Source organism: Streptomyces sp. NPDC041200, from assembly GCF_055591805.1.
In genome coordinates this window covers 616,450-671,504 of record NZ_JBVIZF010000002.1, presented here as the reverse complement: position 1 = coordinate 671,504, position 55,055 = coordinate 616,450, and the positions used below count along the sequence as shown (strand labels likewise).

Genomic DNA, 55,055 nt, shown 5'->3' with positions numbered 1-55,055 from the left:
GATGACGGCGACTTCGCCCGGAGCCGATGGACGAAGCCCGCCGACTCGAACATCGAGACCACGAAAGGGACTCCCCATGGCTGTAAGCCTGTCCAAGGGCGGCAACGTCTCGCTCACCAAGGAGGCACCGGGCCTGACCGCCGTCACGGTCGGCCTCGGCTGGGACGTCCGCACCACCACGGGCACCGACTTCGACCTGGACGCGAGCGCCATCGCCGTGAACACCAACGGCAAGGTCTACTCCGACCAGCACTTCGTGTTCTTCAACAACAAGGCCACCCCGGACCAGACCATCGTCCACACCGGTGACAACGTGACCGGTCAGGGCGAGGGCGACGACGAGCAGATCAACGTCAACCTGGCGGGCCTGCCCGCCGACATCGAGAAGATCGTCTTCCCGGTCTCGATCTACGACGCCGAGTCGCGCAGCCAGAACTTCGGCCAGGTGCGGAACGCGTTCATCCGGATCGTCAACCAGGCCGGTGGCACCGAGATCGCCCGCTACGACCTGAGCGAGGACGCCGCCACCGAGACCGCCATGGTCTTCGGCGAGCTGTACCGCAACGGCGCGGAGTGGAAGTTCCGCGCCGTCGGCCAGGGCTACGCCTCGGGCCTGGTCGGCATCGCGCAGGACTTCGGCGTCAACGTCTGAGGTCCACACCCAGCGCTCAGCGGTAAGCGCTCCACGCGGCGAGGGCCGCCCCCACTCAAAGGGGGCGGCCCTCGCCGTATTTCCGCACACGCATTTTCGAACGCGTATTTCCGAACACGTCCCCATCAAAGGGACATTGCCGCACGATGCCTGACCATGCCTGACTGACCGAATTTTGCCCTATTTCAACAACGGACGGTCAAATTCTTGTTACGCGCCTACCCGAACGAATCGTTCGATGACAATCTCTGCTCGACTTGCCGCGCGTCGCATCTGACTCCGCGGTAAGTCCTGGTTCCGCACGAGCACAGCGGCGCGGAACCCAGCGCTTGGCACCTCACGCACCACTCCTGCTCTACCGGCCAGCCCCACCCAAGGCTGTCCGCACCCCCTACGCAGGGCCGCTCTCCCGCGGCCCCTCAGCAAGGAGACCGAGTGAGACCTCACGCTTCCTCTCCCCGTAAGCAGGCCATCCGCGCGGCCGCGTTCGTCGCCTCCGCCGCCATGGTCGTCATCGGCGTCCAGACCGGCTCGGCCACCGCCCAGCCGGACAACTCCCGCGAGGCGGGCGCGACCGCGCTGCAGCTGACCCCCGCGGAGCGCACCGCCTCCCTCAAGGCGGCGCAGGCCGACGCTTCCGCCCAGGCCGACCACCTGGGGCTCGGGGCCAAGGAGAAGCTCATCGTCCGCGACGTCATCAAGGACGCCGACGGAACCGTGCACACCCGTTACGAGCGCACCTACGACGGGCTGCCCGTCCTCGGCGGCGACCTGGTCGTCCACGAGAAGACCAGCGGCGCCCGCACCGTCACCAAGGCCACCAGCGCGAAGATAGCCGTGCCCGGCACGGCCGCCGAGGTGTCCGCCTCCGCCGCCTCCAAGGCGGCGCTGAAGGCCGCGACCACGGCCGACTCCGGCGAGAAGGCCAAGGCGCCGCGCAAGGTGGTCTGGGCCGAGAGCGGCAAGCCCGTCCTGGCCTGGGAGACCGTCGTCACCGGCACCCAGAAGGACGGCACGCCCAGCGAGCTGCACGTCATCACCGACGCCGCCACCGGCAAGAAGCTGGCCGAGAACGAGACCGTCCACACCGGGACCGGCACCAGCAAGTACAGCGGCACGGTGTCGCTCGGCACCACCAAGAGCGGCTCCACGTACAACCTCACCGACGGCACCCGCGGCAGCCACAAGACGTACGACCTGAACCAGGGGTCCTCCGGCACCGGCACGCTCTTCACCGACGCCGACGACGTCTGGGGCGGCAGCCGTCAGACCGCCGGGGTGGACGCGCACTACGGCGCCGCCGAGACCTGGGACTTCTACAAGGAGGTCCTGGGCCGCAACGGCATCAAGAACAACGGCGTGGGCTCGTACTCCCGCGTCCACTACGGCAACAACTACGTCAACGCCTTCTGGCAGGACTCCTGCTTCTGCATGACGTACGGCGACGGCTCCGGCAACGCCAACGCGCTCACCTCGATGGACGTGGCCGGGCACGAGATGTCCCACGGCGTCACCGCCGCCACCGCCAAGCTCAACTACAGCGGCGAGTCCGGCGGCCTCAACGAGGCGACCTCCGACATCATGGCCACCGCCACGGAGTTCTACTCCGCGAACGCCTCCGACGTGGGCGACTACCTCATTGGCGAGAAGATCAACATCAACGGCGACGGCACCCCGCTGCGCTACCAGGACAAGCCGAGCAAGGACGGCGCGTCCCGCGACTACTGGTCCTCGACGCTCGGCAACGTCGACGTCCACTACTCCTCCGGGCCCGCCAACCACTTCTACTACCTGCTGTCCGAGGGCAGCGGCGCGAAGACCATCAACGGCGTGAGCTACAACAGCCCGACGTACGACGGCTCGAAGGTCACCGGCATCGGCCGGGACAAGGCCACCAAGATCTGGTACAAGGCCCTGACCACGTACCTCACCTCCACCAGCAAGTACGCCCAGGCCCGCACCGCCACCCTCAGCGCCGCGTCCGACCTCTACGGGTCGACGAGCACCGAGTACAAGGCGGTCGCCGCGGCCTGGACCGCGATCAACGTGAAGTAGAGATCAGTTTGAAGTGAAGCGGAACGGGCCGCACCGGCGATTCCGGTGCGGCCCGATGCGGTCACCCAGAGTTCCTGTCATAGCCGCTGATCGGCCTTTACGCTGCTCCCATGACTCAACACGTACGCGGCGTGGTGGCCCCCGGCAAAGGCGAACAGGTACGGATCGAGACGATCGTGGTGCCGGACCCCGGACCCGGCGAGGCCGTGGTGAAGGTCCAGGCGTGCGGTGTCTGCCACACCGATCTGCACTACCGGGAAGGCGGCATCAACGACGATTTCCCGTTCCTCCTCGGACACGAGGCGGCGGGCGTCGTGGAGTCCGTCGGCGACGGCGTCACCGAGGTGGCCCCCGGCGACTACGTCGTCCTCAACTGGCGCGCGGTGTGCGGCCAGTGCCGGGCCTGCCGCCGCGGCCGCCCCTGGTACTGCTTCGCCACCCACAACGCGTCCCAGCCCATGACGCTCACCGACGGCACCGCCCTGACCCCCGCCCTCGGCATCGGCGCGTTCGCCGAGAAGACGCTCGTCGCGGCGGGCCAGTGCACCAAGGTCGACCCGTCCGCCTCCCCGGCCGCCGCCGGGCTGCTCGGCTGCGGGGTGATGGCGGGCATCGGTGCCGCCATCAACACCGGCAACGTCGGGCGCGGTGACTCGGTCGCCGTCATCGGCTGCGGCGGAGTCGGCGGCGCCGCGATCGCCGGGTCCCGGCTCGCCGGTGCCGCGAAGATCATCGCGGTGGACGTGGACGACCGGAAGCTGGAGCAGGCCCGCTCGCTGGGCGCCACCCACACCGTCAACGGCAAGACCGCCGACGTGGTCGAGTCCATCCGCGGCCTCACCGACGGCAACGGCGCGGACGTGGTGATCGAGGCCGTCGGCCGCCCCGAGACGTACCAGCAGGCCTTCTACGCCCGCGACTTGGCGGGCACCGTCGTCCTGGTGGGCGTGCCCACCCCGGAAATGAAGCTGGAACTGCCGCTGCTCGACGTCTTCGGACGCGGCGGCGCCCTCAAGTCCTCCTGGTACGGGGACTGTCTGCCGTCCCGCGACTTCCCGCTGCTGATCGACCTCTACCAGCAGGGGCGGCTCGACCTGGACGCCTTCGTCAGCGAGACCATCGGGCTCGACGACATCGAGGCGGCGTTCGACAAGATGCACCGCGGCGACGTCCTGCGCTCGGTGGTGATGCTCTGATGATCCCTGGTGGTGACACCGCTATGACCCCTCCGCCCGTACGCATCGACCATCTGGTCACGTCCGGCACCTTCTCGCTGGACGGCGGCACCTGGGAGGTCGACAACAACGTCTGGCTGGTCGGCGACGACCACGAGGTGTACGTCATCGACGCCGCCCACGACGCGGACGCGATCGTCGAGGCCATCGGCGACCGCCGACTGCTCGGCGTCATCTGTACGCACGGCCACGACGATCACATCGACGCGGCCCCGGAGGTGGCCGACCGCACCGGCGCCCCGATCCTGCTGCACCCGGACGACGAGGTGCTGTGGCGGATGCGCCACCCCGACCGTGCCCCGGACAAGACGCTGGCCGACGGCGACGTGCTCACCGTCGGCGGCACACAGCTGCGCGTCCTGCACACCCCCGGCCACTCACCCGGCGCGGTCTGCCTGCACGCCCCCGCCCTGACCACGGTGTTCTCCGGGGACACCCTCTTCCAGGGCGGACCGGGCGCGACCGGGCGCTCGTACTCGTCGTTCGAGACGATCATCGAGTCGATCCGGGAGCGGCTGTTCGCCCTGCCGCCGCAGACCGTCGTCCGCACCGGGCACGGCGACCCGACGCTGATCGCGGACGAGGCGCCGCACCTGGAGGAGTGGATCGCGCGCGGCCACTGAGGTTCTCGTGCTGAGGGCCCCCGGGGTTGCGCCCCGGGCGCCCTGCCCCCTCGTCCCCCAAGCCCCCCATGACACCATCGACCCCGTGATCGACCTGGGCTACTCCCTCTCCCGCCGCTTCCCGGACCCGCCGCAGACGGACTACCGGAGCGCGGACACCCGCGCGCTGCGCCACGATCTCTTCTGCGGCGACGTCTATCTCGCCGACACCGTGGCCGACCGCGAACTGTCCACAGCCTGGGGATGGGTTCCGGTGCTCGACTTCGCCTGGGCGCTGTGCGACATCGTGGAACGGCTGGACCGGGACCCGCGCGGCAGCCGGTCCCACCGGCGCATCCACGAGGAGCTGGACTTCACCGAATCGGCCGACCGCATGCTCTTCGAGCGCCGCTTCGGCTGGGTCGACATCACCGCCGACTGGGTACCGCTCGAAGAGGCGCCGCTGACCTTCCAGCACTCCGCGCTGCGCCGCGAGTCCCGAGACTTCCTGCAGGATCTGATCGCCGACCTGGTCGACATGCACGAGGGGCTGGGCGACAACCCGGCGATCTGGGACCTCCAGGCCCGCTACCCCCGCGTCTGACGGCTCCTTCTCCCCTGACGTAACCCAAGGTTGGCTCGACGTGCGCGCCGCCGCCCACCCCTGAAGGGTGGCCCTGATCCCCTGAACTACTTCGGCACGCTGGCGCCGACGTCGTCCAGCACCGCGTCCGTCACCAACCCGGTGTCCTCCAACACCGTCATGTGGTCCATCACGGTCTCGTTGGTCACCTGGGCCAGCCGCCGGATCGTATGGTTCTTGGTGGCGGCGCGGACCTCGCCGATGGTGATGAAGATCTTCCCGTGCGAGGCGCGCAGCAGATCCACGAAGAGCTGGTCGAACTTCTCGCCCTTGGCGTTCTTCATCTGCTCGACCCACTCCTGCTGTTCGGCCGAGGCCTCGTCCGGTATGGACGAGGACAGCGCCTTGGCGTCCTCTCGCACCAGCTGGTCGAGCTTGCTGTGCCCGTCGAGCAGGTGCGTACCGGCCCGCTTGATCGCCTCGCTCGACGCCTGGCTCTGCGCCATCCGCCCGGCCGGAATCTCCCACAGCCCGGCCTGCCGGACCTTGACCAGGAACGTCTTGTCCAGCTCGCTCAGCGGCCCGGAGTTGGCGGCCTCCGCCCCCGACGCGGCCGCCGCACCGGCCCCGCCCTGCGCGGACGGCATGCCGCTGTCCGCCACCGACTGACTCCCCTCGTCATCCGCCTGGGAGACCCAGATCCCCGCCCCCGCCACCACCGCCGCCAAGGCGACACCAACGGAGATCATGCGGGTGCGGTTCGACGTCGCGCCGTGACTGCTGCGCCCATGAGTGGTCATCGTGCCTCCTGGTGGGGGTGCGGGGAGTACGCGAAACACTAAACTTTGCCTGCTGCAAAAAACTGCGTTCGTCAGGAGTGCACAAAAGCACCCGCACCGCCCCCGGATTCCCCCTACACTCTCGCCGCCGCCGATGCCCCGGGATTGTCCGTGTCTTCTGCCATGCTTCCGCAACCGGCCGCACAGCCGGGAGAAGAAGGCGTCGACCCATGCGTGGGCCTATCACGTCGCCCGGGAGCGCTTAGCCAAACGAAACTGACATGACGCCACCGGCTTCGCGGCTTACCTTCACACCGTGAAACACCTGCGCAAGGCCGCGGTCGACCTCGCTCTCGAAGAACAGCCGACCCACGAACTGCCCATGCTCGCCGCCGAGGCGTTGGCCCGCGGCGTTGACAGCCCGGCCCTCCGTACTCTGGCCGGGCTGTCTCGCACCGACACGTGCCGCGAACTCTTCTGGCAGGCCATGACAGAACTCGGCTTCTCCCGACCCGACGCCGAGATCGCCTGGCGCTACCGCACGCTCTGGGCCGCACAATCCCTGGTCAATGGAGAACGCTCCCCGTACGACGCGAGCGACGAGATCTGCTGGTGCGCCTCCCACCTCGAACGGTCGCCCCACATCACCAGCGCCACCCACCACTTCCTCGGCCTCCAGCTCGCCTGGGAAGAGCGCCAAGGCCAAGCCCCCGCTGTTGAACAGCAGATGCGCGACGCGGCTATCGCCCTACTGCGGGCGTCTCCCGATGTGCCGCGTCCATGATCTGGCGCATCTCGGCCAGCGCCGACCCCAGGGCCTCCCGGTCCGTGGCCTCCTCCGCCACGACCTCCAGCTCCCGCAGCCGCGCGGCCCGCTCCGGAAACCGCTGAATGGCGACGAACTCGCCCCACCACTGCAGGAAGGTGCGCAACGGAGCGATAGTGCCGTTCCGCGCGGCCTGCTCGACCGCCCGGTCCAGATGCTCGACGAAGGACGACAGGTCCCCGGGAGCGATCCGAGCGACCGCCGCCCGCAGCGCGGACGGCGTGAGCGCGGGCATCGGGATCAGGGGCCCGTCCTGGGCGGAGGACTGCTCGGTCATCTCTACGCTCCTGACACACCGGGATCTGCGCCCACGACACTCGACGACGCGAAGCCGCGGCGAGCCTACGCCCGCCTCCCACCCGCCACTCGCCCCTGACCTCTATCGATCAATCAAGCACCACTCCGGATCACAACTGCCTCCCCCTGACACCCCTTCGCCCACTCACGTCAAAACCGACAACACCCGAGCCCGCTGCCGCGCCTGCACAGATCCAGCCCCAGCAGACACCCCAGGGCCTCCCCCGCCGACCACAGCCGGTCGGGACTGGCAAGATCAGCAACACCCATGGCAGCCTCCGCCGAACGACACCCTGCGCCCCCGAACACCCGGCAGTCCCGGCGGAGTGAGTGAAGGGCCGGAGAACACTGCACGTCGCATCCCCAAGGCTTTCCGGAACGAAGCCCCCGCCCTATCCGGAATGCCCTCGGCTGTCCGGAACAAGGGGCACTCAAGGGACGTAGCGTGAGCCGCCCGTGACCGTCGCGCCCAAGGTCGCGCCCAGGTTCCGTCGGTTCCCCCTCGTGAGGATGACGCAGGTCTGATGCAGGTCAGGTTTCAGCAGCCGCTCCCCCCGGCCGTCGAATCGGCCGTTGAACCGGCCGTCGCATCGCGCGGAGACGGCGCCCCCGGGGGCGCCCTCGGCGGCGCCCTCACCGGCGTCGCCGTAGCCGAGCCACCGCCGCGGACGGCCCCGGCCCGGAAGCTCACCACCGCCCCGCGGGCACGGCCCCGGCTGTACGTCATCGACGGCATCCGCCTGGTCGCCGCGCTCATGGTGGCCCTGCACCACTACACCGGCACCAACCGGGCCAACCAGCCGGGCAACGCGACGTGGGGCCGTCCGGTCTCCGAGATCATGCCCACGGTGTTCCACTTCGCGTCCTTCGGCTGGATCGGCGTGGAGATCTTCTTCGTGATCAGCGGCTTCGTCATCTGCATGTCGTGCTGGGGCCGCACCCCGAAGGACTTCTTCGTCTCCCGGGTGATCCGCCTCTACCCCGCGTACTGGGTCGGCGTCGTCTTCACCACGGTCACCCTGTTCGTCCTCCCGGGCGTATGGGAACGCCCCCAGGGGCGGGACATCCTGCTCAACTTCACCATGCTGCAGTCGGGCTCCAACGTGCCGGACGTCGACATCGTCTACTGGACCCTCTGGTCGGAGCTGCGCTTCTACCTGCTCTTCATGGTCGTGGTCGCCATGGGCCTCACCTACCGCAGGGTCGTCGTCTTCTGCTGCGTCTGGGGCGCGGCCGCGATGCTCGCCCCCGTCTCCAAGTTCCCGCTGCTGGTGCTCGCGGCCGACCCCAGCGGCGCCTGGTACTTCATCGCGGGCCTCGCCCTCTATCTCATGCACCGCTTCGGACAGGACCTCCTGCTCTGGGGAATCCTCGCCATGGCTTGGCTGATGGGCCAGCGCGAACTGGGCCTGCGGGTCGCGTACGAAGACGTCTCCAGCTGGCGCGGCGCCGTCGTGATCTTCACGGTCTTCCTGCTCACCATGGTGGCCGTCGCGCTCGGCTACACCGACCGCATCCGCTGGAAGTGGCTGGTCACCGCGGGCTGCCTGACCTACCCGCTCTACCTGATGCACTACGTCGCCGGTACGGCCCTGATCAACCGCCTGCACGACACCATGGACCCCCGCCTCCTCGTCGCCCTCCTCATCACCGCCTTCCTGGCCCTGAGCTGGCTGGTCCACCGCTACGTGGAACGCCCGGCGGCCCGCCTCCTGAAGCGCGGCCTGGAGTCCTCGTTCACCCGACTCCGCTCCTTCGGCCGCGCGGCCTGAGCCGACGCAGCGGCGCAACGACTCAACGACGCAGCAGGTCGATCACCCCGGTCGTGCCCTCGTCCCCGTGCCCCGCGGCGAGACGACGCTCCATGAGCGCCATGAACGGACTGAGCAACTCCGGGCTGACGCCCTGCTCCTCGGCGGTACGCAGCAGCGTCCCGTTGCCCTCCACCATCATGGCGAGGTTCGACGTCACTCCCAGGGTGTAGTCGCCGGTCTCCAGATGCGTGGCGACCCCGTACGCGGAGGGCGCCATGGCCGTGAGCCACTCGACGAGCAGCCCCGCGAACTCCTTCGGCGCCACCTCCGCCCCGCGCATGAGCGCGAAGGCGTGCGTCACCCCCGCGAACATGCCCGTCATGGCGCTCAGCAGCGCCACGTCGTGCAGCGCGGCCGAGCCGGGATCCTCCCCGACGTACCGGGCGGCCGTCGGAACGGCCAGCGCGTCGCGGTGCGCCGCGAACAGCTCCGGCGACCCGCTGTAGAAGACGTACGCGCCGGAGCCCGGCGCACCGATCATCGGCGGAACGGCCATGATCCCGCCGTCCAGATACCGCGCACCGCGCGCGGCGGCCCATTCCGCCCGCACACGAGCCTGACCGGGGGTGCTCGTGGTGACGTTGACCAGATCCTTGCCGCGCAGTTCGGCCTCGTCGAGCACCTCGCCGACCGAGGCGTCATCGAGCAAGCAGACCACCACGACATCACCCCCGGCCACCGCTTCGCGGGCCGTCCCCATCACCTTCGCCCCCTCGGCGCCGAGCGGCTCGGCCCGGCTCACCGTGCGATTCCACACGGCCACCTCATACCCCGCGGCCAGCCACGCCCGAGCGATCGCGGTGCCCATCGCACCGAGGCCGAGCACGGAAATCTTCTTCGCGTCATGTCTCATGCCGCACAGACTCATCGCTGATCACGAGACGCTCAAGTACCCACTTTGAAGTGGGTAGTTACCCTGACGTAAGCGAAGAGCTGGAGGGCTGAAGCATGCGGACCACACGCAGACCGGGTTCCTACGTCTGTGGAATCGACGCGGCGATGGACGTCATCGGCGGCAAGTGGAAGGTCCTGATCCTCTGGGCCCTCCACGTACGCCCCCACCGCTTCGGCGAACTCCGCAGGGAACTCCCCGGGGTGACCGAGAAGGTGCTCACCGACCACCTACGCCAGCTGGAGCTGGACGGCATCGTCCACCGCGAGGTACACGACGAGGTGCCACCCCGCGTCGAGTACTCCCTGACCCCACTCGGCGCATCCCTCAACGAGGCCCTGACCCCCCTGGGCGCCTGGGGCCACGAGAACCTCCTCGATCACGCTCCCCACTCCTGACTTCGGGAGTCACGGGGAGGGAAGGCTGCCCAATACCCGGGCGGTTGCACGAGGCCGGTCAGGAGGGGCTGAGGCGTGCTCGGAATTTGAGGAAGTGCCTCCGCATGCGCCCCTGAACACGGTCCTCCACCTGCTTCCGCATGACTTTATCGAAGTTGGCCCCGAAATCCTTGCTAACCGTTTCCTCTACCTTGTGGCGGTATTTACCAGCGCGCGGACTCGTTAGCCTGATCAAGGCAACTGAGCACCTAAGTATGCCCTTATCATACGCAGCGGCAATGGGTTTAGAGGCTTCAACGGGGTCAGATCGCAGAGTCAGAATTACCGTACTCCTGGGCTCAATCGATACATAAGAAGGCTCTTCTATCCCGGCCTCACCATTTTGAGGATCCGGCATGTTCTCAATCCTCAGCATCAGCGGAGCAAGGGACGAGACGGCGCCGCTCGTACGGAGAGCAGCATAGGGGTTCAACACCGCCGCATGCTTCCCCTTGTTTACCACCATAAGGTCGACCCTGAATGGACCTGAACTTGCAATTTCCTCCAGACCGCTCATCAGTATGTCCGCATGGGAACGATCATCTCTGACCGCCTTGACGGCATAGTTCAAGCACTTTTCCAGGTGCCCCTTGTTGAACGTCTGCATTGCCTTCACCAGGGGCTGAATTCGATCTTTAACCCCCGGGGAACCAATGGGGAATTCAATCCGGCCGTCCGGACGGGTCAAGACAATTGAATCTACACCGCCGCTCGACACTGTTTCGACCTCGCACACGTAGCGTGCCACCCGCAGCGAACCTTTGACCTTCGACAGAACCAGATCACGCCGTTGCAGCCCTTCGAGGATTTCCTCCAGGACGAGCTTGCCGCCCGACATGAGCTGGGCAATGAAGTCGATTTTCTCTTCCGTTCCTCTACAGTGCCGAAGCCTTCTCTTCATCTCTCGCGCGAACTCGATCTGCTCCAGGGCTTCCCTACGGACACCTTTCGCATGACTATGCACAAACCGAATGTCCCTATCTCGGGCTTCCTTAGGCAGGTCGAGCGGCGAACGTCTAAATGACTTCGAAATCTCAATGATCCTGTCACCCACGTCTGCCGTTTCTTCCGGGTGGCGCCCCTTGGTAACGGAGACCAGGTTGAGATTAAGCCGCACACGATCCCGAATAAGGCCCAACCAAAACGCAGCCGTTCCACCTACAATTGCAACGATCAGGGGAATTATGTACTCGGCCATTCTCATCACCCCGAACGGGTGGGTAAACGACGAACCACGAGAGCCGTCGAATCTCTCGACTCCTCACTCCAGTTGAAACCCTGCCTTTGGCATGCGCAACTGGACAACCAGACGACCACTGTTGCTGGGAATGAGACTGCCTGAAAACGGCGCCGACCCCGCTCGCGGCGGCGTCAACGGCGTTCGAGCCCTCCACGCCTGCCCCACCCCGGCCCACCCGCGGGGTACAGCATCGTGAGGATGCCGCAGGCGAAGGCAGGCGGAGGCCGCGACCGGTTCTCGGCGTCACCGCTCAGCTGCCTGGGCCTACTGCGGCGCCCTCTGCTTGCTGCGCCTCCACCGTCCTCCCCGGTACGAGGACGGCAAGGGTGCTGCGCGCTTCACGTCGCAGCGAGCGGCGCCGAGCGAAGGTCGCGGTAAGAGCGAGAATCGAGATCGTGCTCCCGTAGAACACGGCAACAATCGTGGAGAGGAGCCCGACCGACATCGGGCACGCACCCTTCTTCCCCCGTTCAGCCCACCCAACGTACAGCTTGGGGCGGGGCGTTGATGCGTTTCCTCTCCACCATACGCCCGCCGTCAACTCCCCCGGCGGGCAGGCTCACCGCGCTCGGCCTCCGCTCGCGTCTGGCTGGCGGAAGCGAGCAGGGCCAGCTTGTCGGCGCTGTCGGTGCCGGGGACCGGGTGGTGGATGACGAGCACCTGGCCGGGCGCGGCGCTGATGCCCAGCCGTTCCAGATTCAGCTGGAGGGCACCGACCTGGGGATGGTCGAAGCGCATGGCCGCGCCTGCGCACGTCCGTACGTCGTGACGGGCCCAGAGGCGGCTGAAGCGGGCGCTGGCGAGGGAGAGTTCGCCGACGAGTTCGATGAAGCGGGGGTCGTCCGTGTCGGTGCCGACGGACTCGCGGAACCCGGCGACCAGGTCCCCGGTGGCGTTCTCCCAGTCCGGATGGAGCGCGTGCTCGGCGGGGTCGAGGAAAAGGTCACGCATCCGGTTGGCCCCCACCACGAGCCGCGGTGACAGGGCGGTCGCCAAGGCGTTGGCGGCGAGCACGTCGAAGTAGCGCCCCTCGACGTGCGCGGGGAGCGGAAGCGTGGCGACGAGCTGGGCGACGCCCTGCGGGACGGTCTCCCTCCGGGGCCGCCGCCGGGGCCGTCGGGGTTTGGCGGCACCGAGGCGCAACAGGTGCGCGGTCGCCTCGTCGTCGAGCTGCAGCACGCGGGCGAGGGACTCCAGGACCGGCACGGAGGGGTTGCGGTCGCGGCCCTGCTCCAGGCGCAGGTAGTAGTCGGCGCTGATCCCCGCGAGCATCGCGACCTCTTCCCGGCGCAGCCCCGGCACGCGCCGTAGCCCCACGGCGGGAATGCCGACCTGCTCCGGGGTGACGAGCTCGCGCCGGGCGCGTACGTAATCGCCCAGCGGATTCGGTTCGTCGCTCATGCGTCGACGGTAATCGCGCCACCGCACACGTGCCTGGTCCTGCCACCCCCAGGATCGCGGGGACTCTGGCTCGCCCGGCGCCCGGGCGGCAGCGTGAACGTCACCGACGACGAGACGAGGAGCGCGACAACCATGTCAACGTATCTGCTGGTACACGGCGCCTGGCACAGCGGAGAATGCTGGGAGCGAGTGGTCCCCCTCCTCGCCTCAGCCGGACACCGGGCGCTCGCCCCCTCCCTGACCGGCCACGGCGACCGGGCGCATCTGCTCAGCCGCGACGTAGGCCTCGACACCCACGTCGACGACGTCGTCAAGCTGATCACCGACGAGGACCTCACCGACGTCATCCTCGTGGGCCACAGCTACGCCGGGCTGGTCATCTCCTCCGCGGCCAACCGAATCCCGGACCGGATCGCGCACCTGGTCTACCTCGACGCGATGGTCCCGGAGGACGGCGAGAGCGCGGCCGACATCATGCCCATAACCCAGGACCTGATCGACCGCGCCCTCCGCTCCGAGAGCGGCTGGCGGGTCCCGCCCCTGCCCGAAATGCCGCCGCCCACGGGCCTGTTCGGAATTACCGACCCGGCAGACGCCGCCTGGCTGCGCACGACCCTGTCGGACCAGTCCGTACGCTGCCTCCAGCAGCCGGTCCGCCTGGACAACCCGGCCATGAACGCCATCCCCCGGACCCACATCCACTGCGTAGGAGGCGAACCCAAAGGCTGGCCCCGCCGCCCCGTCCCCCCGACCCAGCCGAACGGCACCCCGGCCCAGGTATGGGAGCTGGCCACCGGCCACGACTCCATGGTCACCATGCCGACCGAGCTGACCGATCTACTCCTCAGACTCGACCCGAAGCACTGAACTCCCCCTGACTTCACGCCTGGTACACGCACTGCGCCAACGTCGTGTGCTTCTTCCATCCCAACGACTCGTACAGCGCACGCCCGGCATCGGTCGCGCCGAGAACGCCAAGGGCCGCGCCCTCGTCCAGGGCGCGGTCGGCGAGCGTACGCATCACGAAGGCGCCCAGCCCGCGTCGCCGATGGCCCTCCGCGGTCACCACCCGGTCCACGACCACGGCTTCCCCAAGGGCCGCCATCTGCCCCTTGGCCGCCTGCTCCCCCGCCGCATCCAGCACCCGGACACACGTGACGGCCCCGGTGCTCTCCATGGTCACGGTGTACCCCTCGGGCGCGACCGGGTGCGTGGCCATCAGGTCGACGGCCATCAGGTGCCCGGTCTCCTTCCAGGCCACCACCCACCCGTGGGACATCCAAGGCTCGATCTCCCCTGGCTCCGCGGGCATCTTCATCCACGTCCGCGGCACGGACACCGAGGCAGCAGCGCTGCGGACCAACGATTTCTCGGTCTCGGGCAGAACATGGCGCCCCACTTCGTCGGGGTTGTCTGCCACCTCGATGTAGAACCCCCAGGGCTTCTCGACCGGCGGGGGCGTCCGCCGGGAGACAGCCCACCCCGCCACCCAGGTCCTGACCATGTCCGCAACCATCAAGCCCCCCAGCAGTAATAGCCAGACATCATGAGCACACATTACGTCGTCATGCACCCTCCGGCCTCCGCTTTACCGGGTGCGCGGCCTGAAGCACCCCCAACAATCCGGAAGCGCGGGGGCGTTCGGCCTGTCCGACCTGAGGCCGGCAGGTCAGCCCGGCCACTCAGTCGACCTGAGTAGCCGTGCTCAGGTGGAGCCCCTTGCCGCCGCCTAGCCTCCGGATCATGATGTCTTTCAAAGACAGGGCCTGGCCGCTCGAGGAGGCCCCTCTATGAAGGTGACGGGTACGACGTCATCGGTGCTGGGCGCTGCCGCCATCGCGGCACTCCTTTTCCCGTGGCTGCTGCCGCAGCAGGCCCGATCCGCTCTCTTCGCTCTCTTCCTGCCCCTGGGGATCTGCGCGGTTGTCTCGGGTGTCAACGCCTTGCGGGACATGCGGGGCGACGAAGAAGCCGACCGTCGACGGCCGTGGACTGGTATCACGCTCGGTACGGTGGCCATCCTGGTGCCTATGGCCGTGATCGTGTGGGCGTGCTGGTCTCTGAGCCGAGCAGGTGTGTGACCGCCGCCTCCAGCCATCGTGACGGATGTCGAACGCCCCGGGCGGCAGGCCGTCCGGGGCTTTTCCCTGCTCTGGCACAGAGCCGACTGTCGGGTTCGAACCGACGACCTTCGCTTTACAAGTTCGATCCCGGCCGCGCCGTCCCGGGCTCGGCTGGCCCTGACTGCCGGGTGAGCGGCGGCCTCGGTGCACCGACTACCGCCAACGTCCGCCGCCGTCGATGTCAATTGGTGATGTCAGAACATCAACCGAGCAGTACCCTGCAAACGGCCTTGCGTCGGCCGGTGCGAAGTTCCCCATAGCGCCGACCCGTTGTGGAGGGGACCAGCCCGTTCGAGCCGGGCCAGGGAGGGGAGCTTCATCGACTAGCCGTACCTCCTGCTACAGACCCTGAGCTTGGGAAGCTAAGGGCATTTAGGGCTTGCTTGCTCCGGAGTTGACCTGCTGCGGAGGGATGCAGACGCCTGGTGGAGGGTCGACTGATTCCCCGCTGTTCCCCGTGGTTCCCCGGACGATCTGGCACGCGTCTGGCACGAGTCATTCGTCGTCGCACCTCTCCAGAATCAGGCTTGCTGAGCCCTCTTCGAGTCCGTTGTTCTCCTCCAAGTGGAGGTGAGCGCCGTCCGGTGTGCCGTCTTGGGCGAGTGTGAGGAGGTGGCCGGCCAGGGTCTTCAGCCCGGCGGCGTTGGCCTCGATGACGATCTCTCCGCCGAGGTTGCGGACCTCGATGCGTGCGCCTTCCTCCCATCTGAAGACTCTGGTGGTTCCATCAGCCACGGCACTTATGTGAGTGGTCGTCGGCGGAACAGCGCTGGGTTCAGGGGCCATACCCAAGCATCTCGTACCCAGGCGGCCCTCAGGCGCCGAGGGCGCACGCTTTCCAACTGCGTTGGTGGTCTTGAGAGCATCGGACGGGACCGTTCACCTGCGTTCACGGCTGTCTGGCTGCGGAATCAACTACGAGCGTTGGTCTCGTCTGAACGGCCGTGAACGGCGCTAAATGAGACCGAAACTGAGACGGTCCGACTTGGGACCGAGCGGTCTAGTGGGCGGTGTGACTGATCCGTAGCTCTACGCAGATCAGTCACCAGTGGTCACATGGGCCGTATCAAGGTTCTACGGAGACAGGACGAGTCGCTGACGGCCGCTGTGGTTACTGCTGGCTGAGAAGAAGAGCCGGTCGCACGGGCTCAGACTGTAGTGGAGTCCGTGGGAGCGTCTTCGGCGAAGCCAGCACCCTGACCCAGCATGTTCCAGGGTGTACCGGACACCATTAGCCGAGACCGGTTTATCGGTCAACTAGCGACGCTGTCGAGTTACGGGTGACCGGCTGTCAGTCCCACCCTCTAGGCTGAGGACCGCTGGCTGGCCGGAACAGGCATGAGGAGATGTAACTTGACGGTTGTCCCTCCCACCCACCTGGTGGACCGGGCTGGTGTGTCTCGGGCCGCATACTTGATCACCACTCAATTGGGCTGGCTTTTTCGTGAGCAAGAGACCAGCGATATCGGCATTGATGCGCAAATTGAAGTGGTAAACGAGTCCGACCCCTCTGCTGACGCCAGGCGCGGAACGGGCCGCCTGCTGGCCGTGCAGATTAAGTCTGGCGCCAGCCAGTTTACGAAGCCGACAGACCTCGGCTGGTGGTTTTATTGCGACGCAAGCCACATTGAATATTGGAAGAATCACTCGCTTCCGGTCGTCCTCATGCTGTTCGAACCAGAATCTGAGCAGGTTTACTGGCAACATGTAAGTGAGGGCACGATCGTACCCGCCGGGAAGAGCTATAAGGTGCTCGTTCCCTTGAGTAATCGATTGCACGGATCATGCCGGGATGCGCTAGGCGTACCAGCACGACGCCAGACCAGCGGCGGGGTGGTGCTCGCAAAGCCAACGAGAGGTTCTTCTGTTCGACAGGCGGACTATGAGCTGGCCAGCGCCATCGACCTACTAACTGCTGCAATGGGGAAGGCGCTTGAAGAAGCTAGTCCGAGAGATTTCCGGCTCGCCTTTGCATCTCAGCTACGTGCGCTATACCGTCGCGCTGGAGCGCCCAGCCTTGACGTATTGTCCGTGAAGACTGGGTATGAAGTAGTGCGACTCTCTGCCTACATGGAGGGGCCCACACTCCCTAGCCGAGGGCGCGTTGTCGCAATAGTTGAAGCACTCATCGAGTATGCATATGAAAAGGGAATCGAGATCCCTAGCTATCTGATGAATGTGCGCGCTTGGGAGAGAATGTGGCGTGTTGCTGATAGGCCGGGGATGCAAAAGATCGTCAAGAATAAAGCTCGAAAGGGGGCTTCCCCGTCGTGATTTACCCGCAACACTCTTGTCTCGCAGATTGAGGGCCGCATGTGATCGCGCGGAGGGTCAACTACCCAGCCACGCCACTACTTCCCCTGCTCCCATCCCGTCTGCCGTCGACCCACACACGGTGGAGCGAGCGTGGTTCCTGGCGTCCAGGTGGAGCGCGCCACTGTACGAACGACCTGGACGCCAGGGGCCGCGTCTGCTCGGCTCTGCCTGGGTCGACGGCAGACGGGATGGGAGCTCCCCGCGCACGCCACTACTAACCGGTACTCGCGTACGGCGCCCCTCCATCCCGGAGCCGGAGCGCCCCCGCCGGAGGCATGCCTTTGCCGGTCATCGCCGCCGCTTGTCGCACGCGGCACCCGGTCGGGCCGGGCGCCGGAGCGGGACGGAGGCAGGAGCGGCGGTGCGCGGCCCGACCGGGTGCCGCGCCGCGCTTGCGCGGCGCCTTGAACCCCGTAGGACGCGTTGTGTCGAAGGACGGGCAGAGCTGGGCGGCGGGCGCGGAGGGCCACCGCCGGTGAGGAGAGAGCAGCCGTTAGTTCATACGGTGGGGTCCTCTTCCGACGTATCCAGGACGAGGCGGGCCCAGACGGTCTTACCGATCGGGTCTCGGGGGTGGTGGCCGACCTCCTCGGACAAGGCCAGGACGAGTTCGAGGCCGCGGCCGTGTTCGTCGTCCTCGCCGGCCTTCACGCAGTGGGGCAGACGGCGATTGGCTGCGTCGGAGACTTGGACGAGACAACTGGCGCCCTCGTCGTGGAGACGGACTTCGAAGAGGCGGCCGCGCTCGTGGCCATGCCGAACGGCGTTGGTGGCCAGCTCACTGCAGACCAGGAGCAACCGGTCGATGGCTCCCTGGGCGTAACCCCAATCGTGGAGTGTTTCGCCTGCCTGATCACGGGCGAGGCGGACGGATCTGGGCGTGGACGGCAACTGCACCTTCCACTGCCGGGCAGCGGGCTGCTGTGGGGTGTGGGTGGTCATCGGGAGCATGGCGTCCCCTTGTCGCGTGGTGGTTCCAGGGGGCCATCCCACCGCAACGGTGATTACGGAAACAGGTCATCTTGATTACCCAACGTGGGTAAAATCGTCGGCGGTTCACTGCCCGGATTGCCCGCTGCCGCGGGACGAGGAAGAGGGGCCCGAGTGCCCGATTCGCAGCCTCACCCTGCGCTTCCACCAGCGCTGTTGGCCAACCCGGAGTGGCAGGACGCATGCCGGAGGCGGGATTTCGCGCGCATCTTCCAACTGGTCAAACTGAAAGCGGGGATCTACCCCTCGCGGATCGCCGCCCGGTGCGGCATGACGCCAAGCAGGGTGGGCGAGATCATGGCTGGACGCCGCGCCTTGGCACACATCGATGTGATCGAGCGGGTGGCCGACGGCCTTCGCATCCCCGGAGGGATGTTGGGACTCGCGCACCGGCCGTGGGAAGTTCCGTCCTCGGCGCCTGAACCCGCGACTGCTCCGGATCCCGAGCGGGTGTCATGGCGTGCTGACGAGCCACGGTCAGCCGTCTCCGCTCCTGGCGGTGGTCTCGATGAGGTCCTGGCACTGGCCGACGGGTGGGCCGGTCCTTCCACCGTCGCCGGGCTGCGTTCAGCGGTAGAGGACTACTGGCGTCGCGACGACGAACACGGCGGCACATCTCTGCGTCCCGCTGTCCTGGGCCACCTCAATTACGTCACCCAGATGATGCGCACGGCCAACGCCGCGCTGAGGCCGGAACTCCACTCCCTCGCCGCCGAGTTGGCTCGCCTCGCGGGCTGGGCGTACTTCGATGCGCGCCAGTACAGCACCGCCCGTCTCTACTTCACCCAGGCCCTGACGCTTTCCCACGGGCAGGAAGATCACCTGTTCATGGCAAACGTGCTCTCCTGCATGAGCTTGCAGGCGACCTACGACGGCAACCTTGTGGATGCGGTTGCCCTGGCGTGCAGGGCTCAGGACGCCGCGCGAGCCGTTGGTGACCAGCCGTTGGTGATGTCCATGCTCCACATGCGCGAAGCGTTCGGTCACGCGGCCCTGCGCGACGCCTCCGCCTGCCATGAGGCCATCGGCCGCTCCCGCGACACGTATGAGCTCGCGCGGGGCCGAGAAGACGAAGCGCCCTCCTGGGTTCGCTACTTCGACGAAGCCAAGCTGCTCGCCGACGCGGGTATCGCCTTGGCCCGGCTCGGCGAGGCGCAGCAGGCCGAGCCTCTGATCGCCGAGGGGCTGCGTCGCGAGACGGCGTCCCGGCAGCGCGGCCGGGCGCTCCATGCTTTCTGGCTGGCCAGCGCTCAGCTCCAGCAAGGAAAGCTCGACGACGCCTGCGGCAGCGCGGGGCTCGCGCTCGACCTCACCGCAGTCATCGACTCACCCCGGGTCGTGGGACACATCCACGAGTTCCACCGTCGGCTGACGCCCTACTCCCGCGAAACATCGGTCATCAGGTTCGAGCAGCGCATGCGTGAGGTGTTGCGCTAGACAGCGGGCTTGGTGGCCTCGTCCAGGAGCAGGTACAGCAGGCCGACCAGGCTGCCGCTGCTGACGATCTCGCGGCGGTCGATCATTCCGCGGATCTCCGAGAGCGGGATCCACTCGATGCGGTCCGATTCGTTCTGCTCGGTCGGCGGGCCGATGTACGTCGCGCCGTCGGCGCGAAAGACGTGGTGTTCGGAGTCGGTGATGCCGTTCGCGGGCTGGGCGTACACCAGTGGCTTGACCGCCTCCACCCGCCAGCCCGTCTCCTCCTCGACCTCGCGCGCGGCGGCCTGCTCCGGAGTCTCGTCGGGCTCGATGAGGCCCATGGGCAGCTCCCAGCCCCAGGCGTCGGTGACGAAGCGATGCCGCCACATCATCAGGACCCGCTTCTGCTCATCGACCACAGCGGCGACGGCCAGGTGCCGCATCCGCACCACGTGGTGCTCCCAGCGGCGCCCATCGGGCTGCTGGACGTCCACGAGCCACAGGTTCACCCACGGGTTGCTGTAGATCTGCCGCTCACCATGGACAGTCCACCGCATGAGCCCACCCCTCTTCGCCGACACAGGGCTCAGCATGTCACCGCCGCTGCCTGGTTCGCCCGCGGAGTGGGGCGTAGCGCAGCGCTCACGGCGACTGATGTCGGCTGGAGATGTCAGAAGCCCCGGACGGCAGACCGTCCGGGGCTTTTCCCTGCTCTGGCACAGAGCCGACTGTCGGGTTCGAACCGACGACCTTCGCTTTACAAGAGCGGTGCTCTACCAGCTGAGCTAAGTCGGCGTCCCCAGCAGTGTACCCACCACACCGGGGTGCTCCGTTCGAAAATTCTGGTGTCCGGAGTAGAGACAGGGTGGGGGTGGGCGGTATAGCGTCACGCCAATCCACCTGCAGTGGACTAGACCCCTACCTTTACTCGGATCGTCCGGCACGTTCCTGCCGGTGAAGGGACCAGATCACCATGGCCACGGTCACGTATGACAAGGCGACCCGGATCTACCCGGGCACCGAAAAGCCCGCCGTCGATCAGCTCGACATCGACATCCAAGACGGCGAGTTCCTCGTTCTGGTCGGCCCCTCGGGCTGCGGGAAGTCCACGTCGCTGCGGATGCTCGCGGGGCTGGAGGACGTCAACGGCGGGGCGATCCGGATCGGCGACCGCGATGTGACGCACCTGCCGCCGAAGGACCGGGACATCGCGATGGTGTTCCAGAACTACGCGCTGTACCCGCACATGACCGTCGCGCAGAACATGGGCTTCGCGCTCAAGATCGCCGGGGTCAACAAGACCGAGATCCGGCAGAAGGTCGAGGACGCGGCGAAGATCCTGGACCTCACCGAGTACCTGGAGCGCAAGCCGAAGGCGCTGTCCGGTGGTCAGCGGCAGCGCGTGGCGATGGGGCGGGCCATCGTGCGGGAGCCGCAGGTGTTCCTCATGGACGAGCCGCTGTCGAACCTGGACGCCAAGCTGCGTGTGCAGACCCGTACGCAGATCGCGAGCCTGCAGCGGCGGCTGGGGATCACCACGGTGTACGTCACCCACGACCAGGTCGAGGCCATGACCATGGGCGACCGGGTGGCCGTCCTCAAGGACGGGCTGCTGCAGCAGGTCGACACGCCGCGCAACATGTACGACCGTCCGGCCAACCTCTTCGTGGCGGGCTTCATCGGCTCGCCCGCGATGAACCTGGTCGAGGTGCCGATCACCGACGGCGGCGTGAAGTTCGGCAACAGCGTGGTCCCGGTCAACCGCGAGGCGCTGTCCGCCGCGGCCGACAAGGGCGACCGTACGGTCACCGTGGGTGTCCGGCCCGAGCACTTCGACGTGGTGGAGGCGAACGGCGGGGCGGCGAAGGCGCTGACCAAGGCCACCGCCGACGCCCCGGCCGGTCTCGCGATCACCGTCAACGTGGTCGAGGAGACGGGCGCGGACGCGTACGTCTTCGGTTCGGCCGAGGTCGGCGGCGAGAGCAAGGACCTGGTGATCCGGGTCGGCAGCCGCCAGGTGCCGGAGAAGGGCGCGCAGCTGCACGTCGTGCCGCAGCCGGGCGAGGCCCACGTCTTCTCCACCTCCACCGGGGAGCGGCTCAGCGACTGAGTCAGGTTTTGAGGGAAGGCGTCGTCTGCCGCATCGCGGCGGCGGCGCCTTTCTCGTGGCCACGGCGGCGAACGTGGCGTTGTGGTGTTGTGGCGTTGTGGTGTTGTCGATAAATTCACTGACATTCCGGGCTTTTCGATTCTGTTCGTCAACCCGCCCACGCCCAAGAACGGGTTTCCATCACCCGGCATGGTGACTCAATGTCGCCAAATCATCGCTCCTCGCTACGATCCCTCCCGTGAACACCGCAGCCCGCCGTATCGGCAGAACCCTCGCGCTCGTCCTCCCCGTCGTGCTCGTCCTCTCCGGAACGCTCGCCGTCACCCGCGTCCCGTGGGCCTCGCCGAGCGCCGAGTCGCAGATCCTCACCGCCTCCTCCGACCGCGCCTCCACCCAGGCCGTGCACCGCGCCCCGCACGAGCTGCTGCGCGACCGGCTGCTCGCGGAACTGCAGGAGAAGGATCCGGGAGTGGCCCTCACTCACCTCCAGGTCGCCACGAACGAGCGGCCCTCGCTGGCCCGGCACTGCGCGGACATCGCCCGTGCGCTCGGCCGCGCCGCGGTCGCCAAGTACGGGGGGACGAAGGGGGCGCAGGCGTACGCCCGTCCCGTCTGCGACACCTCGTTCGCGTCCGGCATCACCCAGGCGTACCGCTGACCACACCGCAGCCGACAACATCACCACTGGCCACAACACCACCGCCGACCACACCCGGCTTCGGCTCGGCGTGCGGTCACCGCGCCACCGCATATGGTGCGATCCATGACCGATGACCTCCACCGGCGGGGGCACCACGCTCACCACCACCCGCACGCCCCGCGCCCCACGCAGGCCGTCGTCCTGGCCGGAGGCCAGGGCTCGCGGCTGCGTCCGTACACCGACGACCGTCCCAAGCCGATGGTCGAGATCCCGGGCACCGGGACCCCGATCATCGGCCATCAGCTGGCCTGGCTGGCCGCCGAGGGGGTCACCGACGCGGTCGTCTCCTGCGGCCATCTCGCCGCCGTCCTCCAGGACTGGCTGGAGTCGGCGGAACTGCCGCTGCGCGTGACGACCGTCGTCGAGAAGGAACCACTCGGCCGCGGCGGGGGCCTGAAGTTCGCCGCCGCCCGGCTCCCCCACCCCGAGCAGCCCTGGTACGCCACCAACGGCGACATCTGGACCCGCTTCTCGCTGCGCGAGATGGCCGACTTCCACCATGAGCGCGACGCCGTCGCGACCCTCGCGCTGGCCCGGCCACGCATTCCCTGGGGGGCGGTGGAGACGGACGAGTTCGGTCACGTCCTCGACTTCATCGAGTCGCCGCCCTCCCCGTACCTCATCAACGCGGGCGTGTACGTCTTCTCCGCCACCTTCACGGCCCTGCTGCCGGGGCGCGGCGACCATGAGCGCACGACGTTCCCCCGGCTCGCGCGGGAGCGTCGGCTGGCCGGGTTTCCGCTGCCCCACGGGGCGTACTGGCGGGCCATCGACACCGCCAAGGACCTCACCGAGGCCGCCAAGGAACTGTCCGCTGGCCCTCCGCCGTCCGGTCGCGGGTCGCTGGAATCGACGCCGGTCCGGCCGTTGCACGACTGACCCCCGAGTACGTAAAAGGCCCTCCGCGCTCAAACCTGCGCGGAGGGCCTTCTGCCTACGCGACGTTCAGCCGAGGAGGCCGCCCAGCGCCGCCTCCTCCTGGGCCGGTTCGCCCTCGTCGTAGGAGTCGGCCGCCGGGGCGCCGCCGCCCTGGCCGCCGCCCTCCGCGCCCGTGCCGCCCAGGCCCACACCCGAGCCGCCGAGGTCCGGCGGGCCCGGTTCCGTCATCGGGGCCTCGGGGCGGCTCGGGGTGCGGGGGGTCGGACGGTCGCCGTGCCGCGACTGGCCGGGGCTCCCGGTGCCGCTCGCCGAACCCGTCGCGCTGGGCCTGCCCGAGGTGGCGGACGCCGACGGCGAGGCGGACGGGGTCGGACGGCTCAACGGGGCGCGGTGCGAGGGCGATCCGGGGGTGTCCACCGCGCCGCCGACCCCGCCGCGTGGGCTGGTCTCGGGCTTCCGGGGCAGCGGCGAGCCGGGGAGGCTGTTCCGCGGCACCTCGCGCGGCTCGGGCGCCCGTACCGTCTCCGAGGACCGTACGGCACCGCCGATCATCGAGCCGAGCAGCAGGGTCAGCCCGGCCACCACCATCACCATCACGGTGCCGCGGCGCAGCACCCGCCGCCGCAGCGCCCCCAGTTCGACGCGCGGGCCGAGCCGCCGCCAGGCCTCGCCCGCGAGGCGGGCGTCTGCCGAGTAGACCGGGGCGCCCGCGATGACCAACGGGCTCCAGGCGGCGAGGTAGATGATGTCGGGCGCGTCGTAGACCGGTACGGTGCGCCAGCTCACGGTGAGGATCAGCGCGGCGGACAGCACCGCGCCGACGCAGGCCGCGAGCCGCTGCCACAGTCCGAGGACGGTGAGCACGCCGACCACGATCTGGAGGAACGCCACGGTCAGCCCGGCGCCCACCGGGTGCTCCAGCGCGAGGTCGCGCAGCGGCTCGGCGATCGGCCAGGGGTGCAGGGACCGCAGCCAGGTGACCATCGAGCCGCGCTCGCCGCCGTCGAAGTAGACCGGGTCGGACAGCTTGCCCATGCCCGCGTAGACGGAGATGAAGCCGAGGAAGACGCGGAGCGGGAGGAGGACGACGCCCAGGTTCATCCGGCGGTCGGGGTAGTAGGCGTGCTGCCGCACCTGGTCGGAGGGGCGCCGGGGGCGCGGGGCCGGGGGCGTGCGGTGCGTCTGGGGCGTCCGGTGCGTCTGAGGCGCCTGGCGGGTCTGGTGGGCGGCGTGGGACGGCCGGGGGACGCGTGGCGTCGGACCGGTACGGTGCGTGGCGTCCGACTCCCGCGGCCTCGGCGGCCGCCCGGCCTCCGGCACCGGCTCCCGGCGCGGACCGTGCGGGTTGCGCGGCCCGATGACCGTGGGCGGGCCGTCGTCGAAGGTGACCCGCGGCAGCACCTGCGTGGTGCCCACGTCCTCGGGGCCGTCCACCGTTTCGGAGTACCGCACGGCCTGCAGCAGTCGGGTCGCCGCCGTGTCGCCGCCGGGCCGGGTGCGGCCGCTCCACACCACGGGCGGGCGGCGCCGGGGCGCGGCCCCGGCCCCGATACCGGCGAGCCGGGCCGTGTCCGCCAGCGCGCTGCTCACGACCGGGGAGCCGAGCTGCACCCGGAAGCTGGGGGGATTGACGGCGACCTTCGCAGGATCACACGGCACCTTGGCCATGGTCAGCTGCGGTTCGTCCTCGAATCCCCGCGCGCGTCCCGCCAGGGGCGTGCGGAATTTTCTGGTCTCCACGCTCAACTAACCGACTGACCGGCGGGAAAGACACTGCCGGGGACGGTGTGATCTGTCGGGGGACCGTCAAGATCGTCCGGGGTGGCGACGAACCCGCCCCGGACGTGGGTACGAACCCGCCTCGCGCGCAGGTACGGACCCGCCCCGCGCGCAGGGTACGGACCCGCCCCGCCCGCGGGGTACGGACCCGCCCCGGCCCCTCGTCGCGGGGCGGAGCGGGCCGCGCGCGATTACGCCCGGCGCCGCGACGCCTCGTACAGCACCACGCCCGCCGCGACCCCCGCGTTGAGCGACTCCGCGCCGCCCGGCATCGGGATGCGGACCCGGAAGTCGCAGGTCTCGCCGACCAGTCGGGACAGCCCCTTGCCCTCGCTGCCGACGACGATCACGACCGGGCCGTCCAGCGCCTCCAGGTCCTGCAGCTCTGTCTCGCCGTCCGCCGTGAGGCCGACGACCGTGAGACCCGCCTTCTGGTAGGACTCCAGCGCCCGGGTCAGGTTGGTGGCACGCGCCACCGGGGTGCGGGCGGCGGTGCCCGCGGAGGTCTTCCAGGCGCCGGCGGTCATCCCGGCCGCGCGCCGCTCCGGTACGACCACGCCGTGGCCGCCGAACGCGGAGACCGACCGCACCACGGCGCCCAGGTTGCGCGGGTCGGTGACGCCGTCGAGGGCGACGATCAGCGGGTCCACGCCCTCGTCGAAGGCGGCCGCGCTCAGGTCCTCGGGGTGGGCGTAGTCGTACGGCGGGACCTGGAGCACCAGACCCTGGTGGTTGAGCCCGTTCGTCATCCGGTCCAGCTCGGCCTTGGGGGCCTCCATGAGGTGGATGCCGCCGCGGTCGGCCGCGATCTTCAGCGCCTCACGCACCCGTTCGTCGCTGTCGATGAACTGCTGCACGTACAGCGTGTTCGCCGGGACGCCCTCGCGCAGCGCCTCGAACACCGAGTTACGGCCCACCACCAGCTCGTTCGTGCCCTTGGCGCCGCCGCGGCGGGGGGCCGGGCGCTTGGCTGCCTGCCGGGTGCGGGCGTTGGCGATGCGCTGCTTGGCGTGGCCCTTGCGCGCCTCGGCGGGCGGGGTGGGGCCCTTGCCCTCCAGGCCCCGGCGCCGCTTGCCGCCGCTGCCGATCTGCGCGCCCTTCTTGTTGCTGGTACGGCGGTTCCTGCGCTGGCTGTTGCCGGCCATGAATGTCACCTATCTCTTCACTGCTCAGCGCGGCTCGGCAAACGGCAACGGAAAGCGTCGACGTCCCACGCGTCTTTGGTCGTATGTTATGGACACCAGTGTGCCGCCCGGCCCAGCGGGCGGCACAAAGAGCCAGGTCAGCGGGTGCCCAGCTCCCAGCGCGGACCCGACGGGGTGTCCTCGATGACCAGCCCCGACTGCTGCAGCTGGTCGCGGATCGCGTCCGCCGTCGCGTAGTCCTTGCGGCCGCGCGCGGCCTGGCGCTGCTCCAGGACCAGCCGGACGAGCGAGTCGACCACGCCGTGCAGATCCTCGCCGCGGTCCGAGCCGCCCGACCAGTGCTCGTCGAGCGGGTCCAGGCCCAGCACGCCCAGCATGGCCCGCACCTCGGCCAGCCGCGCGACCGCCGCTTCCTTGTCGTCGGCGGTGAGGGCGGAGTTGCCCTGGCGGACGGTGGTGTGGACGATCGCGAGCGCCTGCGGCACCCCGAGGTCGTCGTCCATCGCCTCGGCGAAGGCGGGCGGCACGTCGGCCGCGGGCTCGACGGGCCCGGCCTTCTCCATGACCCGCTGGATGAAGCCCTCGATGCGCGCGAAGGCGGACTCCGCCTCGCGCAGCGCCTCCTCGCTGTACTCGATCATGGAGCGGTAGTGCGGGGTGCCCAGGTAGTAGCGGAGCACGATGGGGCGCCAGCGCTTGACCATCTCGGAGACCAGCACCGAGTTGCCGAGCGACTTGCTCATCTTCTCGCCGCTCAGGGTGACCCACGCGTTGTGCGCCCAGTACGTGGCGAAGTCGTCGCCGAACGCCTTGGCCTGCGCGATCTCGTTCTCATGGTGCGGGAAGATCAGGTCGACGCCGCCGCCGTGGATGTCGAAGGCGCTGCCCAGGTACTTGTGCGCCATCGCCGAGCACTCCAGGTGCCAGCCGGGACGGCCGCGCCCCCACGGGGTCTCCCAGCTCGGCTCGCCGGGCTTGGCCGCCTTCCACATGGCGAAGTCGCGCGGATCGCGCTTGCCGGTCTCGCCCTCGCCGCTGGGCTGGCGCAGCCCGTCCAGATCCTGGTTGGAGAGCCGGAGGTACTCGGGGTACGAGCGCACATCGAAGTAGACGTTGCCCTCGGCCGCGTACGCGTGACCGCGGTCGATCAGGCCCCGCATCATCTCGATCATCTCGGGGACGTGGCCGGTCGCGCGCGGCTCATAGGTCGGCGGCAGGCAGCCGAGGACGTCGTACGCGCTGGTGAACGCGCGCTCGTTCTCATAGCCGATCGACCACCACGGGCGGCCCTGCTCGGCCGACTTGGCGATGATCTTGTCGTCGATGTCCGTAACATTACGGACAAACGTGACGTCATAGCCGCGGTACGCGAACCAGCGGCGCATGATGTCGAAGTTCAGTCCTGACCTGATGTGCCCGATGTGCGGGGCAGCCTGCACGGTCGCGCCGCACAGGTAGATCGAGACACAGCCCGGCGTGAGCGGGGAGAAGTCACGGATCTGCCGGGCACCGGTGTCGTACAGGCGAATAGTCACGCGTCAAGGGTAGTCGGAATCCGGCAGTGCCCCGCGACCCATCGGCCGCAGGGACACAGAAGCGTGACACTTCTCCGTGGCGCCGCGCTCAGAGGCTGCCGACGACCTTGCGGGGCGCGATCCGTACGACGATGCGCTCGGCGTCCTGGGTGTGGGCCGGGTTGAATTCGGCGTACTCCTTGCCCACGTACTTCAGCGACAGCTCGTCGATCAGCTCCCGGCCGCCCTCGGTGGTGTAGCTGGCGGTGCCGCGGACCTCGGCGTACGTGTACGGCGCGTCCGCGGGCTGCACCAGGACCGTGACGCGGGGGTCGCGGTCGATGTTCTTCTGCTTCCGCCGCCCCATGGTGGTCGAGAACAGCAGCTCGTCGCCGTCGCGCTTCACCCACACCGGGGACAGCTGAGGGCTGCCGTCGGGCTGGGTGGTGCCGATGATGACGAAGACATTGGTGTCGAGGACGCGCTTGAGGTCGTCGGAGAGCGTGGTGGCCACGGGTGCTTCCTTTCCTCGTGCTGAGCCGGGGGCCGGGGATCCGTATGGATTCGGGTTACCCGATCCGTACCCCACACGCCGTCAAGGTGTGGGGCACGGTGCGAGGAACGGCCCGTACGGCGCAGGGCTAGCCACGAACCACCAGCGGCGCAGGGGCTAGCCCCGCACCACCAGCGCCGTCGCCACCGCCGCCAGGCCCTCGGCCCGGCCGGTCAGGCCCAGCCCGTCCGTCGTCGTACCGGACACCGAGACCGGGGCGTCGATCGCCGACGAGAGCGCCTTCACCGCCTCGTCGCGACGCTTGCCGATCTTGGGGCGGACGCCGATCACCTGGATCGCCACATTGCCGATTTCGAAGCCCGCCGCCCGCACGATCCGGGCCGCCTCCGCCAGCAGCGTCACCCCGGACGCGCCGGACCACTCGGGGCGGTCGGTGCCGAAGTGGGCGCCGAGGTCGCCGAGGCCCGCGGCGGAGAAGAGCGCGTCACAGGCGGCGTGGGCGGCCACGTCGCCGTCGGAGTGCCCGGCCAGGCCGCACTCCTCGCCCTCCCACAGCAGACCGGCGCACCACAGCTCGCGGCCCTCCTCGAAGGCGTGCACATCCGTGCCGATGCCCACCAGGGGGATCGCGGGAGTCGCCCCCGGGCGCTCCTCAGAAGCCATCGTTCTTCCTCCTGCGCGCGAGAACCGCCTCGGCCAGCACCAGGTCCAGCGGCCGGGTCACCTTGAACGCCTCCTCGTGGCCGGGCACGACCACGACCTCGACGCCCAGCCGCTCGACCATGCCCGCGTCGTCCGTCGCGCCGTCGCCCTCCAGGACGATCTTCTCGTGCGCGGCGGCGAGCGTGGCCCGGTCGAAGCCCTGCGGGGTCTGTACGGCGCGCAGCACGGCGCGCTCGGGGGTGCCGACGACGGGCTCGGGCTCACCGGCCCGGTCGCCGGTGCGCGGCTCGACCCGCTTGACGGTGTCGGTCACCGGCAGCGCCGGAACGACGGCGGGCGCCCCGTCCCGTACGGCGGCGACGACCGCGTCCACGGTGTCCACGGGGACGAGCGGGCGCGCCGCGTCGTGCACCAGCACCGTCGTGACGCTGTCGGGGACGGCGGCCAGGCCCAGGCGCACCGAGTCCTGGCGGGTCTCACCGCCGGGGACAACGACCACCTCCGTGGTCCCGGTGAGCGGGTACGCGTCGAGCAGCCTGCGGACCTCGTCGGCACCGTCCGGCGGGGCGACCACGACCACGAGCGAGACGGCGCGGGATCCGGCCATGGCCCGTACGGCGTGCACGAGCATCGGAGTGCCGCTCAGCGGGCGCAGCGCCTTGGGGGCGCCCGGGCCCAGCCGCACGCCACGGCCCGCGGCGGGGATCACGGCGGCGGTGCGTGCGGGGCGCTCGGCGTCGACATCGGATGGGGTTACGGACTTTGCGTTGGCGTTCAGGTTTGCTTCCTCGGCCGAAATGGGTATGGCCACAGCGTGCCGGGCGCGATGCCCCGACCGGCCCCTTCCGTGACGACTGGTCGAGCCAGCTGCCCGGGCCCGGCACACCTTGCACCACAACAGCGACGTGCACCACAACTGGGACACCACAAACGGTCTTGCGCCTCGGGCTTCGATGTGGTGGGCTGAGGTGCCTGTGCGCGAACATGCCGCAGCGCCCGGCGAACAGACTTACGGGGAGCAGGTCTGAATCACTCGGGCACCGCGGCATTTATGCGTCAGGACGCGAGTACCTCATCCAGCAGGGCCTCGGCCTTGTCCTCATTGGTGCTCTCGGCGAGGGCGAGTTCGCTCACCAGGATCTGGCGCGCCTTGGCGAGCATGCGCTTCTCACCGGCGGACAGACCGCGCTCCCGCTCTCGGCGCCACAGATCGCGCACGACCTCGGCAACCTTGATCACATCACCGGAGGCGAGCTTCTCGAGATTTGCCTTGTAACGACGGGACCAGTTCGTGGGCTCTTCCGCATACGGTGCGCGCAGCACCTCGAACACCCGGTCCAGCCCATCCTGGCCGACCACATCACGCACACCGACGAACTCCGCATTGTCCGCCGGCACACGAACCGTCAGGTCACCCTGAGCGACCTTCAGCACCAAGTAGGTCTTGTCCACGCCTTTGATCTGACGAGTTTCGATGGCCTCGATCAGCGCGGCCCCGTGATGGGGATAGACCACGGTGTCGCCTACCTTGAACGTCATGTGACAGGTACCCCTTCCGTGGCTATCCAGGGTAACACGTGAACGCCTTCTTCTGAATGGCGTTTTCGCAGGTCAGGGCATATCTCGGGGCTTGACAACAGCGGCTGGGACGTGCTGGGCAAGGCGGACGGAACCGGGTATTCGCAGGTGGGAGCGGTTGTCCGGGCGGCGTGAAACCGACGCGTTACGTGCCCCGGGGACATCATGCGGGTGGCCGTACGTCCCGTTTTGCCGGAGTCCGGTCGATGGACTTCCGCTACTCCGTTCGGCCGAGGAGCGACAGATCCGGCCCCGATTCCCGAATTGATCACGGCCGTACTGATCATGTCTGTGAGACATCTGTGGTCAAGTGCGTGATCAATTCTTCGGACGTCCACGGATTCCTTACCGATAATCTCCCCGATCCGTCACCGAACCGATATTCAGGGTGGTCCGGGAAGCGGTGTGAGCGGCGCGATGGCCGCGCGCGTCGCCCCGGGAGGCGGGTCGGGTGCGGGGCCGGGAGGGCGGATCGGTAACCTAAGCGCGCTGATCCAACTTTTATCCTCGTCCTAGGAGATGCCGCCGCCGTGAGCAGCAGCCTTCGACGCGGCGTCCTCGCCGCAGCCGCCATCGTCGTCTCGGTCGCCCCGCTCTCCGCCTGCGGAGCCGGGAACGACGCGCAGACGCTGGAGGTCAAGCCCGACAACGCCGCGACGTCCGTCGGCGATATCAAGATCCAGAACGCCACCGTGGTGACGCAGCCGGACCGGACGGCGAAGGGCCCGGCCGTGGTCACGGCCAGGATCTTCAACAACGGCGACCGGGACGAGACCCTCACGGCCATCACGCTGCCCGACGCGGGCGCGACGGCGAAGCTGCACCCGGCCAAGGGTGCGGGCAAGGCCGCGAGCAAGATCGTCGTCCCGGCGGGCGGCTCGGTCGCCCTCGGCGGCGAGGGCAACGCCTCCGCCGTCGTGTCCGACGGGCGCGAGGCCGCCAAGGACGGCGACGCACAGCGGATCGTCTTCGACCTCAGCTCGACCGGCGACGTGCCGATGACGGCCTTCGTCGTGCCCGCGACGAGCTACTTCAAGGGCTGGGGCCCGTCCGAGCTGCCGACCCCGACCCCGTCGGCCCCGCGCGGCGGTACGCCCTCCGGTGGGCCGAGCCAGACCACCCCGGGCCAGCCGGGCCAGAGCAAGCCGGGCGACAAGCCGTCCAACGAGGCCTCCGGCGCGGCGAGCAACAAGCCGGGCGGCGACCAGAGCAACGGCATCGCCCCCGGCGAGCCGACGCCGAACGACGAGGACTGACCGCACACGCGAGGGCGGCCCCGGGAATCCCGGGGCCGCCCTCGCGTTGTGGTGCCGCCGCTGAGCGCGGCTGAGGCCGGTCTATGGCCAGGCCGCGCGTACGCGGCTGCGCCGGGCCAGATCGGTCCTGGCGGGCCTCACGGGCTTCGGCGCGCTGCGCCGGACTCCGTCCGGCGGGCTCCCGGGCCAGGCACCGGTTTACGGCTCGAACTTGTAGCCCAGGCCGCGCACCGTCACCAGGTAGCGCGGAGCGCCCGGGTCCGGCTCGATCTTCGCCCGCAGCCGCTTGACGTGGACGTCGAGCGTCTTCGTATCGCCCACGTAGTCCGCGCCCCACACACGGTCGATCAGCTGCATCCGGGTCAGCACCCGGCCCGCGTTGCGCAGCAACATCTCCAGCAGGTCGAACTCCTTCAGCGGGAGGTCCACCTTGCCGCCGCCGACCGTGACCACGTGCCGGTCCACGTCCATCCGGACCGGGCCCGCCTCCAGGGCCGCGGGGGTGACCTCCTCCGGCTCGCCGCGGCGGCGCAGGACGGCCCGGATCCGGGCCACCAGCTCACGCGACGAGAAGGGCTTGGTCACGTAGTCGTCGGCCCCTATTTCCAGGCCGACGACCTTGTCGATCTCACTGTCCTTGGCGGTGACCATGATCACTGGGACGTTGGAGCGGCCGCGCAGCTGGCGGCACACCTCCGTACCGGGCAGCCCCGGCAGCATCAGGTCGAGCAGCACCAGATCAGCGCCGTTCCGCTCGAACTCGTCGAGCCCCTCGGGCCCCGTTGCCGCGATGGCGACCTCGAATCCCTCCTTGCGGAGCATGTACGACAGCGCGTCACTGAACGATTCCTCGTCCTCGACGACCAGAACTCGGGTCACGGAAGGACCTCCGGGGCAGAAAGTTGATCATTAGTGAAGGTCTCGTACGGTCGGTCGCCGTCCTCCCCATCGAGGTCGGATCCGGAATCGTACGGCTCACCCGGCCCGCCGGCCGAGCGATCCCGGTCCCGAACCGCACCGGCTTCCGGGAGCCTCAGGGTGAACGTGGAGCCCTGTCCCTCAGCGCTCCACACCGTGACCTCCCCGCCGTGCGAGGCGGCCACATGCTTGACGATGGCGAGACCGAGTCCGGTTCCGCCGGTCTGCCGCGAGCGGGCCGGGTCGACCCGGTAGAACCGCTCGAAGATCCGCTCGCGGTCCTTTTCCGAGATGCCGATGCCCTGGTCGGTGACGGCGACCTCGATCAGATCGCCGCCCGTCGCGGGGATGCGGCGGGCCGCGATGCCGACGCGCGTGCGGGCCGGGCTGTAGTTGACCGCGTTCTCGACGAGGTTGCCGAGGGCGGCGGCCAGCTGGCCGCGGTTGCCCCACACCCGCAGATCGGCGGTGCCGCCGGTGGCCATCGTGATCTGCTTGGTGCCCGCCTGGTGGCGGCAGCGGTCGATGGCCTCGGCGACCAGCTCGTCGACCCGGACCGGCTCGGCGTCCTCCAGCGGGTCGTCGTTCTGGACCCGGGAGAGGTCGATCAGCTCCTGGACCAGGCTGGACAGCCGGGTCGCCTCGACCTGCATCCGCCCGGCGAAGCGGTTGACCGCCTCCGGGTCGTCGGACGCGTCCATGACGGCCTCGGAGAGCAGGGAAAGCGCGCCGACCGGGGTCTTCAGCTCGTGACTGACGTTCGCGACGAAGTCGCGCCGTACGGCCTCGATCCGGCGTGCCTCGGTGAGGTCCTCGACCAGCAGCAGGACCAGGCGGGAGCCGAGCGGAGCCACTCTGGCGGACACGGCGAGGGCGTCGCCCCGGCCGGTGCCGCGCCGCGGCAGGTCCAGCTCGATCTGCCGGATCTCGCCGTCCCGCCGGGTGTCGCGGGCCATCGCCAGCATCGGTTCGACGGCGAGCTTGCCGCCGCGCACCAGTCCCAGTGCGTACGCGGCCGAGCTGGCCTTGACGACGGCATCCGCCTCATCGAGGACGACGGCCGAGGAACGCAGTACCGAGAGCACGGTGTCCACACCGGGCGGCAAGACGGCATCGGTATGCAGGGATGAGCGCGTAGGCTTCGCCTGTTCGCGCTCGCTCCAGCGGAACGCCAGCATGGCGATGACACCGGTGCACAACCCGGCGAGCGCCGCCACTGCGGCGATCGCCGCGTTCACGTTCATGCATCCAGGTTATGCGGGCGGGGAGCGGCCTCCACAGACCTGCACAGGGCCTCTCGAACAGACGTTGCCGAGAGTTCACCGGGGGGTTGGCAGCGGTTCACTCCCGACGCCGCGGCGGGCGGCCGCCGCACGGGGTGGCGTGGGGAGCGTTGCCGAGAGTTCACCTGGACGTCCGGGGCGGTTAACCGTGGGGCGCCGAGCCGGACGCGTTCCGATCCGAACGTGGCAGGGTGGGGCACACGAGTCCACGAAGATCTGTCAGCGAGAGTCAGTGAGAGAAGGTCAGTGATGCGCGACGCGTACCACGAGGAGCTGGATTCGATCGGGGAGGGCCTGGTCGATATGGCCCGGCTCGTCGGTTCGGCCATCGGCCGCGCCACCACATCCATCCTGGACGCGGACCTGAAGCTCGCCGAGAGCGTCATAGCCGCCGATGAGAAGGTCGACGATCTCCAGCGCGACCTGGAAAACCGAGCGATAGCGCTGCTCGCCCGGCAGCAGCCGGTCGCCACCGATCTGCGGATCGTCGTCACCAGCCTGCGCATGAGTGCCGACCTCGAGCGCTCCGGTGACCTGGCGCAGCACGTCGCCAAGCTCACCCGGCTCCGCTTCCCGGGCAAGGCCGTACCGGGCGACCTCCACGCCACCATCCTGGAGATGGGCCAGCTCGCGCAGCGGCTGATGGCGAAGGCGGCCGAGGTCATCGTCACCAAGGACGTCGACCTCGCCTCGCAGCTGGAGCAGGACGACGACGCGATGGACCTGCTGCACCGCACCCTCTTCCAGCACCTGATGGACGACCGCTGGAAGCACGGCATCGAGACGGCCGTCGACGTCACGCTGCTGGGCCGCTACTACGAGCGGTTCGCGGACCACGCGGTGTCGGTCGCCAAGCGCGTCATCTACCTGGTCACCGGCGAGTACGCGGACGAGATGGGCCAGGACGCCACCCAGGGAGCCTGACGCCTGGGGCGTGAGGCCTGAGGCGTGACCGCATCGCGCGCACCACGGCGGCGCACCACGGCGGCGTGCCTCCGCGCGCCGTCGATGCGCCCCTGTGGGCGGGCCGTGGACCGGGACCATGAGCAGCAGTGACCCCTCTCCGAGGAGGCGACTCATGGCGGACATCACCCGTCGTCCCGAACCCCACCCCACCCACCCCGTCGGCGCCTGCGGCTGCGGCTCGGGCTGCGGCTGCGGCTGCCAGTCCGGCGGCTCCTGCTCGTGCGGCGGCAACTGCGGCTGAGCTGATCCGAGGAGCGGGGCCCGGGGCCGTTCGACGGCCCCGGGCCCCGTCCCGCCTCTCCGAGGTGCGCCCGACGACCGCTCCAGCGAATCTGGTCATATGAACGATGGGACACCGGCCCGGCCGCGCGTCGTAGTGGAAGAGCCCCACGACGGCCGCCGCCGCGTGCGGATCGACGGCCAGGACGTGGGCGTGGTGGTGAACGCCGACGAACTCCGCGGCCTCCTGACCCGCGCGGGCATCGACGATCCCCACCAGATCGACTGGCAGGGCGGCGGCCCGGAGGACTGGCCCGCCGCGTAGCCTCCCCGGATGCTCACGGTGCTGCTGGCGGCTGTGGCGCGGGCGTCAACCGCTGGATGTGGTAGTGCTGAACCCGCGCCGTGCGCTGCAGCGCCATCACCGCGGTGAGGAACTGATCCATCTCGGCGGCCCGGGTGAGGATGTCGTCGGGTACGTGTTCGTCCCGCAGGCAGGCTTCCGCGTCCTGGCTGAGCACGGCCCGCGCCCAGCCACGGGTGATCGGCTTGAACAGGCTCGGGTGGTTGGCCACGATGCGCGCCCGGATGGCCAGGTCGTTCTCGGCGGCCTCCACGTGAAGTCCCGTGTCCTTGTTGCGCGCCCCGAACAGCGGCTCATGGATGTGATGGGCGTCGAAGCCGTGCTCGACGCAGCCGATCCAGAAGTCCCAGTCCTCTCCGGCCGACATGCTCTCGTCGTAGCCGCCCACGGTCTGCCACACCTCCCGGCGGTACAGCGAGCAGTAGAACATGATCAGCCGCTGCAGCATCAGTTCCCGGCTGTAGGCGGGGAGGGTGATCGCCTGCGGGGGCAGATCGTCGTCGGTGAAGGTGAAGACATCAGTGGAGGCGATCGCGATGCCGGGGCTGCCGTCCAGGACCGCGACGGTCTTCTCCAGCATCGTGGGAGCGATCACGTCGTCGGCGTCCAGCGGAAGGACGTAGCGGCCGTTGGCTGCCTCGATCCCGGTGTTGCGGGCGGCCGAGACGCCGCCGTTCGCCCGCTGGACGAGGCTGATGCGCCGATCGGGGTGGCGGGCGATCAGGGACCGGGCCACCTCGGCGGTGTCGTCGGTGCTGCCGTCGTCGACGATGAGCAGCTCCCAGTCCTGGAAGGTCTGGGCAAGGATGCTGGACACGGCCTGGGGCAGGTAGCGGGCGTAGTCATGGCAGGGGATGACCACCGAGACCACGGGGCCGGGGTTCTGGGACATGCGCGGTCTTTCGGCTCGGGACGGGAAGGGGGAGGGGAAGGGGAATCGGGCGCGCCGGAAGCCGGCGTTCCGGGCACCGGCCGTCCCCCGGGGCCGCTTCCGCGGGCCCACGGCCGGACACCCAGCGACGGATCCAGGGCTAACTGCGCTCGTGCTCCGCGTACGCGCGGTGGTGGCCGAACCCCTGCTCGCGTCCGGGGTCCTGATCGGCCTCGCAGTACCACCCCCAGTCGGGGATGGTGACGTTGCCGACGTTGCAGCAGTGCCCGTAGTCGGTGATCGTGATGTTGCCCACCGGCGGGCAGCAGTGCCCGTAGTCGGTGATCGTGACGTTGCCTATCGGCTCGCAGGGGTGGCTGATCCCGGGCGTGAGGGTGGCATCGCCGCTCATCGGCTCTCCTGCGTACCCGTACGTCGCCGTGCGCGTCTGTGTGTCCGGAGCGACGGCGGCGTAGGCCGCCTCCGCGGTGCTGAGCAGTCCGGCCGTGGCCAGCGCGGCGGGCAGGGCGAGAGAGGTCATGACACGGGATTTCACGGTGGCACCTTTCCTTGGGGTGCGGGGGAGCTGCCCGGAATGCCGGCGTATGTCGCGGCGCGGGCAGTAAAGCCACCGTAAGTTTGGTCACTCAATGCGTCAAAACGATTACTCACTGTGCGTGACGGCCAGGCTGGCGGGCTCCGGCCGTGGTGCGCCGTGGTGCGGATGCACCACTTCCAGATCGGGCAGAGCCCAGCAGGCGGTTCCCATGTCCAGGGCCATCGCGGCCAGCCCCTCGGTCTCGATGACCTGGCGGTAGGGGAAGGACGGGAAGATGAGGCCGTCGCGGTGCAGCTCCGCGCGGACCAGCAACGCGGTTCCGCCGACCGAGTCGACGCGGACGAGTCCGCGGCCGCGGCCACGCAACTCGTCGAGGTACGTCCGGCCGAAGCCCCTGGGAGGCTGAAGGATGCCGTCGCGCAGCCACTGGGCCCAGTTGAGCGCACCGGCTCCGGGCTTGAGGACGAAGGTGTTGAGGTCGTACGTCGGCCCGCCGGGTGCGATGGCGCAGTGCGGGACCACGATGTCCTTGCGCGCGCCGAGCAGGCGCTGGACGAGGTCCGCCGGGTAGTCGGTGACGTCGACGTCGAGCCACAGCACCCACTCCTCGTCGGCGTCGGCCAGGGCGCGGGTGAGGAGATGGTTGCGCACCTTGGCCAGCACCGACCGGCGTCGGCGCTGGACGCTCCGCTCCCAGCGGGGTCCGGCCAGCTGGAGGCCGAAGTCACGGTGGACGAGGGTCACCCGCCGGAACTCCGCCTCGAGGGTGGGCAGGACCTGCCGGAGCAGCTCCGGGGTCGAGTCCCTGCTGTCGCCCTCCAGCAGGCCCAGCGAGAGCGCCTCGCGCGGGTAGTCCAGCGTGCGCAGACGGTCCAGATAGCCGGGCAGGAACGCGGCCGCGTCCTTGAGGGGCGTGAGCACCAGCACCGGGGGCCGCTCGCTCACCGGTGCCACGGCGGGCTCGGGGACCGGCCGCGGCTTCCGCGCGTCCGTGCGCGCGGCGCCTGCGGCGGTCTCGGCGTGCGCGACGGTTTGGGCGGTCTCGGCGTGCGCGGCGGTCTCGGCGTGCGCGACGGCTTGGGCGGTCTCGGCGTGCGCGATGTCCCCCGGTTCGAGCGGCAGCCGGGCCGCCATGGCGAGCAACTGCTCGGCGTAGGCGCCGGGTTCGGCCCACGCCTGGGTCGCCACCTCGAAGTGCCGCGCGAAATGCGACTCGTCGAAGGTGTTGTTGCCGTGACACACGTACGTATACAGGGCGGGCGCGTCCACCGAGACGACCCGGCAGCTTCGGACCAGCTCCTCGGCCACCGGGGTGTCCTCGCCGCGGCGCTCGGCCGGATAGCGCGGGAGCCGGTCCTTCGCGCACACCATCGACCCTTCCCAGACCCGCGCGCAGGAGATGGCGAGCTTGCGGCGGGCGGGCCACCACAGCCGCTCACGGGCGAGGAAGCACGCGTCGGCGCCGAGCGCGAGAATCGCCGCCATCTGGGTCTCCACCCGCTCCGGGTCGTACAGGTCGTCGTCGTCCCACTGGCACACGTACGGCCCGGTGGCCCGGTCCACCGCCTCATTGCGCAGCTCCCCCAGGGTCCGTCGCTCCGGGGGGAGCCGGTGGTGGCGGATCCGCGGGTCGCCCAGGTCACGGATGTGCCGTTCGAGCGCGTCGTCGGTGCCGTCCTCCAGCACGACCAGCTCCAGGCTCGGGTAGGTCTGAGCGGTGAAGCACCTGATCGCGCGGCGTGCCGTCGTCGAGCGGTCCTTGGTCACCATCAGGCAGGACACGGTCGGCGCCGGTGCCCCCGAGTCCCAACGGCGACGCTGCGCCTCCAGGTTGAGCAGCCCGTCGGCGACCGGTTGCCGCTCCTGGCTCGCCCAGAACGGCAACCGTCTGCCCGCCGAGGCCCTCGGCGCGGTCGCGGTGTCGCAGGCCCAGCTGCCCGACCAGTGGTGCACGGCGTAGGCACGGTCGTAGTCGGCCTTCTGCGGGCCGAACAGCTCTGTCGCGTACGGGCTCACCTCCGGGTACAGAACCTCCGGGCCGACCACCGTGATCGAGTCCGGCTCCGGGGCACTGTCGACCGCTCGGGTGAGGAAGAACGGGCCGGTCGTATCGAGCGTGCCCGGCAGCTTGTGGGCGCCGACCAGTCGACGGTGCACATGGGCCGCCCAGAAGGGGTGGCCCGGCCGTGACGCGATGAACGCGTTGCCGACGATGCGGGTGAATCCGCGCTGCCGGGCCAGCAACAAGCGCGTATGCACCTCGGGTTCACAGCCGAGGACGAGTTCGCGCCCGTCAAGGAGGTCGGAGACCGGCTTCAGGCACTCGAAATCCAGATCCACGTAGACGCCGCCGAAATGGTCGAGCAGAAAATAGCGGATCGCGTCGGCCCGCATGATCGGTTCGGGATAGCCGTCGTAGACCGGCAGGAACCACGGATAGTGCTCCTGGAGAAAGGCGCGATTGTCCGCATCCGTCCACAGCCGGTAGCCCCAGCCGGGGTGGTGCAGCCGCCACGACTCGGCCCACTTCTGCCATGCCGGGGGGAGGTCGGCGTCTTTCCAGGTCTGGTGAATCAAGGGGGGAATTGTCTTTTGTGCAGTCATTAGCACAGTATGTCCGGCTGTCTGGCGAGCCGGATATCCGCTGATGCCCGCCGCCGGAGCAATCACCCGAACGGTGGGCTCAGCGCGTCGCCGGTTGGCCGGGGACGACTGGTCCTCCACCGCGCGGACCCCAACGACCTCCCACGTTCGAGGGGCGGTCTCCACGAGACCGCCCCTGACCAGCCATCAGCCCGACTAAGGGGGCCTAGGGGCGCTGCTTCAAGCGGTCGACGATCGCCCAGTCCACCACGTGCGACAGCTGGATGTACGTCTTCTTCCCGGAACGCGAGGTCCGCTCGTCACGGAAGCCCAGGAATGCATAGGACTCCGGGTCGAAGATGAGGTACTTGCCCTTCTCGGACGCGTGCTTGGGGTAGGAGATCCCCACCCCGGTGCGCCCGGCGGAGTCCTTCATCCCCGGGGTCGCCTTGACCCCGGGCACCAGGGCCAGCGCCTCATACGCGGCGGGACGCAGTCCCTCGGGCAGCACCGGCCACTTCAGGAGCTCGCCGAGCATGAAGTAGGCGTCGTACCAATCCCACGCGGTGAAGTCGTCGATCGACTTGTCGGACGTGCCGACGCCGACGATGCGCGGGATGAGCTTCTCCGGGTCGGTGGGCAGCTCCTTCAGCTCGCTCCACTCCCGAGGCGGCCACACGCCCTCGTTCTTCCGCAGGGGCTCCTCCCAGATCACCCGGCCCAGCTCCATGGTCAACGATCGCTTGGAGCCGTCCACCGAGTCCCAGTTCACGTCCACATAGGTCTTGACCGCGCCGGTCTTCCGCTCCGTCTCCTTGATGATCCGCTTCCAGTAGATGAACTGGTCGTCGCGCGGCGCCACGGGCTTCTCGTGCTTGCTCGCCAGCGCTGCCGCCCCGTTCAGCACCGTCACGGCGCCGACGTTGCGCATCCGCGGGGCGCTCGTGCCCGCGCGGTCGGTGCGGCCGCCCTCGTCGGCGCCGTCCGCGGCGATCAGTACCGCCGTGCCCGTCACCGCCATGGTGACCACCGCGGCTGTCACGAGGCGCAGCGCGTGGCGGCGGCCGGGTGCGGCGTCGGGATACCGCTCCGCGCGCGTCATCGTGTTGAGCAGTCGGTGGCGGGCCCGCGCCCGGGCCGGTTCGGTGAGCGGGGCCGCACCCGCGTCCCAGTCCCGCAGGAGTTCGAGTTCGTCAGTCATGGCCGGATGCCTCTCGCAGTGTCGTCGGATCGGATCCGCCCAACGCTTCGCGTAGCTTGCTGCGAGCCCGGTGCAGCCGTGATCTGACCGTGCCGATGGGGACACCGAGGGCCTGGGCCACCTCCTCGTAGCCGAGACCGCCCCACGCCACCAGCAGCAACACGTCCCGGTGCCGCGCGGGCAGTGCGGCCAGCGCCGCAGCCAGCTCGCGGCGTACGGCCTGCGCCCCTGCCCGGGCCGCGGCCCGGTCGGCCAGCGGCTCCTCGTGGTCGGCGGGAGCCGGGATGCGGGCCAGGGCCTTGAACCGGCGGGCCTCGGCCCGCCGGTGTCGGCCGACCAGGTTGGTCGCTATGCCGAACAGCCAGGGCCGGGCGTCGTTGCCCGTGGCCCGCGCGGGGTCGTACCGGTACCGCTGCTGGAAAGCAGTGGTGAAGGTCTCCGCCATGAGGTCGTCGGCCGACTCGCCGCCGAGCCTACGGGCCAGATAACGGTGTACCGCATCCGCGTGCCGGTCGAAGAGCACGGCGAATGCCTCGGGCTCATCCCGGGACCGCGCAATCACCGAGGCATCGCTCTCCGCCCCCGTGCGGACGCCTGGCTCGACGGTCATCGGGGCTCCTCTCGTTCTGGGAACGCTTCGAAGGCTTGGGCTTTCATCTGTCCTTCGCCCGTCGGCCCCGGCGAGTTCCCTCGGGGCCCTGGCCGCTGGTCCCTAGTAGTGCGCGGGTGCCCCCCGATTGTTTGTCAGCACCTCTTTGGGGCCCACCGCACGGATCAGAAGTGTCTCCACGGAGTACGAGTTGATCTGGCCCCACTCGGCGCTCAGGGAGCCGTAAAAGGCTCGACCGGATGGGCTGTGTGGCCGCGCGTGAGCTTCTTCGAAGCCGAGCGTTCTGCTGTCGGCCAACACCCTCGCGGCTGCGATGGCGTGGGCGACAGGATCGTCACATGCAGCCGATCTTCGTTCTCGTGCACAGTCCGTCCGTAGGCCCCTCGACCTGGCGCCCCGTGGCCGAACATCTGACGGCGGCGGGATACCAGGTACAGGTGCCGTCCCTGCTGCATATTGGCGCCGGTGCTCCGCCGTTCTGGCCCCGCATCGTCAGTGCCGTCCGCGACGACCTCCGGCAGGTCCCGGCTGGTAGCCCCGTCGCATTGGTGGCGCACAGCAATGCAGGCTTGTTTCTCCCAGTGATCCGTTCGGGCCTCGACCATCCGGTGACCAGCTCGATCTTCGTTGATGCCGCGTTGCCGGCCCTGATCGGACCGACCTCAGTCGCCTCACCCGAGATGCTGGAGTTCCTCAGTCCGATGGCCGTAAAGGGCAGGCTTCCACGCTGGACCGACTGGTGGGACGAGGCAGACGTCGCCCCCATGTTCACTGATCCGACGATGCGACAGACCGTCATTGAGGAGCAGCCCACCCTGCCGCTGTCCTACTACGAGCAGCACATCCCGGTCCCCGACGGCTGGGATGACCATCCCTGCTCCTACTTGCTGTTCGGTCCTCCGTATGACGGCCTTGCCGCCGAGGCACGCGAACGCGGCTGGCGTGTGGCACACCTGCCCGGCGCACACCTCCACCAGATCATCGATCCTGCCGGAACAGCCCGGCACCTCGTCGAACTCGCCATCACGACGTGATCCACTTCCGACGCGTCGATCACGGTCATGTCGGAGGCCGTGTTGCTTGATCACGGTCGTGCCGGGAGGCCGGGAGGGGGTTGTCGCGGACGGAGCCGTTCGCTGCGATCCGGAGGGACAAGCGTCTCGATCCGGAACTGTCGCAGCGGGCTCTGGCAGAGAAGTACGGGGTCCATCGCCGGACAGTGCGGCAGGCTCTTCTGTCTGCTGTCCCGCCGCCACGGAAGAAACCGACACCGCGGGTCGCCGCCGTGGCAGGGGCGGCCCGGCCGCTCGCACCGTCACGGGTCGTGGACGAAGGCTGGCACGCCCTGATCCTGCACACGCGCGCGTACCGGCAACTGTGCGAGCGCCTCGGCGCCTTCGCTCACCACGCCCCCGCAGGCACCGGACCCCGAGCGGCACGATCCCGAGGCGCTGACGCGGACCCAGCAGCGCATCGTCGAGGCCGGGTTCCCCGTGGACGACGCGCTGTGGCTGGCGCCCGCCGACCTGAGCATCCCGGTCGCGGCCGGTTGCCAGCACTCGGACGACAGCGGGCCGATCGTCATCATCCCCAAGCCCAAGGGCTGACCCGCATAGGCCGCGGGCCGGAAGAAGGAGGACACCGATGGAGTGGATCGACCCGAAGTACGCGGAGCTGGTCGCGACCATGCGACGGGCCCAGGCGGACGCCTTCGAACAGGATCCGACCGAGGCCCGGCCAGTCCGGGGGTTCATCGTCCCCGACACCGAGCCCGGCCAGCCCGGAGCACACACGTAGGGCCCTCGCTGGGCCCAGGACAGCGACAAGCCCCCTACTAGCGGAGAACACGCAGGTAGGGGGCTTATTCGGTTTGGATTACTTCTTCTTGCCCTGGTTCTTTACCGCCTCGATCGCGGCCTTCGCGGCCTCCGGGTCGAGGTAGGTGCCGCCCGGATTGAGAGGGCGGAAGTCGGCGTCCAGCTCGTAGGAGAGCGGGATGCCGGTGGGAATGTTGAGGCCCGCGATGTCGGCGTCGGAGACGCCGTCCAGGTGCTTGACCAGGGCGCGCAGGGAGTTGCCGTGGGCGGCGACGAGGACGGTGCGGCCGCTCAGGAGGTCGGGGACGATGGCGTCGTACCAGTACGGGAGCATGCGGACGACGACGTCCTTGAGGCACTCGGTGCGCGGGCGCAGCTCCGGGGGGATGGTGGCGTAGCGCGGGTCGGCGCTCTGGGACCACTCGGCGCCGTCCTCAAGAGGGGGCGGCGGGGTGTCGTAGGAGCGGCGCCACAGCATGAACTGGTCCTCGCCGAACTCGGCGAGGGTCTGGGCCTTGTCCTTGCCCTGGAGGGCGCCGTAGTGGCGCTCGTTGAGGCGCCAGCTGCGGGCGACCGGGATCCAGTGGCGGTCGGCGGCCTCCAGGGCGAGCTGCGCGGTGCGGATCGCGCGCTTCTGGACGGAGGTGTGGACCACGTCGGGGAGCAGGCCGGCGTCGCTCAGCAGCTCACCGCCGCGGACTGCCTCCTTCTCGCCCTTTTCATTGAGGTTCACGTCCACCCAGCCGGTGAACAGGTTCTTCGCGTTCCACTCGCTCTCGCCGTGGCGGAGGAGGATCAGCTTGTACGGTGCGTCGGCCATGCGGTCGAGCCTACTGGACGGGTTCGGGGCGGTCGGTTGACGGACCTGGTCAATTGATTGGCGGGTGGGCGGTGCGGGGTCGTAAGTTGCGGAGGTCGTCAGCGCCTCTTACGCGGGGGCGCTCGTCCGTGGGGGGTTCGCGATGTCCGTCGTCCGGTGGAGATTAGCTGCGAAGGAGAGCGTTTCGGGGTTGCCCCGGGCGTTCTGGTGGTTGTGGACCTCCACGCTGGTGAACCGGCTGGGTGGGTTCGTGGCCACCTTTCTCGCGATGTACCTGACGGTGGAGCGCGGCTACTCGGCTACGTTCGCCGGGCTGGTCGGGGCGCTGCACGGGCTGGGCGGGGTGGTGTCGGCGGTGGTCGCGGGGGTGCTCACCGACCGGCTCGGGCGGCGGCCGACGCTGCTGGTGGCGCAGGTGTCGACGGCGGTCACGGTGGCCGTGCTCGGGTTCGTACAGGATCCGGTCGCGATCGCGGTCATGGCCTCCCTGGTGGGCATGGCCACCAACGCGTCGCGGCCCGCGGTGCAGGCGATGATGGCGGACATCGTCGCCCCCGAGGACCGGGTGCGCGCCTTTTCGTTGAATTACTGGGCGATCAACCTGGGCTTCGCCTTCTCGGCGATGGCGGCGGGACTGATCGCCCGGAACGGCTATCTCACGCTGTTCCTGGCCGACGCGGGGATGACGCTGCTGACCGCGCTGATCGTCTTCGTCAAGCTGCCCGAGTCCCGTCCGGAGGGGAACGGCACGGGACACGGGGCGGGCGGGAAGGGCGTCGGGCTCGGGACGGTGCTGCGGGACCGGCGGTTCATGTCCGTGGTGGCGCTGTCGTATCTCGTCGCGACCCTCTTCCAGCAGGGCTACGTGGCGCTGCCGGTGGCGATGGGCGCCGACGGGCTCTCCAGCGCGGACTTCGGGCTCGCGATCGCGACGAACGGCGTGCTGATCGTCGCCGTGCAGATCCCGGTCACGCGGTTCATCGAACACCGCGATCCGATGCGGCTACTGGTGATCTCCGCGCTGCTGACCGGGTACGGCTTCGGGCTGACCGCCTTCGCGGGGTCGGTGGGGATGTACGCGCTGACCGTCGCCGTCTGGACGCTCGGCGAGATCATCAACTCGCCGACCCAGATGGGGCTGGTCGCACAGCTCTCCCCGGCCGGCGGGCGCGGCCGTTACCAGGGCATGTACGTGCTGTCGTGGTCGCTCGCCTCGCTGACCGCACCGCTGGCGGGCGGCGCCGTGATCGACCGCTATGGGGCGCCCACGCTGTGGGCGGCGAGCGCGGTCGTGGGCACGGTGGCCGCGGTGGGGTACGCGGCGCTGGGGCGGCGGCTCCGGGCCGACGAACCGGAAGCGGCGAACGTGGTGGAAGCGGCGGAAGCGGTGGAAGCGGCGGGGACGAAGGGCCCGAAGGTCGAGGGCGCCGGGGTCGCGGGCTGACCGGCGGGGGCGTACGGGCGCGGTGCGCGGGACGGGTCTGCGCACCGCGCCCGTACGTCACCGCAGGGCGCGCTGCGCCTCGTACAGGTTGCGTGGGTGGATGGCCTCGGGGTGGCCGTAGGCCTCGATGCGGGAGTGGAGCGGACCGGTGAAGTCCGGTACGTCGGTCTGGCCGAACTCCCGGACCTCGCTGATGCCGACCGTCGCGCTGTACGGCGCGATGCCGTCGATCCTGACGCAGCCCGCGCGCTGATTGGTGACGGTGACGTTCCAGTGGGTGAACCGGGCGCCGTACAGCGGGCCCGCGACCGCGTCGCCGCCGTGGGAGCCGGTGTTGTCCACGGTGATCTCGGTGCGGAGGTTGGCGAACGGCATACCGCGGTGGGTGTCGAAGGTGCCCATCTCCATCCGGCCGCGTGACCAGACGTTGTAGCTGGACAGGCCCTCGACGTTGATGCCGTGCAGCTGGGTCCCGGCGGGCGCGGGCACGGTGCGGCGCGCGAGGACGAAGTCCTCGACCAGGTTGTCGTGCGAGCCCTCGCGGCAGCAGTACGGGTGGTGGCTGCCGCGCCCCGAGACGGTGACCCGGCGCAGGGTGCACGCCTTCGCGGCGACGAGCAGGAAGCCGTTGTCGACGTTGTTGACGGTCACGTCGTCGACCCAGCAGTCCCACGCGCACTGCAGCGCGACGCCGTTGTAGCCCTTGTCGAGGAGGTGCTGCGCCTGCGGTGTCTCGACGACGTCGAGGGTGAGACCCACCACGCCGGAGCCGGTCACCGGCCGGACGAGGGTGGTGAACCTCGGCTTCCAGGCGGGCCGGGCGTCGAGCGGCAGCGGGCGGTCCAGGGTCACCCGGCGCCGGCGCCGGTCGACGGCGGTGACGCGGCACGGCCATTCGTACGGGACGTACGAGGTCAGCTTGGTCTTGTCGGCCCAGGGGTACGCGGCGGCGCCCTCGACGTCCCCGGCCATGTGCTGGAGCAGGGTGTGCGCGCTGTCATCCGCGAGCTGGAACAGCACCCGGTCGCCCCGGCGGAGGGCGGCGGTGCTCGCGACGGGCACGGTCCAGTCGCCGCGCCGGGCGGGGCGGTCGATGGCGGTCAGCGTGCGCCACTCGTCGCGCCGGTCGCCGGTCCAGCCTTCGAACGGCCACGCCTGCGCCCTGATCGCGGCGGTGAGGGAACGCCAGCGGGCGTCGGGGCAGACCCAGATGAGGCCACCGGCCCAGGACCAGGACGACTTGGTGCCGCCGTACCGGCTGCCGTACGGCCCGATCAGCTCGGTGAGGTTACGGGTCGCGTGCAGCGTGGTCCGCCCGCTGCCCGCGCCGCGCAGCACGACGTTGTCGTAGCCGATGCGGATGATGCCGTCGACGCGGTACGTCCCGGGCGGCACGACGACCGTGCCCCCGCCGCGCCGTCCGACGGCCTCGATGGCGCGGTTGATGGCGGGGGCCGCGTCGGCCGAGCCGTCGGGGCGGGCGCCGTAGCTCCGTACGTCGGCGGCGACGGGGTAACGGGGCAGCTCCGCGCGGCCGCCGAGGAATCCGGCGCGGCCGACGTAGGGGATCTGGGGGTGGCGGTACGGGTCGGCGCGGAACTCGCGCCAGAGGCCCGGGGGCGGTCCGGCCGCGGCGGCGGGTGTCGTACCCAGCAGCCCCACCGCGGTGCCCGCGGCCGCGCCCAGGACGGTGCGCCTGCCGAGAGCCGGGTGTCTGGCGAGAGCCGGGCGTCTGTCGATTTCCCTGTCCATGAGGCCCACACCTTCCATGGATGTGAACGCCGTTCAGATGAGCGACGGCGTGAGCATGCCATGGGGGCGCCAGCTCCGGAAGGGGGCAGGAGGGGATGAGAGCCTGTCAGGTGCGTCCCGTCGCGAGGCCCGTCGACACCAGCGCCGGTCGTCCTTCCCCGTCCACCAGGTCCGCCAGCGCCTCCACATACGCGCCGACCCCAGGGTTCCAGCCCACATACGTGGCGAAGTCGACCACGTGCGCGAGACGCCTGAGCGTGGCGACCCGGCCCAGCAGGGCGAGATCCGGCGGGTCGTCGCGCGCTTCCAGCAGGGCCGCCGCCATGGCCTCGAAGGGCGGCAGCTCCGCCTGCCGCTCGGCCGGAACGTGACGGCGTCCGATGTCCGCCATCTCGGCCAGCTCTCCGATGAGCCAGCCCGGGTCGAACTCCCACGGCCCCAGCGACAGCGTCTCCCCCGTCAGCAGCACGGCGCCGGGCCCCGCACCCGGCCCGTCCGGCACCGGCACCGGCACCGGCACCGGCACGATCAGGCCGAGCGACGGCTCACCGTGCAGCAGCACCGGCCGCCGGTGCGGTTCGGTCAGCTCCCGGCACCACGCGCGCAGCAGGTCCAGGCGTGACGCGCCCAGCCGGGAACCGCACAGCGCGTGCAGCCGGGCCGAACCTTCCCCGTCTCCGCCCGCCCGCAGCCAGTGGACCACGCGCGACAAGGCCGGGGGCGCCCCCGCGACACCGGGGAACGCGGGACGGCCCGCGGCAAGATCGCGCAGAGCGCGACCGGCGGCGCGCATGGCGGTGATGGCCGGGGCCGGTGCGACGGGGCCACGGCCGGGCGGCCAGATGGTGTGCGCCAGAGACTGGTCGGCGGGAGCGAGGTAGTCGACGGTGTGTCCGCTCCGGGTGCCGAGCAGCACGTACGGGCCCACTTCGGGGGCGGCAGGCGCGGCAGGCGCGGCGTCCGGGACGTCCACCGCCGCGAGCCGCTCCCTGCTCCACAGGAAGCGGCCGTCGTCCTGTGGAGTGATGCGGGTACGCATCTGCCGGGTGCCGTACTCGCGGGCACCGGCCGCCGCGAGCTCTTCGCTCACTCGCCCCTGCCCTCCAGTTCCGCCAGTTCCGCCCGCTTCCGCTCCAGGCGGTCCAACACCACCGGCAGCGGTGGGGGCGCGGCGCCGTCCTCCCGCCCGGTGGTGACGCTGCGTCCGGGCACGGGCGGGACCACCGTCACGCTCCTGCGCGTCTCCAGCGTCGCCAGATGCCCCTTGTACGCCTCGCTGTCCTGACCGCCCGGCGGCAGCGACGGGGCGACGGCGACGGGCGCGCGGGTGCACTGGAGGGCGAGCAGTACGGGCGTGTCCGTGATGCCCAGGGCGAAGCGGCTGACGAAGTTCATGGTCGCCGGGTACACCGCCACCGCGTCGGCCCACTCGGCGAGTTCGACATGGAGCGCCCCCGGCTGCGGCCCGTCGGGCCATGCGTCGAGCAGCACCTCGCCCCCTCCGATGGCGGTGAGCGCGGCACGGGAGACGAAGCGCTCGGCGCTACGGGTGATCACTGTCCGGACGTCGAGCGCGGGGTACGAGGCGCGCAGCCAGGTGGCCCACGTCGGCAGCAGGGCGACGTGCACCGCTCCGGTGCAGACGAGCAGCAGCCGGTCGGCGCCGAAACGCGGTATGGCGACCGGGGCGGGGCCGGTGGAGCCGACGGTCACAGCTCTCCTCCGTCATGGGTGGGGCCGTCAGGGGTGGGGGTGCGGTATCCGAAGGGGGCCAGGGGGCCGGACAGGGCCTCCACGTCACCCACGACGACACCGTGCGACGGACCGGCGCCGAAGATCTCCGCCGCGACGGCCGCGACATCGGCCGGGGTGACCTCCAGCAGTGCGCGCGGATAGCTCTCGATCCAGTCCAGATCGATTCCCCAGCAGCTCAGCGAGGAGATGAGGTTGGCAAGGTCCGACTGGGACGCGGTCGCCATGAGGAGCGAGCCGCTGAGGAAGCGTCGCGCGTCGTCGACCTCGCGCTCGTCCGGAGGGTCGGTGACCACGCGCCGCATGGCCGCCTCGGTCCGGGCGACCACCTGCTCGGCGGCGGCGGTGGCGCAGACGGCCTCCACCACGATCGACATCTCGCCGAGGGTCCGCTCGAAGCGCGACTGGGCGTGGTACGTGAGCCCTTCCCGTTCCCTGATGTCCGTCACGAGCCGGGACGAGAAGTATCCGCCGAACACCGCGTTCGCCACCGCCTGCGCCGGGTAGCGGGGGTCCTGCGGGCCGACGGCGGGCAGCGACATCGCGATATGCGCCTGCACCGCGTCGGGCCGGTTGACGAGGACCCGGTGGCCACCCTCTGGACGGCTCTCCAGGGCGGGGGGACGGGGCGGCGCGACCGGGGCGCCGGCCCAGCCCGCGAGCGCCCGCTGTACGGCGTCGGCGGCGGTCTCGCCCTCGATGTCTCCCTCGATGTCGCCCACGATCAGCACATCGGCCCGGTCCGGGACCAGGATCCGTTCATGAGCCTCGCGCACGTCCCGTGAGGTGAGCCGGTGCACCACGTCAGCGGACGGCAGTTCCTCGAAACAGCCCAACGGCCCGTACCGGCCCTGGTTGAGCGCACGCAGGACGGTCCGGCGCGGCTGGGCACGGAGGATCCCGGCCGCCTCGGCGATCCGCCGCACTTCCTGGCGTACCCGCTCCTCCGGATAGTGCGGATGGCGCAGCCGCTCGGCGAGCAGGCCGAGGAGCGCGGGCAGGTCGGCCGCCTCGCAGTGGCCCGCCAGGATCAGCCACTCCGTGGTCCGCCGGGTCTGGAACCGGCCGGTGGCGAGCGCCGTGTCCCAGGCGACCTCCCGGTCCCCCAGCCGCGCCGTCCCCGCGAAGAGGACGGCGGACAGCAACTCGGCCTTCGCGGTCTCCTCCGCGCCGGAGGCCACGAAGGGGACCTGGACCCGTATCTCGACCGTCGACGCGCCGGACACGGGGACGGTGACGATCCTGGGCCCGCCGTGCGGACGCCGTTCGACGGTCCGGGGGAAGGACAGCGCGTCAGGGGCCCCGAACGGCGGGAGCGTTCGACGGCCCCCGCCGCCGTCCGCTATCTCCTCCGCCCGCCGGTAGGCGCCGGTCGCCATCAGCATCGGCGGCCACGGCGTCATGTCCCGCTGCCCGTCGTCCCGCTGCCCGTCGTCCTGCTGCCCGCCCTGTCGTCCGTCCTGTCGGCTGTCGCGCCGCGTGTCCGTCATACCGGGGTCGCCGCCTTTCCGGGACGTACGGAGAGCACGGCCGGAGCGCTCTCGGCCAGCCCCGCCGCCGCGCCCCGGATCGCGTCGGGACCGAGTGCCCTCAGCCGCTCGGGGACGGTGTCCACGAGCGCGGGGTCGTCGTGCAGCAGCTGGTACGCGCCCAGCGCCCGGGTGCGGGCCAGCAGGTTGTCGTGGGTGCGGCGCCACCGTGCGGCGAGTCGGCCCGTCGCGTCCGCCAGTTCGCTCCGCGGCGTGCCGTCGGCGGCCAGGGCGTCCAGCGCGCCGCGCGTCAGGGCCGGGAGCAGGTCGCGCGACGGCTCGGGATGGCGCGCGGTGACCACGAACGTATCGGGGTCCCTGGCGTCGAACGGGCCGAAGAAGCCGCACTGGGCGGCGACGGCGGTGAGCCGGGCTCCCGACGCGTCGGCGCGGTGCCGCAGGCCCCGCGGGCCGTCACCGGCCAGGAGGTGTGCCAGCACCATGTGGGACAGATAGCCGTCCCGGTCCGGGTCCGTGGCGGCGTCGGGGAGCCGGTGGCCCAGCGCGGTGGCGGGCAGCGGAGCGTGCCGGTCCGGGTGTTCGTGGTGGACGGTGTCCGCCGGACGCGGCTCCGCGAGGTCCTGGGGAGCGGCCGCCGGGCGCGGCGGTATGTCGGCGAAGTGACGGGCCACCAGGGCGCGGGTGTGCTCGGGGTCGATGGCTCCGGCGATCGTGAGCACCGCGTTGCACGGGGTGTAGTAGGCGTCGAAGAAGGCGGCGCAGTCGTCCGCGGTGGCCTGGCCGAGGTCGCTGAACTCGCCGTATCCGTTGTGGGCGTTGGAGAACTTCCGGTAGAGCGCCGCGGGCAGGACCGTCCAGGGAAAGCCGCCGTAGGGACGGTCGTGCACATGGAGCCGGATCTCCTCCTTGACCACCGCTGTCTGGGTGGCCAGCGCTTCTTCGGTGAAGCGCGGGGCGCGCATGCGGTCCGCTTCGAGGAACAGCAGTCGCTCCAGCGCGGAGGCCGGGGCGATCTGGTAGTACTCCGTGTAGTCCTGCCGCGTCGAGGCATTGGCCGCGCCGCCGGAACTCTGCACCATGCGGATATGTTCCGAGCGCGCGACATTCGCACTGCCCTGGAACATCAAGTGCTCGAAGAGATGGGCAAAACCGCCGCGCCCCTCCGGCTCCGAACGGAAACCGACACCGTAATGCACGCTGACGGCCGTGAGCGGGGTGTGCGGACGGTAACAGAGAACGACCCTTAGCCCATTGGGCAAGTCGTAGCGGAAAAACGCGTCCGATGACATGTTCGGTAATTCATCCCAGCGGTGCACGGGGTAAGAGAAACCTTCCCGGGCCGGGCTCCGGAATTCCCGGCCCGGGAGGATACCGATGCCTGGATCGGCGTCAGTGCGCCAGGATCAGCAGCTGAGGCCAGCCGTGAGGGTGACGCAGATCTCCGACGAGGTCACCGTGGTCGTGATGGCCGGTGCGTCGGTCGCCTCCGAGGCGTTCAGCTCCTCGGGCGTGGTGTAGGCCGCGTAACCCTCGATCAGCTCTGCAGACTCCATGATTTTTCCCCTCGTTAGAAAAGCACGCCTGAGAGCCGCTCAACCCATTGGGTGGGCGACTCTCCTGACGGAAATAATTAGATCATCCCTTGATCATTTACGCCAGTCTCTTTCGGGAGTAATGCTCTCCGACTCCAGATCCGGCGACTCCAGATCCGGCGACTCCGCATTGCGGTACACGGCGGCGGGGTCCACATTGGCCTCTTTCAGTCGACGCACCAGGAATGCGCCGGGAGAGGTCCGGATTGCTCCCGCCCGGTCCATGTCCGTGTTCTCCGCCGCGTCCTCCGCCGCGTCGAACAGCGCGTCCACGACGGCAGCGGCACGGTGTTGGCCGAAACTCATCCCTTGTCGGCCCGGGCGTTCGTCCCGCGGCTCCCAGGCAATGGCCACGCCCGGTGCGAGGTTCTTCGCGAACGAGGAGGCCAGACCGGACCGTCCGGCCTTCGCGGGCTGCCGTACCGCCGCCACGAGACCGGGGAGGACGTCCCTGGCTCCGTGGCCGAGATACACCACCAGGCCGTCCCTGCGCGGGAAGAGCCGCGGTGAGGACGTCACCTTGGCCCGGTAGCGCACGGCGGCGCCTTCGAGGTGCCGCAGCGTCGCGCCCCACAGCCGCTCGGCCTCGTCGGGGTCGTCGAGGTGGAGGTAGACCCGCAGCACCGGGCCGGGCTCGACCGTTCCGCGCGAGCCGTCCACCAGGAAGAACCCGGGCGACAGACCCGGCCGCGCGGCGGGCAGCGGCACCGTGCCGTCGGCGGCGAACTCCACCGCGTCCGGCAGCCGCAGCCGGATGCCCCGCACGACGGCGATACGGGACTCCGCGTCCTTGGTGCCGTCGCCCCCGGGCCCGTCGCCCCCGGGCCGGTACGGGACGGCAGGCACGGGAGTGGTGGTGTGCGGTGTGACGGCTGCCAGCCGCTCTTCGAGGCGGGCGTCGCGGAACGAGCGCGGGCGCTCCTCGTCGAACACGTGGCCCACATGGAACGTCTCGTAGACGGCGCCGATGAGTTCTTGGCGCAGCCGTCGGCTGGTGTCCGCGGTCAGCGACCGGCCGTCGACGTCCGCGCGCAGACCGTCCGGTGACAGGGTCACCGCGTCGAGGACGGCGGCCAGGCCCGGGTCCAGCGCGCTCTCGGTGGGGACGGTGTCGGTCATTCAGTCCTCCAGTCCGAGGGTGGCCGCGAACCTGGCGGGCCGCAGGACAGCGGTCCGGCCGATTCCGGCGGCGGCCCGGTCGAGGGCCGTCAGTTTGGGGCGCTGCTCGGCCGCGGCGAACATCCGGTCCACCAGATGCCAGCCCGCGAACGCCGCGGCCCGCGCCGGGAGTCCGGGGTCGACGGCCCCGGCTTCCTCCCGGTAGCCCTTCCAGAAGGCGACGTTCCTGGTCCGCAGCCGCTCCAGCTCCCGGACGCCCCGCTCCACCACGTCCCGGTGGGACAGTTGCGGCGCCGGTCCCGCGATGGCCGGGTCCTGGGACGGGATGTCCAGCACGGCGCGGTGCAGCCACTCCCCGACGAAGCCGCCGATGTCCCGGGCCGGGTCGGCGGCGAGCCGGAACTCCTCCCAGTCGCACAGATGAAGCGCGTCCCCCTGCCGGAGGAACTGATCGAGCCGCAGATCGCAGTGGGCCGGGCGGTGCTCGGCCGCGGCCTCCTCCCGGCGCAGTTCTCTCAGTCCCGCGATCAGCTCGGCGTCGTTCTGCAGCAGCCCCCACGCTTCGAGGGAAGCCCCGCTGGCCTGGGTGTGGTACGTGAGGGGCAGCGCCTCGAAGAAGTCCAGCGGCGGCAGCAGCGGCTGGCCCTCCGTAGCCGGATCCGTAGCCGTAGCCGGATCCATGGCCGGGCTCGTCGCCGGATCCGTAGCCGTGCCCGGGTCCGTAACCGGAGGGTCCGTCACGGGCAGGGCGTGCAGGGCGCCCACGGCCCGGCCCGCCAGGTGGGCGAGGTCGTCGTCGAACGCCTCCTCCTTGGCCAGGTCGGAGCCGGACCGCGCGTCCCTCAGCCACGCGAAGACGACGATCAGCTCGTCCTCGTCCCAGCCCAGACAGGGCGGTGCCGTCAGCGGCCCGCTCACAGGGGCGTACCGCTCGAACCGCACCAGCCTGCGGAACCGCGCGGCCGCGTCGGGCTGCGCGGGATCGAGGCGCTTGATGAACACCGGCCGACCGGTGCTCGTCACCCCCACGCGATTGTCATTGCGACCGGCCCGGGACGCGCCGTCACCGAAGTCCTCCAGCGTCCCCAGCCCCAGCCGCCGCAGAAGCGGATCCCATTCCGGCATGCTCGGCCAACCCCCGTAGATTTTCTGATGTCTCAACTCGTCGGTGACCGGCCCCGGCCACCGGTTCTCATCCCGCGTACAGCCGGTGGGCCGTCCTGCGGACCCACCACACGCCCGCGGCGGCGACCAGCGGCGGCCACAGGAGCTGCACCGGGTGGAGGGCGCCGCTCTGGGTCGTCCGCACCAGCACCGGGGCCGTCAGCACCAGGGCGGCGAGCGGCCCCCGCAGGTACCAGACGGCGGCCTGCATCGCCCCCGTGTTGCCCATCGGGGTCTCGGTCCCGATCAGGATGTGCGGCGGGACGGTCCCCCGGTACGAGCTGACCAGCGCCGCCGCCACCAGCGCCGGGGCGCAGACGACGAGCACCCCGAGCCCGGGCCGGTACCAGCCGCCGAGCACGGCGGCCACGCCGCCCACGGCCGTTCCGGCCAGGAGCAGGAGGCCGGGCACGAGCGCGTGCCACAGGGCGAGGGACCGGGCCGGGTAGGGCAGGTTCGCGGACCGGCGGACGTCGTCGCTCTCCCGCCGCGCGGGCTCGGTCAGCTGGGCCGCGGCGAGGTATCCGGCCAGCAGCGCGCCGACCGCGGCGACGGCCTGGGCCCGTTCCCGCAGCGCGGGGGCGATCGCGGTCAGCGCCACGGCGGTGGCGGTCCACAGCGCGGCCCAGCCCAGCCGCCCGGGGGTGCGCAGGAGCCCGGTCGCGTCACGCCAGGGGACGACGAGCCAGCGGCGGCGTGGCATCGGCAGCCGCAGGCGAGGGCGCGAACCGC

At 70.0% G+C, this 55,055-nt stretch carries 55 protein-coding genes and 2 tRNA genes (1 of these 57 running past the window's edge); 22 read left to right on the top strand and 35 right to left on the bottom strand.

Features of this window, described 5'->3' with window-relative positions; translation table 11 throughout:
• The first annotated feature begins 76 nt into the window (after positions 1-76).
• The 5 genes from ACZ6CL_RS08275 (at position 77) to ACZ6CL_RS08255 (ending at position 5,148) form a co-directional block, all read left to right on the top strand.
• Positions 77-652: a TerD family protein gene (locus tag ACZ6CL_RS08275; RefSeq protein WP_009716966.1), complete on the top strand. Its 576-nt coding sequence runs from the start codon at positions 77-79 to the stop codon at positions 650-652.
• 435 nt (positions 653-1,087) lie between these two features.
• A complete protein-coding gene (locus ACZ6CL_RS08270) occupies positions 1,088-2,707 on the top strand; it encodes a M4 family metallopeptidase (RefSeq protein WP_468932683.1) in 1,620 nt (539 codons plus the stop codon).
• A gap of 110 nt (positions 2,708-2,817) precedes the next feature.
• On the top strand, positions 2,818-3,903 hold the full coding sequence (locus ACZ6CL_RS08265) for an S-(hydroxymethyl)mycothiol dehydrogenase (RefSeq protein WP_468932681.1): 1,086 nt from the start codon (positions 2,818-2,820) through the stop codon (positions 3,901-3,903).
• Positions 3,904-3,926: 23 nt separating this feature from the next.
• Positions 3,927-4,565 carry an MBL fold metallo-hydrolase gene (locus ACZ6CL_RS08260; protein ID WP_468932678.1) on the top strand — a complete coding sequence of 213 codons (639 nt, stop codon included), beginning with the start codon at positions 3,927-3,929 and terminating at the stop codon, positions 4,563-4,565.
• 85 nt (positions 4,566-4,650) lie between these two features.
• Positions 4,651-5,148 carry a hypothetical protein gene (locus ACZ6CL_RS08255; protein WP_468932677.1) on the top strand — a complete coding sequence of 166 codons (498 nt, stop codon included), beginning with the start codon at positions 4,651-4,653 and terminating at the stop codon, positions 5,146-5,148.
• Between the two features lie 86 nt (positions 5,149-5,234).
• Here the strand turns inward: ACZ6CL_RS08255 and ACZ6CL_RS08250 are convergent, their stop codons facing one another.
• On the bottom strand, positions 5,235-5,927 hold the full coding sequence (locus tag ACZ6CL_RS08250; RefSeq protein ID WP_468932674.1) for a DUF4142 domain-containing protein: 693 nt from the start codon (positions 5,925-5,927) through the stop codon (positions 5,235-5,237).
• A gap of 295 nt (positions 5,928-6,222) precedes the next feature.
• Between ACZ6CL_RS08250 and ACZ6CL_RS08245 the strand changes: the two genes are divergently transcribed.
• Positions 6,223-6,690 (top strand): hypothetical protein, encoded by a 468-nt coding sequence (locus tag ACZ6CL_RS08245; RefSeq protein WP_468932671.1) that lies wholly within the window; start codon positions 6,223-6,225, stop codon positions 6,688-6,690.
• Here the strand turns inward: ACZ6CL_RS08245 and ACZ6CL_RS08240 are convergent.
• A complete protein-coding gene (locus ACZ6CL_RS08240; protein WP_468932669.1) occupies positions 6,647-7,009 on the bottom strand; it encodes a DUF6247 family protein in 363 nt (120 codons plus the stop codon). The genes ACZ6CL_RS08245 and ACZ6CL_RS08240 overlap by 44 nt on opposite strands.
• 544 nt (positions 7,010-7,553) lie before the next feature.
• Between ACZ6CL_RS08240 and ACZ6CL_RS08235 the strand changes: the two genes are divergently transcribed.
• Positions 7,554-8,801: an acyltransferase family protein gene (locus tag ACZ6CL_RS08235; RefSeq protein ID WP_468932667.1), complete on the top strand. Its 1,248-nt coding sequence runs from the start codon at positions 7,554-7,556 to the stop codon at positions 8,799-8,801.
• Positions 8,802-8,823: 22 nt separating this feature from the next.
• Here the strand turns inward: ACZ6CL_RS08235 and ACZ6CL_RS08230 are convergent, their stop codons facing one another.
• Positions 8,824-9,696: an NAD(P)-dependent oxidoreductase gene (locus ACZ6CL_RS08230; RefSeq protein WP_468932664.1), complete on the bottom strand. Its 873-nt coding sequence runs from the start codon at positions 9,694-9,696 to the stop codon at positions 8,824-8,826.
• Positions 9,697-9,791: 95 nt separating this feature from the next.
• Here ACZ6CL_RS08230 and ACZ6CL_RS08225 point away from each other — a divergent pair, with 95 nt between their 5' ends.
• The gene (locus tag ACZ6CL_RS08225; RefSeq protein ID WP_468932662.1) at positions 9,792-10,133 is read left to right on the top strand and encodes a winged helix-turn-helix transcriptional regulator; all 342 of its coding nucleotides are present in this window, start codon (positions 9,792-9,794) and stop codon (positions 10,131-10,133) included.
• 58 nt (positions 10,134-10,191) lie between these two features.
• On the opposite strand, the gene ACZ6CL_RS08220 is transcribed toward ACZ6CL_RS08225, so the two are convergent.
• Entirely contained in the window at positions 10,192-11,370 is a 1,179-nt protein-coding gene (locus ACZ6CL_RS08220) for a hypothetical protein (protein ID WP_468932660.1), read from the bottom strand.
• A gap of 579 nt (positions 11,371-11,949) precedes the next feature.
• Positions 11,950-12,813, bottom strand: a complete 864-nt coding sequence (locus ACZ6CL_RS08215) for a helix-turn-helix domain-containing protein (RefSeq protein ID WP_468932658.1) — start codon at positions 12,811-12,813, stop codon at positions 11,950-11,952.
• A 132-nt stretch (positions 12,814-12,945) separates the two neighbouring features.
• Here ACZ6CL_RS08215 and ACZ6CL_RS08210 point away from each other — a divergent pair, with 132 nt between their 5' ends.
• Positions 12,946-13,680, top strand: a complete 735-nt coding sequence (locus ACZ6CL_RS08210) for an alpha/beta fold hydrolase (RefSeq protein ID WP_468932657.1) — start codon at positions 12,946-12,948, stop codon at positions 13,678-13,680.
• A 13-nt stretch (positions 13,681-13,693) separates the two neighbouring features.
• Here the strand turns inward: ACZ6CL_RS08210 and ACZ6CL_RS08205 are convergent, their stop codons facing one another.
• A complete protein-coding gene (locus ACZ6CL_RS08205; protein WP_468932653.1) occupies positions 13,694-14,317 on the bottom strand; it encodes a GNAT family N-acetyltransferase in 624 nt (207 codons plus the stop codon).
• A 286-nt stretch (positions 14,318-14,603) separates the two neighbouring features.
• On the opposite strand from ACZ6CL_RS08205, the gene ACZ6CL_RS08200 reads away from it, so the two are divergent.
• The gene (locus tag ACZ6CL_RS08200) at positions 14,604-14,894 is read left to right on the top strand and encodes a hypothetical protein (RefSeq protein ID WP_468932650.1); all 291 of its coding nucleotides are present in this window, start codon (positions 14,604-14,606) and stop codon (positions 14,892-14,894) included.
• 80 nt (positions 14,895-14,974) lie between these two features.
• On the opposite strand, the gene ACZ6CL_RS08195 is transcribed toward ACZ6CL_RS08200, so the two are convergent.
• Positions 14,975-15,052, bottom strand: a tRNA-Tyr gene (locus tag ACZ6CL_RS08195).
• A gap of 379 nt (positions 15,053-15,431) precedes the next feature.
• Positions 15,432-15,671: an Imm32 family immunity protein gene (locus ACZ6CL_RS08190; RefSeq protein ID WP_468932648.1), complete on the bottom strand. Its 240-nt coding sequence runs from the start codon at positions 15,669-15,671 to the stop codon at positions 15,432-15,434.
• 618 nt (positions 15,672-16,289) lie between these two features.
• Between ACZ6CL_RS08190 and ACZ6CL_RS08185 the strand changes: the two genes are divergently transcribed.
• Positions 16,290-17,210 (top strand): DUF4365 domain-containing protein, encoded by a 921-nt coding sequence (locus ACZ6CL_RS08185; protein ID WP_468932646.1) that lies wholly within the window; start codon positions 16,290-16,292, stop codon positions 17,208-17,210.
• Positions 17,211-17,750: 540 nt separating this feature from the next.
• On the opposite strand, the gene ACZ6CL_RS08180 is transcribed toward ACZ6CL_RS08185, so the two are convergent.
• Positions 17,751-18,203 carry an ATP-binding protein gene (locus ACZ6CL_RS08180; RefSeq protein ID WP_468932644.1) on the bottom strand — a complete coding sequence of 151 codons (453 nt, stop codon included), beginning with the start codon at positions 18,201-18,203 and terminating at the stop codon, positions 17,751-17,753.
• A 153-nt stretch (positions 18,204-18,356) separates the two neighbouring features.
• Here ACZ6CL_RS08180 and ACZ6CL_RS08175 point away from each other — a divergent pair, with 153 nt between their 5' ends.
• The gene (locus ACZ6CL_RS08175; protein ID WP_468932643.1) at positions 18,357-19,679 is read left to right on the top strand and encodes a hypothetical protein; all 1,323 of its coding nucleotides are present in this window, start codon (positions 18,357-18,359) and stop codon (positions 19,677-19,679) included.
• Here the strand turns inward: ACZ6CL_RS08175 and ACZ6CL_RS08170 are convergent.
• Together ACZ6CL_RS08170 and ACZ6CL_RS08165 are read right to left on the bottom strand one after the other, a co-directional pair.
• Positions 19,676-20,218: an NUDIX hydrolase gene (locus tag ACZ6CL_RS08170; RefSeq protein WP_468932641.1), complete on the bottom strand. Its 543-nt coding sequence runs from the start codon at positions 20,216-20,218 to the stop codon at positions 19,676-19,678. The two genes, ACZ6CL_RS08175 and ACZ6CL_RS08170, sit on opposite strands and share 4 nt — an antisense overlap.
• A 165-nt stretch (positions 20,219-20,383) precedes the next feature.
• Positions 20,384-20,456 (bottom strand) — tRNA-Thr (locus ACZ6CL_RS08165).
• A 178-nt stretch (positions 20,457-20,634) separates the two neighbouring features.
• Between ACZ6CL_RS08165 and ACZ6CL_RS08160 the strand changes: the two genes are divergently transcribed.
• From ACZ6CL_RS08160 to ACZ6CL_RS08150, 3 genes are all read left to right on the top strand, one after another.
• The gene (locus ACZ6CL_RS08160; protein ID WP_468932638.1) at positions 20,635-21,771 is read left to right on the top strand and encodes an ABC transporter ATP-binding protein; all 1,137 of its coding nucleotides are present in this window, start codon (positions 20,635-20,637) and stop codon (positions 21,769-21,771) included.
• Between the two features lie 238 nt (positions 21,772-22,009).
• Positions 22,010-22,429 carry a hypothetical protein gene (locus tag ACZ6CL_RS08155; protein WP_427748162.1) on the top strand — a complete coding sequence of 140 codons (420 nt, stop codon included), beginning with the start codon at positions 22,010-22,012 and terminating at the stop codon, positions 22,427-22,429.
• Positions 22,430-22,534: 105 nt separating this feature from the next.
• Entirely contained in the window at positions 22,535-23,350 is an 816-nt protein-coding gene (locus tag ACZ6CL_RS08150; RefSeq protein ID WP_468932636.1) for a nucleotidyltransferase family protein, read from the top strand.
• A 66-nt stretch (positions 23,351-23,416) separates the two neighbouring features.
• Here the strand turns inward: ACZ6CL_RS08150 and ACZ6CL_RS08145 are convergent, their stop codons facing one another.
• The 7 genes from ACZ6CL_RS08145 to ACZ6CL_RS08115 form a co-directional block, all read right to left on the bottom strand.
• A complete protein-coding gene (locus tag ACZ6CL_RS08145; protein WP_468933329.1) occupies positions 23,417-25,018 on the bottom strand; it encodes a DoxX family protein in 1,602 nt (533 codons plus the stop codon).
• A gap of 302 nt (positions 25,019-25,320) precedes the next feature.
• The gene (gene rlmB, locus ACZ6CL_RS08140) at positions 25,321-26,274 is read right to left on the bottom strand and encodes a 23S rRNA (guanosine(2251)-2'-O)-methyltransferase RlmB (protein WP_468932633.1); all 954 of its coding nucleotides are present in this window, start codon (positions 26,272-26,274) and stop codon (positions 25,321-25,323) included.
• 137 nt (positions 26,275-26,411) lie between these two features.
• Positions 26,412-27,809, bottom strand: a complete 1,398-nt coding sequence (cysS, locus tag ACZ6CL_RS08135; RefSeq protein ID WP_468932632.1) for a cysteine--tRNA ligase — start codon at positions 27,807-27,809, stop codon at positions 26,412-26,414.
• A gap of 88 nt (positions 27,810-27,897) precedes the next feature.
• Entirely contained in the window at positions 27,898-28,302 is a 405-nt protein-coding gene (locus ACZ6CL_RS08130) for a PPOX class F420-dependent oxidoreductase (RefSeq protein ID WP_468932630.1), read from the bottom strand.
• Between the two features lie 156 nt (positions 28,303-28,458).
• Entirely contained in the window at positions 28,459-28,965 is a 507-nt protein-coding gene (gene ispF, locus ACZ6CL_RS08125; RefSeq protein WP_468932627.1) for a 2-C-methyl-D-erythritol 2,4-cyclodiphosphate synthase, read from the bottom strand.
• Positions 28,955-29,743, bottom strand: coding sequence for a 2-C-methyl-D-erythritol 4-phosphate cytidylyltransferase (ispD, locus tag ACZ6CL_RS08120; protein ID WP_468933327.1), 789 nt, complete (start codon positions 29,741-29,743; stop codon positions 28,955-28,957). Before ispD ends, ispF begins: the two co-directional genes overlap by 11 nt.
• A gap of 278 nt (positions 29,744-30,021) precedes the next feature.
• Positions 30,022-30,504, bottom strand: coding sequence for a CarD family transcriptional regulator (locus ACZ6CL_RS08115; RefSeq protein ID WP_009716930.1), 483 nt, complete (start codon positions 30,502-30,504; stop codon positions 30,022-30,024).
• 569 nt (positions 30,505-31,073) lie between these two features.
• On the opposite strand from ACZ6CL_RS08115, the gene ACZ6CL_RS08110 reads away from it, so the two are divergent.
• Positions 31,074-31,799: a copper chaperone PCu(A)C domain-containing protein gene (locus tag ACZ6CL_RS08110; protein WP_468932624.1), complete on the top strand. Its 726-nt coding sequence runs from the start codon at positions 31,074-31,076 to the stop codon at positions 31,797-31,799.
• A 198-nt stretch (positions 31,800-31,997) separates the two neighbouring features.
• Here ACZ6CL_RS08110 and phoP read toward each other — a convergent pair whose 3' ends face one another.
• Positions 31,998-32,678 (bottom strand): two-component system response regulator PhoP, encoded by a 681-nt coding sequence (phoP, locus tag ACZ6CL_RS08105; protein WP_009716928.1) that lies wholly within the window; start codon positions 32,676-32,678, stop codon positions 31,998-32,000.
• Positions 32,675-33,961, bottom strand: coding sequence for a two-component system sensor histidine kinase PhoR (gene phoR / locus ACZ6CL_RS08100; RefSeq protein WP_468932622.1), 1,287 nt, complete (start codon positions 33,959-33,961; stop codon positions 32,675-32,677). The genes phoP and phoR overlap by 4 nt, the downstream gene beginning before the upstream one ends.
• Before the next feature lie 288 nt (positions 33,962-34,249).
• On the opposite strand from phoR, the gene phoU reads away from it, so the two are divergent.
• The 3 genes from phoU to ACZ6CL_RS08085 all read left to right on the top strand — a co-directional run bounded on the left by phoU (position 34,250) and on the right by ACZ6CL_RS08085 (position 35,510).
• Positions 34,250-34,924, top strand: coding sequence for a phosphate signaling complex protein PhoU (gene phoU, locus ACZ6CL_RS08095; RefSeq protein WP_468932620.1), 675 nt, complete (start codon positions 34,250-34,252; stop codon positions 34,922-34,924).
• A 154-nt stretch (positions 34,925-35,078) separates the two neighbouring features.
• On the top strand, positions 35,079-35,207 hold the full coding sequence (locus ACZ6CL_RS08090; protein ID WP_385445587.1) for a hypothetical protein: 129 nt from the start codon (positions 35,079-35,081) through the stop codon (positions 35,205-35,207).
• Between the two features lie 99 nt (positions 35,208-35,306).
• Positions 35,307-35,510, top strand: a complete 204-nt coding sequence (locus tag ACZ6CL_RS08085; protein ID WP_468932618.1) for a hypothetical protein — start codon at positions 35,307-35,309, stop codon at positions 35,508-35,510.
• A 13-nt stretch (positions 35,511-35,523) separates the two neighbouring features.
• Here ACZ6CL_RS08085 and ACZ6CL_RS08080 read toward each other — a convergent pair whose 3' ends face one another.
• The 5 genes from ACZ6CL_RS08080 to ACZ6CL_RS08060 all read right to left on the bottom strand — a co-directional run bounded on the left by ACZ6CL_RS08080 (position 35,524) and on the right by ACZ6CL_RS08060 (position 41,373).
• Positions 35,524-36,441 (bottom strand): glycosyltransferase family 2 protein, encoded by a 918-nt coding sequence (locus ACZ6CL_RS08080; protein ID WP_468932616.1) that lies wholly within the window; start codon positions 36,439-36,441, stop codon positions 35,524-35,526.
• 139 nt (positions 36,442-36,580) lie between these two features.
• Complete coding sequence (locus tag ACZ6CL_RS08075) at positions 36,581-36,976, bottom strand: hypothetical protein (protein ID WP_468932613.1); 396 nt, start codon at positions 36,974-36,976, stop codon at positions 36,581-36,583.
• A 108-nt stretch (positions 36,977-37,084) separates the two neighbouring features.
• A complete protein-coding gene (locus tag ACZ6CL_RS08070) occupies positions 37,085-39,556 on the bottom strand; it encodes a glycosyltransferase (RefSeq protein WP_468932611.1) in 2,472 nt (823 codons plus the stop codon).
• Positions 39,557-39,788: 232 nt separating this feature from the next.
• On the bottom strand, positions 39,789-40,763 hold the full coding sequence (locus ACZ6CL_RS08065; protein ID WP_468932609.1) for a CU044_5270 family protein: 975 nt from the start codon (positions 40,761-40,763) through the stop codon (positions 39,789-39,791).
• A complete protein-coding gene (locus ACZ6CL_RS08060; RefSeq protein WP_468932606.1) occupies positions 40,756-41,373 on the bottom strand; it encodes an RNA polymerase sigma factor in 618 nt (205 codons plus the stop codon). Before ACZ6CL_RS08060 ends, ACZ6CL_RS08065 begins: the two co-directional genes overlap by 8 nt.
• A 338-nt stretch (positions 41,374-41,711) precedes the next feature.
• Between ACZ6CL_RS08060 and ACZ6CL_RS08055 the strand changes: the two genes are divergently transcribed.
• Together ACZ6CL_RS08055 and ACZ6CL_RS08050 are read left to right on the top strand one after the other, a co-directional pair.
• Complete coding sequence (locus tag ACZ6CL_RS08055) at positions 41,712-42,407, top strand: alpha/beta fold hydrolase (RefSeq protein ID WP_468932605.1); 696 nt, start codon at positions 41,712-41,714, stop codon at positions 42,405-42,407.
• Between the two features lie 610 nt (positions 42,408-43,017).
• Entirely contained in the window at positions 43,018-43,170 is a 153-nt protein-coding gene (locus ACZ6CL_RS08050; RefSeq protein WP_468932603.1) for a hypothetical protein, read from the top strand.
• Between the two features lie 78 nt (positions 43,171-43,248).
• Here the strand turns inward: ACZ6CL_RS08050 and ACZ6CL_RS08045 are convergent, their stop codons facing one another.
• Positions 43,249-44,010 (bottom strand): phosphoglyceromutase, encoded by a 762-nt coding sequence (locus ACZ6CL_RS08045; protein WP_450874491.1) that lies wholly within the window; start codon positions 44,008-44,010, stop codon positions 43,249-43,251.
• A 142-nt stretch (positions 44,011-44,152) separates the two neighbouring features.
• Here ACZ6CL_RS08045 and ACZ6CL_RS08040 point away from each other — a divergent pair, with 142 nt between their 5' ends.
• Positions 44,153-45,454: an MDR family MFS transporter gene (locus ACZ6CL_RS08040; RefSeq protein ID WP_468932601.1), complete on the top strand. Its 1,302-nt coding sequence runs from the start codon at positions 44,153-44,155 to the stop codon at positions 45,452-45,454.
• A gap of 57 nt (positions 45,455-45,511) precedes the next feature.
• Here ACZ6CL_RS08040 and ACZ6CL_RS08035 read toward each other — a convergent pair whose 3' ends face one another.
• The 9 genes from ACZ6CL_RS08035 to ACZ6CL_RS07995 all read right to left on the bottom strand — a co-directional run.
• Positions 45,512-47,206, bottom strand: a complete 1,695-nt coding sequence (locus tag ACZ6CL_RS08035; protein WP_468932600.1) for a glycoside hydrolase family 55 protein — start codon at positions 47,204-47,206, stop codon at positions 45,512-45,514.
• Positions 47,207-47,312: 106 nt separating this feature from the next.
• Positions 47,313-48,296 (bottom strand): hypothetical protein, encoded by a 984-nt coding sequence (locus tag ACZ6CL_RS08030; protein ID WP_468932597.1) that lies wholly within the window; start codon positions 48,294-48,296, stop codon positions 47,313-47,315.
• A complete protein-coding gene (locus ACZ6CL_RS08025) occupies positions 48,293-48,919 on the bottom strand; it encodes a flavoprotein (RefSeq protein ID WP_468932595.1) in 627 nt (208 codons plus the stop codon). Before ACZ6CL_RS08025 ends, ACZ6CL_RS08030 begins: the two co-directional genes overlap by 4 nt.
• Positions 48,916-50,448: a M16 family metallopeptidase gene (locus tag ACZ6CL_RS08020; RefSeq protein ID WP_468932593.1), complete on the bottom strand. Its 1,533-nt coding sequence runs from the start codon at positions 50,446-50,448 to the stop codon at positions 48,916-48,918. The genes ACZ6CL_RS08025 and ACZ6CL_RS08020 overlap by 4 nt, the downstream gene beginning before the upstream one ends.
• Positions 50,445-51,737 carry a M16 family metallopeptidase gene (locus ACZ6CL_RS08015; RefSeq protein ID WP_468932590.1) on the bottom strand — a complete coding sequence of 431 codons (1,293 nt, stop codon included), beginning with the start codon at positions 51,735-51,737 and terminating at the stop codon, positions 50,445-50,447. Before ACZ6CL_RS08015 ends, ACZ6CL_RS08020 begins: the two co-directional genes overlap by 4 nt.
• A 114-nt stretch (positions 51,738-51,851) precedes the next feature.
• Positions 51,852-52,001, bottom strand: a complete 150-nt coding sequence (locus tag ACZ6CL_RS08010; protein WP_468932587.1) for an LxmA leader domain family RiPP — start codon at positions 51,999-52,001, stop codon at positions 51,852-51,854.
• A gap of 93 nt (positions 52,002-52,094) precedes the next feature.
• Positions 52,095-53,159, bottom strand: a complete 1,065-nt coding sequence (locus ACZ6CL_RS08005) for a T3SS effector HopA1 family protein (RefSeq protein ID WP_468932585.1) — start codon at positions 53,157-53,159, stop codon at positions 52,095-52,097.
• Positions 53,160-54,284 (bottom strand): class V lanthionine synthetase subunit LxmK, encoded by a 1,125-nt coding sequence (locus tag ACZ6CL_RS08000; RefSeq protein WP_468932583.1) that lies wholly within the window; start codon positions 54,282-54,284, stop codon positions 53,160-53,162.
• Positions 54,285-54,351: 67 nt separating this feature from the next.
• Positions 54,352-55,055, bottom strand: partial view of a DUF6297 family protein gene (locus ACZ6CL_RS07995; RefSeq protein WP_468932580.1) — the end only. 973 nt of this gene lie beyond the right edge of the window; 704 of the gene's 1,677 nt are visible here — the last part of the coding sequence; its start codon lies beyond the right edge, outside the window; the stop codon is at positions 54,352-54,354.

What these genes read in the sequence shown, in the direction of transcription:
- ACZ6CL_RS08010 (WP_468932587.1), bottom strand. Translation starts at nt 52,001, where the DNA reads ATGGAGTCTGCAGAGCTGATCGAGGGTTACGCGGCCTACACCACGCCC.
- ACZ6CL_RS08115 (WP_009716930.1), bottom strand. Translation starts at nt 30,504, where the DNA reads ATGACGTTCAAGGTAGGCGACACCGTGGTCTATCCCCATCACGGGGCC.
- ACZ6CL_RS08160 (WP_468932638.1), top strand. Translation starts at nt 20,635, where the DNA reads ATGGCCACGGTCACGTATGACAAGGCGACCCGGATCTACCCGGGCACC.
- phoR (WP_468932622.1), bottom strand. Translation starts at nt 33,961, where the DNA reads ATGAACGTGAACGCGGCGATCGCCGCAGTGGCGGCGCTCGCCGGGTTG.
- ACZ6CL_RS08225 (WP_468932662.1), top strand. Translation starts at nt 9,792, where the DNA reads ATGCGGACCACACGCAGACCGGGTTCCTACGTCTGTGGAATCGACGCG.
- rlmB (WP_468932633.1), bottom strand. Translation starts at nt 26,274, where the DNA reads ATGGCCGGCAACAGCCAGCGCAGGAACCGCCGTACCAGCAACAAGAAG.
- ispF (WP_468932627.1), bottom strand. Translation starts at nt 28,965, where the DNA reads ATGGCTTCTGAGGAGCGCCCGGGGGCGACTCCCGCGATCCCCCTGGTG.
- ACZ6CL_RS08220 (WP_468932660.1), bottom strand. Translation starts at nt 11,370, where the DNA reads ATGGCCGAGTACATAATTCCCCTGATCGTTGCAATTGTAGGTGGAACG.
- ACZ6CL_RS08055 (WP_468932605.1), top strand. Translation starts at nt 41,712, where the DNA reads ATGCAGCCGATCTTCGTTCTCGTGCACAGTCCGTCCGTAGGCCCCTCG.
- ACZ6CL_RS08250 (WP_468932674.1), bottom strand. Translation starts at nt 5,927, where the DNA reads ATGACCACTCATGGGCGCAGCAGTCACGGCGCGACGTCGAACCGCACC.
- ACZ6CL_RS08210 (WP_468932657.1), top strand. Translation starts at nt 12,946, where the DNA reads ATGTCAACGTATCTGCTGGTACACGGCGCCTGGCACAGCGGAGAATGC.
- ACZ6CL_RS08230 (WP_468932664.1), bottom strand. Translation starts at nt 9,696, where the DNA reads ATGAGACATGACGCGAAGAAGATTTCCGTGCTCGGCCTCGGTGCGATG.
- ACZ6CL_RS08005 (WP_468932585.1), bottom strand. Translation starts at nt 53,159, where the DNA reads ATGACCGACACCGTCCCCACCGAGAGCGCGCTGGACCCGGGCCTGGCC.
- phoU (WP_468932620.1), top strand. Translation starts at nt 34,250, where the DNA reads ATGCGCGACGCGTACCACGAGGAGCTGGATTCGATCGGGGAGGGCCTG.
- ACZ6CL_RS08200 (WP_468932650.1), top strand. Translation starts at nt 14,604, where the DNA reads ATGAAGGTGACGGGTACGACGTCATCGGTGCTGGGCGCTGCCGCCATC.
- ACZ6CL_RS08085 (WP_468932618.1), top strand. Translation starts at nt 35,307, where the DNA reads ATGAACGATGGGACACCGGCCCGGCCGCGCGTCGTAGTGGAAGAGCCC.
- ACZ6CL_RS08240 (WP_468932669.1), bottom strand. Translation starts at nt 7,009, where the DNA reads ATGACCGAGCAGTCCTCCGCCCAGGACGGGCCCCTGATCCCGATGCCC.
- ACZ6CL_RS08215 (WP_468932658.1), bottom strand. Translation starts at nt 12,813, where the DNA reads ATGAGCGACGAACCGAATCCGCTGGGCGATTACGTACGCGCCCGGCGC.
- ACZ6CL_RS08020 (WP_468932593.1), bottom strand. Translation starts at nt 50,448, where the DNA reads ATGACGGACACGCGGCGCGACAGCCGACAGGACGGACGACAGGGCGGG.
- ACZ6CL_RS08170 (WP_468932641.1), bottom strand. Translation starts at nt 20,218, where the DNA reads ATGCGGTGGACTGTCCATGGTGAGCGGCAGATCTACAGCAACCCGTGG.
- ACZ6CL_RS08080 (WP_468932616.1), bottom strand. Translation starts at nt 36,441, where the DNA reads ATGTCCCAGAACCCCGGCCCCGTGGTCTCGGTGGTCATCCCCTGCCAT.
- ACZ6CL_RS08145 (WP_468933329.1), bottom strand. Translation starts at nt 25,018, where the DNA reads ATGGCCAAGGTGCCGTGTGATCCTGCGAAGGTCGCCGTCAATCCCCCC.
- ACZ6CL_RS08040 (WP_468932601.1), top strand. Translation starts at nt 44,153, where the DNA reads ATGTCCGTCGTCCGGTGGAGATTAGCTGCGAAGGAGAGCGTTTCGGGG.
- ACZ6CL_RS08000 (WP_468932583.1), bottom strand. Translation starts at nt 54,284, where the DNA reads ATGCCGGAATGGGATCCGCTTCTGCGGCGGCTGGGGCTGGGGACGCTG.
- ACZ6CL_RS08260 (WP_468932678.1), top strand. Translation starts at nt 3,927, where the DNA reads ATGACCCCTCCGCCCGTACGCATCGACCATCTGGTCACGTCCGGCACC.
- ACZ6CL_RS08275 (WP_009716966.1), top strand. Translation starts at nt 77, where the DNA reads ATGGCTGTAAGCCTGTCCAAGGGCGGCAACGTCTCGCTCACCAAGGAG.
- ACZ6CL_RS08265 (WP_468932681.1), top strand. Translation starts at nt 2,818, where the DNA reads ATGACTCAACACGTACGCGGCGTGGTGGCCCCCGGCAAAGGCGAACAG.
- ACZ6CL_RS08035 (WP_468932600.1), bottom strand. Translation starts at nt 47,206, where the DNA reads ATGGACAGGGAAATCGACAGACGCCCGGCTCTCGCCAGACACCCGGCT.
- ACZ6CL_RS08050 (WP_468932603.1), top strand. Translation starts at nt 43,018, where the DNA reads ATGGAGTGGATCGACCCGAAGTACGCGGAGCTGGTCGCGACCATGCGA.
- ACZ6CL_RS08015 (WP_468932590.1), bottom strand. Translation starts at nt 51,737, where the DNA reads ATGTCATCGGACGCGTTTTTCCGCTACGACTTGCCCAATGGGCTAAGG.
- ACZ6CL_RS08150 (WP_468932636.1), top strand. Translation starts at nt 22,535, where the DNA reads ATGACCGATGACCTCCACCGGCGGGGGCACCACGCTCACCACCACCCG.
- ACZ6CL_RS08180 (WP_468932644.1), bottom strand. Translation starts at nt 18,203, where the DNA reads ATGCTCCCGATGACCACCCACACCCCACAGCAGCCCGCTGCCCGGCAG.
- ACZ6CL_RS08065 (WP_468932609.1), bottom strand. Translation starts at nt 40,763, where the DNA reads ATGACTGACGAACTCGAACTCCTGCGGGACTGGGACGCGGGTGCGGCC.
- ACZ6CL_RS08090 (WP_385445587.1), top strand. Translation starts at nt 35,079, where the DNA reads ATGGCGGACATCACCCGTCGTCCCGAACCCCACCCCACCCACCCCGTC.
- ACZ6CL_RS08205 (WP_468932653.1), bottom strand. Translation starts at nt 14,317, where the DNA reads ATGGTCAGGACCTGGGTGGCGGGGTGGGCTGTCTCCCGGCGGACGCCC.
- ACZ6CL_RS08045 (WP_450874491.1), bottom strand. Translation starts at nt 44,010, where the DNA reads ATGGCCGACGCACCGTACAAGCTGATCCTCCTCCGCCACGGCGAGAGC.
- ACZ6CL_RS08235 (WP_468932667.1), top strand. Translation starts at nt 7,554, where the DNA reads ATGCAGGTCAGGTTTCAGCAGCCGCTCCCCCCGGCCGTCGAATCGGCC.
- ACZ6CL_RS08060 (WP_468932606.1), bottom strand. Translation starts at nt 41,373, where the DNA reads ATGACCGTCGAGCCAGGCGTCCGCACGGGGGCGGAGAGCGATGCCTCG.